We start from the raw sequence: 55,015 nt of genomic DNA, 5'->3' as shown, positions 1-55,015 counted from the left end.
GCCTGAAAACACCTATTTCCTGCGCGCAATGGAGGCGCTGGGCACCGAGCCAATCTCGGACCCCGCCCCGGCGACGAAGGCCTTTCAAGAGCTGATGGCCGAGGCCGCCGCTTCGGGCCGGTACGAGAACATGCTGGCCGTGCTGGTGGTGGCCGAATGGGTCTATCTGACATGGGCCACGCCGGAAAACCCGCCAAAGCAGGATTTGCCCTTCTGGTTTGCCGAATGGATCACGCTACATGCCGGCGAAGGGTTCGAAGGTGTCGTGGCTTACCTGCGCGGCCAGTTGGACAAGGTGTGGCCGACGCTGGACGCGCAGGCGCAGGCCGATGTGACACGCCTGTTCCACCGCGCCGTCGAGCTTGAGCTGGAGTTCTTTGACGCCGCCTATGCGGCCTGATGTAAGGAAAAATGATGGTCTCAGCCCTAAACATTCTTGCCGCCATTCTGACGATCGGTTTCGGTTCATTCGGATTTCTGGCCCCGGCGTACACCGCAAACGCACTGGATCTGGCCCCCACCAGCAGCACGATGGGCTATAGCGAGATGCGGGCCTCGGTCGGCGGGTTGTTTGTGGTCACGGGCCTCGCGGTTCTGTGGCTGAACAACCCGATGGCCTATGTGATGCTGGGCGTGATCTATGCCGGGGCGGCGCTGGGTCGTTTCGTTTCAGTCGCGCTGGATAACCCGCCGTTGGTCAAGGCGCTGACTTTCGGCGGAATCGAGCTGGTTCTGGCGTTGTGGCTGATTCTGGCTAACATGAACAAAGCGGCCTAACCCTTTGGTTTGACTTCGGACCCCGATCTGCAATCTGAGTTTGCATCGCACCGGAACCTCACCTATATAGGATATGTCCTTCGGGACTATGGACATAAACGCGCTCGTAATAAGCGGATCGGACCCGGGGGCGGTACCCGGCGGCTCCACCAACCATCCTTCGTTTGGGGATTTTGGGGCCGAAACAGGATCGACGAACGTCTAAAGGGGTTAGCTTTGTCTCGGCTGTCTGCCACCGTTATCGGCGAAACTAGTACAATTGCAAACGACAATCGTGCTCCGGTCGCAGTTGCTGCGTAAGCAGTAACAAGACCGAAATCTAAGTCCTTGCGCCTAGCCGCGTAAGGCGGGGTTCGCAGGTACCTGGCAACAGAAACCTGCATTCCCCCCTTATGTCTGCGTTTGTGCCGATAACTCATCCGGGATTCAGAGTTTATTCATTTCTCTGCGCCATCGTTTCCCCGAATGACAGGAGGCGAAGATGTCAAACTCGGACAGATTGAAAGCGTGGTATTCAGAGGTCTGGGAAAAGGGCAATACGGACGCAATTGATCAGTTCTTTGCCCCCGAAACATTGGCCGAAGGGCTGATCCCCGAGATGCAGGTAGGCGCGGACGATTTCCGCGACCTTGTGATGGCCTTCAGGCATGTGCTGGGCGAAATCTCGGTCGATTTGCCGAAGATCATCGAAAACGGCGACTGGGTGTCCGGCATTCTGCATGTCCGAACCTGCCGTGCTGACAACGGCGCTCCGCTGGAAGTCACCGGTCAGGTCATGGCGCGTTTCAAGGATGATAAGATGGTCGAGGCGTATAATCAGTTCGATTTCATCTCATTCTTTGAGCAACTGGGCCAGTTTCCGCAGGATACCTTGCCGGTTTGCATGACCGGGCAAAGGCTCGACTGGGTCTGACCACGCGCTTGACCCCCGCTGGTGATCTGAGCTAGCACAACCGCAAGGGGCTGGCTTGCGAACGCCCCGTGAGGCGGCAGCCCAAGTTCGCATGTATCCGAAGCAACAAGGAAACATGCTATGGCTGCCCCCAATGCAATCACACCAAAACAGCTTACCCGACTGATCGGAACCCCTCAGGCCCCGATTCTGATCGACGTACGAACCGATCCGGATTTCGACGAGGATCCATATCTGATCCCCGGCGCCATTCGGCACCCTTATGCAGATATCGACGGGATCGCCGCCCTGACCGGAGGCGCGCCTTGCGTTGTGATCTGCCAGAAAGGCCGGAAACTTAGCCAAGGGGTTGTGTCCTGGCTGCAGGCCGATGGGCATCGCGCCGAATATCTTGAGGGCGGGATGTTCGCGTGGCGCGACATGGCCGGGGCGCAGTACGTACCGGCCGCGGCCCTGCCCGCGCTGGTTGACGGTGGCACGCTCTGGGTGACGCGCCACCGGCCCAAGATCGACCGGATCGCCTGCCCCTGGCTGATCCGCAGGTTTGTCGACACCCACGCCCGGTTTCTGTTCGTAGCCCCGTCCGAGGTTCCACGCGTTGCCCAGCATTTCGGTGCCGTGGCCTTTGACACGGAAGGCGGCGACTGGGGCCATCGCGGTGACAACTGCAGCTTTGATACAATGCTTGGCGCGTTCAATCTGCACTCGCCCCCGCTGGACCGTATGGCGACGATCATCCGAGCCGCAGACACCAACCGGCATGACCTTGCGCCCGAAGCCGCTGGCCTGCTGGCGCTGTCCGTCGGCCTTTCGCGCCAGTATCGTGACGATCAGCAACAGCTAGAGGCTGGGCTGCATCTTTATGATGCGCTCTACCGCTGGGCGCGCGACGGGTTTGACGAAACCCATGACTGGCCTGCGGGTCACGGGCAATGACGCCTTCGCTCGGCGACCTTATCCGGGTGTTCGGACGGATCGGCCTGCTGTCCTTTGGCGGGCCTGCTGCACAAATCTCGCTGATGCATCGCGAACTGGTCGAGCGGCGTACCTGGCTGGACGAACAGGCCTATCTGCGCGCCCTGTCCTTGTGCATGTTGCTGCCGGGTCCCGAGGCGATGCAGCTTGCCACCTATGCCGGCTGGCGGCTGCGTGGCATGGCCGGAGGGTTGATCGCCGGGGCGCTGTTTGTCCTGCCCGGTGCGCTGGTGATCGGCGTCTTGGTCGCTCTTTATGCGGCCTACGGCACGCTGCCGCTGGTGCAGGCGGCGTTTCTGGGTATCAAGGCCACCGTGATCATCATCGTCCTGCAGGCCCTGCGGAACCTGTCGCGCAAGGCGCTGACGGATACCGAACACCGGGTCATCGCCGGGCTCGGCTTTCTGGGTATCTTCCTGTTCAACTTGCCTTTTCCGCTGATCATCCTCTGCGCCGCCCTGTGGGGCTACATCACCTCGAAAGACAGCGCACCGGCCATATCCAGCGTCGAACCGACGTTGGCGCGCCCACTACGGACCGCGCTGATCTGGCTGGCCTTGTGGCTGGGGCCGCTGGTCCTGCTGGACCTGAGCGGGCAGGACCTGCTCAGCGATCTGGGCTGGTTCTTTGCCCGCCTCGCGGTCGTGACCTTTGGCGGGGCCTACGCGGTGCTGGCCTATATGACGCAAACCGTGGTCGATACTTATGGCTGGATCAGCACCGATCAGATGATAGATGCGCTGGGGCTGGCAGAGACCACGCCCGGGCCGTTGATACTGGTGACCCAATTCGTCGCCATGCTCAGCGGCCAGATTGCAGGCGGCACCGCGCTTGCGCTGGCCGCCGGGGCCGTCGCGTTGTGGGCCACTTTCGTGCCCTGCTTCCTGTGGATATTCCTTGCCGCCCCGCATCTTGACCGGATCGCAGCACGCCCCCGGCTTGGCGCGGCCATGCACGGCATCACCGCCGCCGTCGTCGGAGTGATTCTCAACCTCTCCGTGTGGTTTGGCCTGAACGTTCTGTTCGGCAGCCTGCCGGGATGGGCCTGGGGTCCGGTCTCGGTGCCTCTGCCCGATCCGGCATCGCTCGACATCCGGGCGCTGGTCCTGACGCTGATCGCGGCCCTGTTGATTTTTCGACTGAAATCCGGTTTAGGGACCACATTGGCCATCATGGGGCTGACCGGAATGGCGCTGCAGGTTTTGTGATCAATGCCGCCCTGCACGGCCTTTCGTTTCCGTCCGAATCCCTTATGCTGAGATCAACCACTTTCGAGGATCAACCATGTCGCAAGACATCGACTACGGGAACCTGATGCACACGGCCATGCGTGGCCTGATCAAGACCGTCCTAACCGGCGTGTCCGAAACCGGTCTGCCCGGTGCGCATCATTTCTTTATTACATTCGATACCCGGTACGAGGGCGTCGAACTGGCCGACTGGCTGCGCCAGCGCTATCCCGACGAGATGACGATCGTCATGCAGCACTGGTTCGAAAACCTTGAGGTCGGCGATGACGGCTTCTCGATCACGCTGAATTTCGGCGATGCGCCCGAACCGCTCTATATCCCGTATCTGGCGATTAAGACCTTCGTGGATCCATCGGTCGAGTTCGGCCTGCGCTTTGAAAGCCCTGAGGATGACGAGGATGAAGATCAACTCGTGGCCGAGGCCCCGATCGAGACCGACGCCGAAGAAGAGGAGCCCCATCACGACGCTGATGTGGTCTCACTCGACAGCTTCCGCAAGTAGCGCGTGTCAGGCCCCGCCAGTTGCGGGGGCTATTCTTTTTTCAGGAATGTATCGACCGACCGGGATTTCTCGCCATTGCGAAAGCGCGAGAATGACAGGTTCAGGCCGCCATCGGCCAGCGTTCTGTCGAATTGCTGCAGCTCATAACCGCCGTTTTCATCGATAAACAACGAAAAGACGGTCAGCGTATCCCCGTCAATTCGGCCCCAGACAAAGGGTTCCCCCTTCATCGGGTCCAGCGGAACCTCGTGCCCGAAGACATTGCGCCGCATCGCCGCGGAGTATACATGCGGCCGGTCCGAGGTCTGGAAATCGACCGAGTATTTCTCGTCCTTGACCCGACCGTCGGATTTATAGGTCGTCGTGGTCCAGCTCACGTTGAACCCACCCCGGACTTCATGGATCGAAACGCTCATATCCCGCGGCGTTGCCGTGCCGTCGGCATCCACCACGTCAGCCGACCCCGTGTAGTCGCCAACAAAAGGTTCGATCCCTGAAGCCAGCGCCTGCTGCGCCAGCGCACCGGCCCAGAGACACGCGGCCAGCGCGACCATGTGAAGGGGATGCCGAAAGAAAGCTACGCGCATGACTGTCTCCGTCCTGATTGCCTGCCCATCTTAACTTTAGCCCGCCGCTGCACAATGGCACTGTTTTCGCTAACGTCGATTATTTGTGGCGGCCCCTTGTCTATACCTTTGAACCGGTGGGGTTTAAGGTGCGCGCAACTGGCCGATTGCGCCACAGCCTTGCTGCGGGTAAACGGCATACGACTGCATACCAGACGGAGTGACAGATGTCTCAGACCCGCACCGAATCCGACAGCTTTGGCCCGCTTGAGGTCCCCGCCGACAAGTATTGGGGCGCACAGACCCAGCGTTCGATCATGAATTTCCCCATCGGCTGGGAAAAGCAGCCCGTCGCCATCGTGCGCGCGCTGGGCGTGATCAAAAAGGCCTGCGCGATGGAGAACAAAGCCATTGGCAAGCTGGACGCCCGGATCGCCGACGCGATCATTCAGGCCGCAGGCGAAGTGATTGACGGCAAGTTTGACGACAACTTCCCGCTGGTTGTGTGGCAGACCGGGTCGGGCACCCAGTCGAACATGAACTCGAACGAGGTCATCGCGAACCGGGCGATCGAGATTCTGGGCGGCGAGATCGGCTCGAAAGACCCGGTTCACCCCAATGATCACTGCAATATGGGCCAGTCGTCGAACGACACCTTCCCCACCGCCATGCATATCGCCACCGCCATGAGCGTGCGCGACGTGCTGCTGCCGGGGCTCGAGAAATTCGCTGGGGCGCTTGAAGCCAAGGCCACCGAGTTCGCGGGCATCATCAAGATCGGCCGCACCCACACGCAGGACGCGACACCGCTGACGCTGGAACAGGAATTCGGCGGGTACGCGCACCAGATCCGTCAGGGCATCGCGCGGGTCAAAGCCTCGATGCCCGGCATTTACGAGCTGGCGCAAGGCGGGACAGCCGTGGGCACCGGCCTTAACACCCATAACGGCTGGGACGAAGCTGTTGCCAAGAACATGGCCGATATCACAGGCCTGCCTTTCATCACCGCTCCGAACAAGTTCGAGGCGCTGGCCGCCCATGACGCCATGGTCTTTCTGTCGGGGGCTTTGGCCACGGTTGCGGGCAGTTGCTATAAGATCGCCAATGACATCCGGTTCCTTGGCTCGGGCCCCCGCTCGGGTCTGGGTGAACTGATCCTGCCCGAAAATGAGCCCGGATCGTCGATCATGCCCGGCAAGGTCAATCCGACACAGGCCGAGGCGCTGACGCAGGTGGCGGCTCATGTGATGGGCAACGATGCGGCGATCAAGTTTGCCGGGTCGCAAGGGCATTTCCAGCTGAACGTCTACAACCCGATGATGTCCTACAACCTGCTGCAGTCGATCCAATTGCTGGGCGATGCCACCGACAGCTTTACCGAGCGGATGCTGCTGGGCATCAAAGCGAACGAGCCGCGCATCGACAAGCTGATGAAAGAATCGCTGATGCTGGTCACCGCGCTGGCGCCGACCATCGGCTATGACAACGCCACCACGGTCGCCAAGACCGCGCATAAGAACGGCACGACCCTCAAGGAAGAGGCTATCGCGCTGGGCTTTGTGGACGAAGATACCTTTGATGCGGTCGTGCGCCCCGAACAGATGATCGGTCCGAAAGACTGATGGGTAAGCCGGTCAATCTGAACCGGTACCGAAAGGAAAAGGCGCGGGCCGAAAAGAAGGCCCGCGCAGACCGGAACGCCGTGGCTTTCGGACGGACAAAGGCCGAAAAAGAGGTCGTCAAGCTGCAGCAAGACAAGCAGAAGCGCGATCTCGACGGTCATAAGGTCGACGAATGAGTGGTCGCCCGGTCAAACGCTCGCTGACACTCAAGGGGCACCGCACGTCAGTCTCGCTCGAGGATGAGTTCTGGCGCGCTTTTCGGAAAATAGCAGAAGATAAAGATATGCCAATCAACGCGTTGGCTTCTGAAATTGATGTCGAGCGTGATCCCGAAACCGGCCTTGCCTCGGCCATTCGGGTTTATGTTTTGAACTGGTATCGCAGCCGCGATTGACGCTTGTCACATATGTTTCGTTGTGTGTAGCCTGAATGAGAACAAAAAGGGCACACCGTCATGAGCAAGACCGTTACTGGACCCGATGGCCAACCGCGCTGCGCATGGTGTCAGGCCGTGCCTGAGTTCTTTGATTATCACGACCAGGAATGGGGCTATCCGGTTGCTGACGACCAGCGGTTGTTTGAAAAGCTATGCCTTGAGAGCTTTCAATCCGGGCTCAGTTGGCGGACGATTCTGAATAAGCGCGAGAATTTCCGCAAAGCCTTTTGTGGTTTTGATTTCAACAAGGTGGCTGCATTTTCTGATGCAGATGTTCAGCGACTGCTGGAAGATGCAGGCATTATCCGCCACCGCGGCAAGATCGAAGCGGTGATCAACAACACCCGCCGCGCGCAGGAGTTGATCGTGGCCGAGGGCTCTCTGGCCGCTTATGTCTGGCGCTACGAGGCTGAGGTGCCTCCGCCGCCGCAGACGGCGTCGACCTCACCGGAATCCATCGCCATGTCAAAGGACCTAAAGAAACGGGGATGGAAATTCGTCGGCCCCACCACGGTCTTTGCCTTCATGCAGGCCATGGGGCTGGTCAACGATCACGCCGAGGGTTGCATCGGACGTGAAAAAGCGGCGCAGCTGCGCCGCTCGTTCACCAAACCTGTCTGAGGGATCAGATCGAGGCGCGATAAATCTTGTCGATATTGCTGCCCAACGCGGCGTTGAACTCAGCATCCGATTGCTGCTTGGACAGCCCTTCGGTCAGCGCACGCGAGAATGAGGCGATCATCTTGCCGTTCTGGTTCAGCAGATCACAGGCTTGTTCAGTCGAGTAACCGCCCGATAAGGCAACAACGCGCAGAACGCACGGGTGGTCGGCCAGCTCGTCATAAAGGTTGGCCTGACTTGGGATGGTCAGCTTCAACATGACCTCCTGCCCCTCGGCCAATTGATCGAGGTTTTTTAGGATTTCAGCTTTCAGAATACCTTCGGCCTCGGCCTTGCTGTCCGAGTGAATGTTGACCTCGGGCTCGACGATCGGAACCATGCCCGCGTCAGTCACCACGCGCGCGACTTCGAATTGCTGCGCCACAACGGCGGCGATGCCTTCGGCGTTGGCTTCATGAATGACCGAGCGTTCCTTGGTGCCAAAGACGCCATCCGCCTTTGCCAGTGTCTCGGCCAGACCGGGGATCGGCTTCATCATCTGAACGCCATTGGCCTGATCCTCAAGACCCTTGTCGATCTTCAGGAACGGTACGATGCGCTTAGCCGACCAGAGATAGTCGGCGACCTTTTTGCCGTCGATTTCCTCGCCCAGCGTCCGTTCGAACAGGATCGCGCCGATCACTTTCTCGCTGGTGAAATCATCCGCCAGAATGATGCGCGCGCGCATTTTCTGGATCTCGCCAAACATCTCAGCGTCCGAGCCATAGTCCGATGCCTCAACACCGTAGAGCGCCAGCGCCTTCGGCGTCGACCCGCCGCTTTGGTCCAGTGCTGCGATAAATCCTGCGCCGTCGGACATCTGCGCGCGCTGTTCTGCCTTGGACATAACTCTTTCCCGTTCAATATGATTCCAGCTTTCTTCACCGCATACAGCAAGCCGCAGAACGATGGTAGTTTGTTAGCGCTCAACCAGCCGCAACCAGATGCCGTCCTTTGAACGGACGGTCAGATGGGCCACCGGTACGGGCGTTTTGCCTTCGATTGTTTCGAAACGATAGCGCCGCAGCAGCATCGACAGGATCAACGGCCCCTCGATCATGGCGAAGCCTGCGCCGGTGCAAACGCGCGGGCCTGCCGAGAAGGGAATATAGGCTTCGCGCTGGCAGGTCCGGCCGTTTTCCGTCGCCCAGCGGCTCGGGTCGAAATCATCCGGATCGTCCCACAGACGCTCTTGCCGATGCAGGTGCCATGGGCTGATGACGATCTGCGACCCTTTTGGAATATCGCGGTTGCGGAACTGTTCCGGGCAGGTCGTTTCCCGTACCATCATCGGCACCGGCGGATAGAGCCGCAGCGCCTCACGAAACACATCCCGGCTGATTTTAAGGCGTGACATCGCCGAGAACTCTACCTCGTCCAAAGCCCGCGCTTCCGCCGCGACCCTGTCCTGCCAGTCGGGATAAAGCGCCATCAGATACAGCGTCCACGCCAAGGCCGAGGCGCTGGTTTCGTGTCCAGCGAGAAAGAAGATGGCGACCTGATCGATCATCTCGTCGGCATCGAAACACGCGCCGGTCTGGGGATCACGCGTCGTCATGATCTTGGTCGCCAGATCGTTCGGAGCGGTCCCCGAGCTGATCGCCTGCGCCCGTTCTGCCGTCAGGCGACCGATCAGGTCGCGGATCTGCCGGGCAGTCTGGCGCGTCCGGCGGGCATGAACGCGCGGTATCCAGCGCGGCATGGGGATGAAGGCCGCAAGGTTCAGCAAGGGTTGCGCGCGTTGATAGGCGCGAAACTTGTCGAACACCTGCGCGGCGACCTCATGGCCTATTGGCACCGAGAACAGCGTGCGAAAGATCACATCAGCGGCCACGTGGCTTGTGATCTCTTCGCATTCCACTACCTGCCCGGACTGCGCGCGCAGTCGGTCGACGCAGGCCTGCGCCGCGTCGGCCATCGCAGGAAAGCTGTCTTTCAACCGCCCGCCTTCGAACGCAGGGTCAATGATGCGCCGCTGACGCTTCCATGTCTCACCATTGGACAGGAACACTGATTGCCCCAGCAAGGGGCGCAGGCCTTCGCTGATGCGGCCGGACTTTGGAAACGCCTCGGGCCGGTCCTTCAGCACCGTGCGGATCAGCTCGGGTTGGTTGATCATGTAGGACCGAAAGAACGGCGTTCGAAACTCGGCCATCCACGCGCGGTACAGTCGCTGGGGCTGCGCCGACAGCAGATCCTGCCGGAACAGGCGCAGGTATCGCCAAAGCGAAACCTTATCCGCACGCGCCTGTGGCTTTGGTGGTTTCATGCCCGCACCGACCGGTACTTCGAGACCGGCTGCTCGATCCGTGACCGCGACGGAGCACGGCCTTCAAAGCGCTGTGCCAAGGTTTGAGGGCCCGCAGTAATGCGGAAATAGTCATAATCCCGGACCTGATCGAAGGCGCAAAGATACTGAAAATGAAGACGGAAAAACCGCCAGCGTAGGTGCGCCCAGCGTTCGGCCGAGAGGGTTTGCGTGAAGGCGGCGGACAGCACCAGAGGGTTGCGTTTCTCGGCCGTGGCGACACCGCTGACGGCGACGGGATCACACAGCGCGAAGGCACAGCCATCGCCCGGGGCCGACACATCGACCCAGGTCAGATCGGGATGAACAGACAGGTATCTCAGATCAGCGCGCAAACCATCGGCGCGCGGCAGGAACGAGACCATGGGAACGACCTGCCCCAATGTCAGGAATGACAGGTCCGGGCCACCTTGCGGAGCCTCTCGCCGCCGCAACAGGTGCGCCAGAACCGACACCCCCAAATGCGCGCCCGAGCTGTGGCCGACCACCAGAACCTCATCCACATCGCTTTCAAGCGCCTCAGAAATCAGGTCGGAGAATTGGTGCAGACGCTCTGTCATCTCAGGTGCATAAGCCCCCGACAGGCGAGCGGAATGCGCATAATCGTGCATCAGATAATAGGCAAACAGCCGGTTATCGAGCTTTCGAAACCAATGAAGTAGCGCGCAGGCTACCCCAAGCGCGGGCAGCAGGCCCCACCCTCCGACAAGCGGAGACAGCAAGACGGATATCCCCCAGACCACACTCAGCGCCGCCAGCAGTTGCAGCAACAGCATCCCCACCGGGTAAAGTGCCGCGATGACCGGCCCCTTGCGCAGCCGCATCAGACGCCCCAGCGTCCCCGTTGCGATGTAGATCCACGCGGTCCGGGCCAGTTGCAGATAGGTCGCAGGGATCGAGCGCGCCATACTCTCACGCACGATATCGGACCAGACAAGCACAACAACCTCAGCCTCAACCAGCATGCCGTCCTGTCGAGACCGTACATTCCAGCCATACAGCGCCTGCCCGGCCCGGCCACTGATCGAGATTTCATAGCCGGATATCTCGGCCTGCGCGCGGCCCTCCGTGCGGTAAAGCTCACGATACCGGCGGGGGTGAATCGGGTCATAGCCGGGGATGTAGTACACCCGGCGCCTGCGCACCTGTGAATGGGGTTGTCGACTGCTCATGTACCCGGCCCTCTGCCCCGCAGATTAGCGCAGGGCGGCGACGAGCGTAAGACCCGCCGTCGCTACATCCACGTTTAGCGCCAGAGGGTTAACCGAACGTGGCCAGAACCGGGAAAGTTTCCAACAGCCACCAGCTGAATTCGGTGAACAGGCCGGTGATCAGCATGATGCCAACGAACAGCAGCAGCCCGCCCATCACCTTTTCGATCGTCGCCATATGCGGCTTGATCCGGTTCATCACCGCCATCGAGCGGTTCAGGAACATCGCCGCCAGCAGGAAGGGAATGCCCAGCCCCGCCGCGTAAACACCCAGCAACAAGGTGCCCCGCGCAACCGAAGCCTCGGACGCGGCCAGTGACAGGATCGCACCCAGTTGGGGGCCGATACACGGCGTCCAGCCGAAGGCAAAGGCGAGGCCCAGAATATAGGCCCCAAAGACCGAGCCCCCGGAATCGCCGGTTTCGACCCGCGCTTCGCGGTCCAGCAGCGGAATACGGAAGACATTCAGGAAATGCAGGCCGAAGACGATGACCACCGCACCCGAAAGCTTGGCGAAAAGCACCTGATTTTGCAGAACAAACGCCCCGAACGCCGATGCGGTAAAGCCTAGTAGCAGGAACACCGTCGAAAGCCCGAGCACAAAGAACAGTGCCGACAGGGTCGCCTTGCGCCGCGCCCGAGCCTCGTCCTTCATCTCGTTGATCGAAACACCGCTCATATAGGCCAGATAGGGCGGCACAATCGGCAGCACGCAGGGCGATAGAAAGCTGATCAGCCCGCCCAGCATGGCGATGAACATGGCGGGCAGAAGCCCCGCGTCGATGATGTCTATTCCGAACATACGTCAGCACATATGGTATCATATCGCCCGCGTCACGGGGCCATTCGGTCACATCCTCGTGGTTGAATGCTGGACAGTGTTACAAGTTGGAAATATCTCAACCCCATGACTGATGAGACCGAAACCCTCGACGCGCTGGGGCTGCTATGCCCGCTGCCCGTGCTGAAAGCCCGAAAGCGGCTGAAATCCCTGCCCGCCGGAGGGATGCTGCGTGTCCTCGCCGATGACCCGGCGGCCATCATCGACGTGCCCCATTTTTGTTCTGAGGCCGGGCACACTCTGATCTCGCAGGACATGGCGGACGGGTATCAGATCTATCTGATCCAGAAGGCGGGCTAACCCGAACGAAAAAGGCGGACCAGATGGCCCGCCCTTTTAATCACTGTCCCAGCGACCACCAACCCCGCCGTTTCGGTTTGGCCGGAGCAGCAGGCTCAGGCTCCTCCGCCACTGTCTCAAGCACCGGCTCTGGCGCTGCTTCTGCTTCCGGCTCGGCCTCAGGCGCTGCTTCGGTTTCAAGCTTGGCGTCGGGCGTCGCGTCCTCGGCAATTGATTCTTCTGCGGCCTCAGGTTCAGCTGCGTCTTCTGCACCCTCCGCGTCCGGTTCTGCCGCTTCGGGTTCTGGCGTTGCCTCTGCCTCAACCTCAGGCGCAGATTCGGCCTCGGCGACTTCGGCAACCGGCTCCTCGGCGCTCGTGTCAGCAGTCTCGGCAGAAGCCGGCTCAGCCTCAGCGTCTTCCGCAGCAGCCTCCGCCTCAACGTCCTTCTTGCGACGACGGGGCGCGCGACGTTTCTTGGGCTTCTCTGCCTTCTCAGCCTCTTCCGTGGCCTCAACAGGCTCTGCCTCTGCGGGCGCCTCATCGGCTTCGGCATTGGCGGCAGCCTCAGGCGCGTCCTCTGCTGCCGCTTCGGCCTCAGCACCGCCTGCGTTTTTCTTGCGCCGACGCCGACGCCGCTTGCGCTTGGGCTTCGCGTCCTCATCCGTTTGTACTGGGGCCTCTTCCGTGATCTCTTCCTCTTCCGAGGCGTCAACCAGATCCATCAGCGACGCATCGACCGAAACCACCGGCGCGGTTGCCTCGGGCACCACGCGGCTGGCGGTCTTGAACTTCTCCATCGAGAAATCAGGGCTGACCAGATGCACATCCCCTTCGATCCGCACCGACAGACCATAACGCGCTTCGATCTGCGCGATATGTTCCCGCTTTTGGTTCATCAGGAAGTTCGCAATGCTGACCGGGCAGCGCACCAAAACCTCGCGCGAGCGGCGGCGGGTGCCTTCCTCTTCGATCTGGCGCAGGATCGACAACGCCATGTTGTCGTCCGAGCGGATCAGACCGGTGCCGTGGCAGGCCGGGCATGGCTGCGTCGTCGCCTCAATCATACCGGGGCGCAGACGCTGGCGGCTCATCTCAAGCAGGCCAAAGCCCGAAATCCGACCGACCTGAATACGCGCACGATCTGTCTTCAGCTTGTCCTTCAGGCGCTTTTCGACCGCGGTGTTGTTCTTACGCTCATCCATGTCGATGAAGTCGATAACAATCAGACCCGCCAGATCGCGTAGACGCAACTGGCGCGCCACCTCTTCGGCAGCCTCCAGGTTGGTCTTCAGCGCGGTTTCCTCGATCGAGCCTTCCTTGGTCGCCCGGCCCGAGTTCACATCAATTGCCACCAGCGCTTCGGTCACACCGATCACGATGTAGCCGCCGGATTTCAACTGAACGGTCGGGTTGAACATCCCGCCCAAATAGCTTTCCACCTGATACCGCGCGAACAGAGGCAGCGCGTCCTCGTAGCGCTTCACGTTCTTGGCGTGGGACGGCATGATCATTTTCATGAAGTCCTTGGCGATGCGGTACCCGCCCTCACCTTCAACCAGAACCTCATCGATATCGCGATTATAGAGGTCTCGGATCGACCGTTTGATCAGGTCGCCTTCCTCATAGATCTTCGCAGGCGCGATAGATTGCAGCGTCAGTTCGCGAATCTGCTCCCACATGCGTTGCAGATATTCATAGTCGCGCTTGATCTCGGATTTCGTCCGCTTGGCTCCGGCGGTACGCACGATCAGGCCCGCACCCGTCGGCACATCAATCTCCGAGGCGATGTCCTTCAGCTTTTTCCGGTCGGCCGCATTGGTGATCTTGCGGCTTATACCACCACCCCGCGCAGTGTTCGGCATCAGTACACAGTACCGACCTGCCAGCGACAGATAGGTGGTCAGCGCCGCACCCTTGTTGCCGCGCTCCTCCTTGACGACCTGCACCAGCAGGACCTGGCGCACCTTGATGACTTCTTGAATCTTGTACCGACGCGGGCGCGGCTTGCGCGGAGGACGAATATCCTCGCTGTCATCCTCATCCGCCACGGATTCGATCGAGGCATCCTTTGCCGCCGCATCGGCCCCCTTGTCCTTGGCGTTGTCATCGTCGTCAGACTCTTGCGTATCGTCCGCCGCCTCGACGGCCACGTCATCCGACGCCTCTTCCGCCTCGGCGTCCGGCGTTTCATCCGATGCCTCTGCTTCCGGGGCCGCCTCTTCCGAACCGGCATCCTCAGCAGGCGCCTCTGCTACGGGCGCATCACCCTCTTCCGGCTCTTCCACCGGCGTCTCGGCAACGACTTCAATCGGAGAAGTCCCCTCGGGCACCTCCACATCCGCCTCATCGCTGTCATCCAGATCAATGGTCTCCATGCCGGTCGGCTCCGACGAGACCTCCAGCGTCTCAACCGGATCGTCCGATTTCACATCAGCAGCCTTCGACCGCGAGCGCGACCGGCGTTTCTTGGGCTTTGCTTCCTCAGCCTCATCCCGCGCTTTCATGGCCTCGGCATATGCGCGCTCCTCCTCCATCAGCGCCTCTCGGTCAGCGACGGGGATCTGGTAATAATCTGGATGAATCTCGGAAAACGCCAGAAACCCGTGCCGGTTCCCGCCATAATCCACAAAGGCCGCCTGCAGCGACGGCTCGACCCGGGTTACTTTTGCAAGATAGATGTTGCCAGCAAGCTGGCGTTTGTTTTCGGATTCAAAGTCAAATTCCTCAACCTTGTTTCCGTCGACCACCACGACGCGGGTTTCCTCCGCGTGGGTGGCATCGATAAGCATTTTCTTAGCCATGTGTCCTTGGTGCACCGCGCCAAACGCGTTGTCCTGACCCGTCCAGGCGGACAGGCGCTTTTGGGGAGGTGTCTTGTACGGGCGATATCAGACGGCGCGCGGCAGGGTCCGGCGCTGTGGCCCCCTGCCCGTATACTCAATCGTTGCGCGCGCGTCATCGCGGTTCTTCTCCGACAGGCGCGTTTGAACACAGCCTGCCCATTTATTCCTTTCGCCCTCGTAAAAGGACTCAGGCGTTCATCTGCCCCATGCGGAGCACAATCAGTCTGCCGCGCCACATGGGATCCATCCTCATCATCGGCTCAGCAGCGAAACTCAAAAAACGGCGCATTCAGGCACAAAACGCCCAGTCCGTCACGACACAATAAAAGCAGTCCTGTGGAAAAGACAATGGGCAAACTGCACCGGGCGGCTTTCAGACCCCGCAGGATCCCTTCATCTGGCCATAAATATCCCGGGGGAGTCGCCAAAGGCGACGGGGGCAGAGCCCCCAAATCAAAACGCCTAAAGGTAATCCGAACGCTGCAGCCCGTATTTGGCCATCTTCTCATTCAACGTCCGCCGCGGCAGGCATAGCTCATCCATCACCGACGCGATCGAGCCCTTGTGACGCCGCATCGTATTGTCAATCAGCATCCGTTCGAACGCCTCGACATATTCTTTCAACGGCTTGCCCTCGGTGGTCATCACCGGCTGCATTTCCTCGTGATCCGACATCAAGAGCGACGCAATCGTCCCCGACCCGCGCCGGGACTGCAGAACGGCACGTTCAGCGATGTTGATCAACTGCCGCACATTCCCCGGCCATGGGGCCTGCAACAGCTGCGCCGCCTCCTGCGCGCTGACCTGCGGCGCATCACAACCGTATTCCTCGGCAAACTGTTCGCTCAGACGGGTGAACAAGGTCAGGATATCCTCACCCCGCTGGCGCAGCGGAGGCATTGTGATCCGTAACGCCGCCAGCCGGTAGAACAGATCGGGGCGCAGTACGTCCTCGGACGTCTTGCCCGCCTCCTGCAGGTTCGAGATTGCAACGATCCGTGTCTCAGCCGGCGTCCCCTGTTCATTCATCACGCTCAGCAGACGGGCCTGCAACGTATCGCTCAGGGCTTCGACATCTTCCAGCACCAATGTACCGCCCCGGGCCTCTTCAATGGCGGGCAGTTGCGTGTCCTCGGGCAACATCGGGCCGAACAGGCGCTTCGACAGCGCATCCTCTTCCAGCGCCGCGCAAGAGACCAGAACAAACTTCTTCCCTGCCCGGCTGCCAACCGCGTGTAGGGCATGCGCCACCAGAGTCTTGCCTGTGCCTGTCTCACCATCGATCAGAACATGGCCATCCGCCTGTCCCAGATCCAGAATGTCCTCGCGCAGACGCTCCATGACCGGGCTTGCGCCGATCAGCTTGTTCATGATCTGGGTGCCGCCGGACAGTTCACGGCGCAAAGCGCGGTTATCCAGTGTCAAACGCCGTGCGTTGCTCGCCCGCTTGGCCAGTTCCGACATCCGGTCGGGATTGAAAGGCTTTTCAAGGAAATCAAACGCCCCGACCCGCATCGCCTCAACCGCCATCGGCACGTCGCCGTGGCCAGTGATCATGATGACGGGCAGCGTGCTGTCAGCCCCCATCAGCTTTTTCAGAAGCTGAATACCATCCATCCCGGGCATCTTGATGTCGGAAATCACAATCCCCGGATATTCCGGCCCAAGCACCTTCAGCGCATCCTCGGCGCTGGCGAAGGTCTCGGTATCATATCCCGACAGCGCCAACCATTGGCTGATCGACTGGCGCATGTCCTGTTCATCATCCACGATGGCGATTTTCATGGCCTGTGCCATAGTCATTCCCTTTATTCCGCGGCCTCAAGGCCGTCGCTGCCCAATATGGGCAATTGCATCTCAAACACCGCGCCGCCCTGTTGGCCGTTGCGCGCGGTCAGCCGTCCGCCATGGTCGTTCACGATCCCGGACGAGATGGCAAGCCCCAGACCGACCCCGTCTCCGGGACGCTTGGTCGTATAGAACGGCTCGAACAGGTTTTCGATATTCTCGATCCCGTGTCCGTTGTCGCGCACGGTCAGGATCGCGGTCTCACCCGCCGCCAGGATAATCTCTACATCCGGCTCATCGACAGATTTGGTGGCATCCAGTGCGTTGCGCAAGAGATTGACCATAACCTGTTCAATTCGCATCCGATCTCCCATCACTATAACAGGTTCTTCGGGCAAAATCTGAGTAATCTTCACATGACGTTGCCGCAACTGCGGCTCCATCATCGACAGGCTCGACGCCAGCGCTTCGCCAAGATTTACAGGCGAAAACGCATCCGCTCCCTTGCGGGCATAGGATTTCAACTGGCGGGTTATCGCACCCATACGCTCGATCAGCCCGTCGATGCGGCCGAAGCTGGCCAGCGCTTCTTCGGGCCGGTTGCGACGCAGCAGCAGACGCGCGCCCGCCAGATAGGTTTTCATCGCGGCCAGCGGCTGGTTCAGTTCGTGACTGACCGCTGCAGACATCTCACCCAGCGCTGCCAGCTTCGAGCTTTGGGCAAGAGTTTGCTCAGCAACTTCCAGCGTCTTTTCGACCCGTTCCCGCTCAGCAATTTCCCGCTGTAGCCTTGAGTTCAATGCGCGGAGCTCTGCCGACTCGCGCTGGAACAGGGTCATGCGCGACGTGGCCCGGCGGCTGAGTGCATAGAAGGCCAGCGCCAGAAGAATCGCGAATCCCATGATTTCCAGCGCCAAAACCCCGTTCACCCGTTCGCGGATCGACGAATAGGTCGTGAACGACGTCATCTGCCAGCCGCGGAATGGAATGCGCGTTTCCATCCGCATCACCGCCTCGCCCTGCAGATAGGCGTCGGGCGGCAGCGCGTTCCAGTCGGTGGTCGCCCGGATCGCGCGCTGGATCGCACCCTGCGGCGGCTGGCGCAGAACCGCGCCGCCCTCGTCCAGCCCGCGCCAGCGCGGCTCGGTCGACAGGATGATTGTGCCGGTGCTGTCCGTCACCATCACCGCGTCGGATATTCCCGCCCAGGCGCGTTCGAATTTCTGCAGATCGACCTCAACCACGATCACGCCGAGGATTTCGGAATTGGCCTCGATCCGCCGCGAATAGGCAAAGCTGTATCCGCCTGCCTCGCGGGGAATAACCGAGAATATCGTGGCGTTGGACCGCATCGCGTCGATAAAGTACGGAGAGCTGCGATGCCCCTCGCCCAGCCGGTTGCGGTCCGTCGCGGCGACCGTAAGCCCGTCACCGTCCAGCAGCACAAGCGAGGCGGCGCCGATCTCTTCGACAAAGGAAATCAGACGTTGGGTCGACAGCGTATAATCGCTGGATTGCAGCGCCGAAATCAGCGTGGGATCGCGGGCCAGCAATTGCGGCACGATCGAATTTCGGCGCAGCTCGCTCAGCAAGTTGCCCGAATACAGCGCCAGACGCAGTTCAGCCCGGTTGCGGGTGGATTCGGTGAACCGGCTGGTCAGCAGGCTGTTGGTGATCCAGACCGTCGCAACCGCGGCCAGCAGCAGCGCAAACACAGCCAGCCGCAAACGCCAGTCCATGGGTGCGCCACGAAACCGGCTGAGGAACCCGCCGCTGTGTGTCTGATTTTCGGAACTCATGCGCAGACGCTACGCGTCCCGCCCGATGACCTCAAGTCACGCTGGCGCCAGCACCCCGGCCAATGCGCGGAAGAGCGCCGTCCCATCGGTGCCCCCATGGCCTGAATCCGCCGCCCGTTCGGGATGCGGCATCATACCTAACACGCGACGGTTGTGTGATAAAATGCCTGCAACATCATCGCGCGAACCGTTGGGATTGTCGGCATAGGTGAACGCGATCCGGTCCTGATCCTTGAGCGCGGCGAGCGTCTCGTCATCGGCAAAGTAATTGCCGTCGTGATGCGCGATCGGGATGTCGATCACATCGCCGGCATTGTAGCCCTCGGTAAAGGCACTGTCGCTGGTTTCCACCTTCAGGCCCACGGTGCGGCAGATGTATTTCAGCCCCGCATTACGCAACAGCGCGCCCGGCAGGATGCCCGTCTCGGTCAGAACTTGAAAACCGTTGCAGATCCCGACGGCATAGCCGCCGCGCTCGGTATGGGCGGACAGCGCCTTGCAGATCGGCGATTGCGCGGCAATCGCCCCGCAGCGCAGGTAATCGCCATAAGAAAACCCGCCCGGCACGCCGACGATGTCGACACCATCCGGCAACGCGGCATCCTTGTGCCAGACCATATCGACCGAGAACCCGGCCTGTTCAAACGCCACGGCAAGATCACGGTCACAGTTGGACCCGGGGAATACGATGACGGCTGCGCGCATGGCGGACCCTCCTACGAGCTAAAGTCGGTGATAACAGCAACACCCGGAGGCGTTGGATTGTCAAAGGCGGCAAGCTCGGCGCTTGCCTGGTTCAGTGTGATTTTTCGCGTCACAAGCGGGCTCAGATCGACGCCACCGCCCGCAATCAGCGACAGCAGCGACGGATAGCGCCAGCTTGGCATCCCGCGCGTGCCGAATACGGAAAGCTGCCCGGAGTACAGCGCATCCATCGGCAGCGACATGGTGGTGTGATCGCCCGCAGGCATCCCGATCTGGACCATACGGCCCAGCTTGCGCAGCGATTTCATGGCCGAAACCGTCGTGACCTCGATCCCCAGCGCCTCGATCGCCACATGCGCACCGCCGCCGGTCAGGTCGCGGACAGCCCGCGGCGCATCACAGGTGGCCGCGTTGACCACCGCGTCTGCCCCAAGGTTTTTGGCATAGGCCAACTTGTCATCGGCGATATCCACGACAACAACCCGCGCACCAAGCGCCTTGCCCAGCAGCAAGGTCGAGATCCCTACCCCACCGCCACCGAACACCGCCAGCCATTCACCGCCCTGCACCTGCGCCCGCCCGACCAGAGCCTGCCACGCCGTGGTCACACGGCATCCCAAGGCCGCGGCAATTTCCGGGGCCAGAGTATCGGGCAGAGCGGTCAGGTTCGCATCCGCATGGGCAACCGCGATGAATTCGGCAAAGGCGCCGTCGCAGGTAAAGCCCGGCACCACCTGATCGCCGCAGATGGTCTGATGCCCTTGCGCACAATCCGGGCAATGGCCGCAGGCCAGAATAAACGGAGCAATCACCCGGTCGCCGATACGCCAGCGTCTGACGCGGCTGCCAACTGCAACCACTTCGCCGCAATATTCATGGCCGGGTGTCATGGGCAGAACCACGTCGGGGTCCGAACCGGACCATGCATGCCAGTCTGATCGACATACTCCGCAAGCCAGAACCCGGACGACGACGCCGTCCTCGGCCGGTTCCGGATCGGGAATGGTCGCCACTTCAAGCGGCTGACGATAGGTGATCAGACGTGCAGCCCGCATCAAACTCAGACCAGTTCGATCTCGTAGCGTTCGATGACAGTGTTTGCCAGCAGCTTTTCACACATCGCGGTGACGTCGGCCTCGGTCGCGCCGTCGGCCAGTTCCAGATCGATCACCTTGCCCTGGCGCACGCCTTCAACCTGATCGAATCCCATCGCACCCAACGCGTGACGCACCGCCTCGCCCTGCGGATCCAGAACCCCGTTCTTGAGCATCACATGCACACGTGCCTTCATGGTCGAAAACTCCAGTCATGGACCGCCTGCGGCCCGTTTCGTTGCGCGCGGGATACCCCGCTTGCGCGTGTCGGACAACCCTGCCGGTCAGCGGCAGGGTCAGTTGATCAGCGTCGGCTTGGTGACGTTGCTTTTGGGCAGAACGCCAAGCCGGCGGGCGACCTCGGAATAGGCGTCGGTCAGGCTGCCCAGATCGCGGCGGAACACGTCCTTGTCCAGCTTCTGACCGGTCTCGATATCCCACAGGCGGCAGCTGTCGGGGCTGATTTCATCGGCCACGATCAGGCGCTGATAGTCACCGTCGAAAATCCGCCCGATCTCGATCTTGAAATCGACCAGACGGATGCCGACGGCCAGCATCACACCGCTCATGAAATCATTGACGCGCAGCGCGAGGCTCAGGATGTCGTCCATGTCCTGCTGGCTGGCCCAGCCAAAGGCCGCGATGTGTTCCTCGGTCACCAGCGGGTCACCAAGCGCGTCGTCCTTATAGCAGTATTCGACGATCGGGCGCGGCAGTTGTGTGCCCTCGGCAATGCCCAGACGTTTCGACATCGACCCGGCGGCATAGTTGCGCACGATCACTTCCAGCGGCACGATCTCGCAGTTACGGACCAGTTGCTCGCGCATATTCAGGCGGCGGATAAAGTGGTTCGGGATGCCGATCTGAGTCAGGCCGTTCATGAAGAACTCGCTCAGGCGGTTGTTCAGCACGCCCTTGCCGTCGATCACGTCTTTCTTTTCGGCGTTGAACGCGGTGGCGTCATCCTTGAAATACTGCACGATGGTGCCCGGTTCGGGGCCTTCATACAGAATCTTGGCCTTACCTTCGTAAATCTTCTTGCGACGCGCCATGAGCGACCTTTCCAGACTGGCGAAAGGGAATGAGTCCCTTCACGTTGGCGCCCTCATAGTGCAAGCCCCGCCTTCCCGCAAGTTCAGCGACCCCAAGCCGCAGGCGCAACGCAAATACCTTGCACCCGGGGCGTGCTATGGTCATACCATCAGGAAAAGAATGACTATCCAAGGGGCCTGTGACCGATGACCACATTTGACGAACGTGAAGCGGCGTTTGAAAACAAATTTGCCCATGACGAAAAGATGCAGTTCATCGCACGTATGCGGCGCAACCGTTTTATGGCCGTCTGGGCGTCGGCGCTGAAAGGCGAAACCGTGGAACAGGCGCGGCGATACGGCAAGCAACTGATCCATACCGATCTGCAGAATGTCAGCGAGGACGATGTGGTCGAGGCGGTCAAAAGCTATCTTGGCGACCTGGCCGACGAGGCCAAGATCCGGGAAAAAATGACAGAATTGCTGACCGAAGCCAAAGAACAGGTCATGGCAGAGGCCGAAGAATAACGGCCAAACGGTAAGACTCATGATCTTCATGAGTTTTATGAGTTTGATTTGACGTCCCGGTCATGAGACACGGGGCGTCTCATTTTTGATAGGTTTCGGCCTCATATTTTGGAATACCCCAATGACAAATGCGCTCAGCAAGCTTCTGGAAACCGTCGATGTCATCCTTGCGGATGGCGCGACCGGGACCAACCTGTTCAACATGGGCCTGCAATCCGGGGATGCGCCCGAATTGTGGAATGTCGATGCCCCGGACAAGATCCGCGCGCTGTATCAGGGCTCTGTCGAGGCCGGCAGCGATCTGTTTCTGACCAACACATTCGGCGGCACCGCAGCGCGGCTGAAACTGCATGACGCGCAGAACCGCGTGGCCGAGTTGAACCGTATCGGGGCCGAACTGGGTCGTGAGGTCGCAGACAAGGCAGGCCGCCCAGTCGTCGTGGCCGGCTCGGTTGGCCCCACCGGTGAGATCATGGAACCAGTCGGCAGCCTGTCGCATTCCGAAGCCGTCGAGATGTTCCACGAACAGGCCGACGCCTTGAAAGCGGGCGGTGCTGATGTGCTGTGGCTTGAAACCATCAGCGCACCCGAGGAATTCCGCGCCGCTGCCGAAGCCTTTGCGTTGGCCGATATGCCTTGGTGTGGCACCATGAGCTTTGACACCGCGGGCCGCACCATGATGGGCGTGACCTCAGCCGATCTGGCGATGATCGTGGAAACCCTGCCGAACCCGCCCGTTGCCTTCGGGGCCAATTGCGGAACCGGAGCCTCGGATATCCTGCGCACGGTTCTGGGGTTCGCTGCGCAAGGCACCGAACGCCCGCTGATTTCCAAGGGCAACGCCGGTATCCCGAAATATGTCGATGGCCACATCCATTATGACGGCACACCCGAACTGATGGGCCAGTACGCCGCCATGGCCCGCGATGCGGGTGCGACCATCATCGGCGGCTGCTGCGGCACGATGCCAGCGCATCTGCGCGAGATGCGCAAGGCGCTGGACACGCGAGCCCGGGGCAACCGTCCGACACTGGATGAGATCACGCTGGCGCTTGGCCCCTTCTCTTCGGCCTCGGACGGCACCGGAGACGACGCCGTGCCCGAACGGCGCACGCGCCGCCGTCGCCGGGCCTGAGGTGACGGTCAGCGCCCCTCGAACTTTGCGGGGCGCTTTTCCAGAAAGGCCACGACGCCTTCGGCAAAATCATGTGTGCGCCCGCATTCGCCCTGCAAGTGCGCTTCAGCCACCAGTTGTTGCGGCAAAGTCCGATCATACGTCCCCCGGATGGCCTGCTTGATGGCGCGAAACCCGGCTGTCGGGCCATTGGCCAGATAAGCCGCGCGTTTGCGCCAATGCGCGTCGAACTGATCATCTGCAACCGCTTCCCAGATCAGACCCCATTCGTCCGCCTGCCGCGCACTGATCTTGTCGGCAAACAGCGCCGCGCCCATCGCCTTGGCAAATCCCATCTGGCGCGGCATGAACCATGTCCCCCCGGCGTCGGGCAAAAGGCCGATCCGCGCGAAGGCCTGCAGGAAATAGGCGCTTTCGGTTGCGATCACCACATCCGCACAAAGCGCCAGATTTGCCCCCGCCCCGGCCGCCGGTCCGTTGACCGCCGCGATGGTCGGAACCGGGCAGTCATACACCGCCTCGAGCATCGGTTCATATTCGTCCCGCAGCGCACGTTCCAGATCGATGGAGCCCGTGCTCGACGCGTCCCCAAGATCCTGACCCGAGCAGAACGCAGGCCCCGCACCGGTCAGCACAATCGCCCGTGCCTGCCGGGCGGCGTCTTTCATGGCATAGGTAACCTCGGCCCGCATCTGCGTGGTCAACGCGTTCATCTTGTCGGGCCGGTTCAAAGTCAGAACCGCCAGACCATCCGCAATCTCAAGTTGGACCGCTTCGTATTCCATAAAAAACCTCACCAGTGCCGCGTTTCGCAGAACCCTGACGCAAATGTGAGGTAAGGAAAAGCAGAACCGCGCGTCAGTCTTCCAGAATTCGGCGCAGGCGTTCCCGTTCTTCATCGCTGAGCGTGTCGGTATGCCCCGCCGCGTGCGGCCGCGACCGTTTGCGCAGGAAGCTCCAGCCCATCGCCGCCGCTATCAGCAGCATGATCGGGCCCGCCAGCCACAGCATCAGGTTCGCTCCGGTCGTGGTGGGTTTCAGCAGGACGTATTCGCCATAGCGGTCAACAATGAACTCGACCGCTTCCCTGTCGGAATCCCCGGCCACCAGCCGTTCGCGCAGCAATATCCGCAGATCGCGCGCAAGTTCAGCGTTGCTTTCATCAATGCTCTCGTTGCGGCAGACCAGACAGCGCAGGCCGGTGCTGATCTCGCGCGCGCGCGCTTCCAGCGCCGGGTCGTCCAGCACTTCGTCCGGTTGCACCGCCATCAGCGGGCTTGCCAGCAACATCAGGATCAGAACAAGACGTTTCATTCCGCAGGCACCCCACCAGCCGGCGTCTTACGTGCGCCCGCAGCCACCCGGAACCGGCGATCCGACAGGCTGAGCAATCCGCCCAGCGACATCAGGATACAGCCGCCCCAGATCCAGTTGGCCAGAGGTTTGATATAGGTGCGCATCACCCAACCACCGTCAGCCTGCTGATCTCCGATCACCACGTAAAGATCCCGCAGCAAGCGGTAGTCAATCGCCGCCTCGGTCGTGGGCATCCGCGCCACCGGGTAATCGCGTTTCTCGGGGTGCAGCGTGGTGATCTGTCGCCCGTTCTTTTCAACCGCGACATCTGCGGTCGTCGAGAAATAGTTCGGCCCCTGAACACGCCTCACATCCTGCAGGGTCAGCGTGAACTGCCCCACTTCAAACGGCTGGCCCGGCTGTGCCACGCGGATATCCTCAACCTCCCACGCGGTTAGGCCAGCGATGGCGAACATCGTGACGCCCAACCCGGTATGAGCCACAGCCTTACCCCAATCGGCACCCGGCAACCGGAACAACCGCGACAGATTTCCCTTTCGGCCCGTACGACTCCAAAGGTCGATAACTGCACCAAAGGTGATCCATGCCCCCAGGAACAGACCAATCGGCCCCAGCGCGCTGCGCCCCGTCTGCAAAACCCAGACCAGTATCGCCAGCGCCACAGCCAGAACAAAGGCATAACGCAGCGACCATGCGACCTTGCCCAGTCTGCCTCGTTTCCATGGCAACATTGATCCCAGCGGCAGCACAATCCCCAACACCACCATGAAGGGCGTAAAGGCAGCGTTAAAGAACGGCGCCCCGACCGAGAGCTTTCGATCAAAGGCCATCTCGGCCACCATCGGCCAGAGCGTACCGAAGAACACCACAAAGCAACTGACCGCCAGCAGAATATTGTTCAGAACCAGCGCACTTTCACGGCTGACCATGCCAAAGACACCCTTTGCCTCCATCGCCTGCGCGCGCGCGGCAAACAGGGTCAAAGCACCCCCGATGAAGATCACCAGAATGAACAGGATAAAGACCCCGCGTTCAGGATCATTGGCAAAGGCATGGACCGAGGTGAGCAGGCCCGAGCGCACAATGAAGGTCCCGATCAGCGAGAACCCGAAGGCGATGATGGCCAACAGGATGGTCCAGCTTTTCAGGGCTTCCCGCTTTTCAACCACAATGGCCGAATGCAATAGCGCAGCGGCCAGCAGCCATGGCATGAAGCTGGCGTTCTCAACCGGGTCCCAGAACCAGAACCCGCCCCAGCCCAGCTCGTAATAGGCCCACCAGGAACCCAGGGCTATGCCGATGGTCAGGAATATCCACGCCGCCAGCGTCCAGGGCCGGACCCAGCGCCCCCACGCGGCATCCACACGGCCCTCGATCAGGGCCGCAACGGCAAAGCTGAACGCCATGCTCAGGCCCACATAGCCCAGATACAGGAACGGCGGATGGAAAGCCAAACCGGGGTCCTGCAGCAGCGGGTTGAGATCGCGCCCGTCGAACGGAGGCACCGGCAACCGGTCAAACGGGTTGGACGTGAACAGGATAAAGGCGAAAAACGCGACCGCGATGGCGGCCTGCACCGAGAGCACGCGGGCTTTCAGCGTGGGCGGAAGACCGGCCCCGAACATCGCCGCCATCGCACCAAAAATGGTCACGATCAAGACCCACAGCAGCATCGAGCCTTCGTGGTTCCCCCACGTCCCGCTGATCTTATACAACATCGGCTTGGCCGAATGGCTGTTCTCGACCACGATCCGCAACGAGAAGTCGGACGCCATGAACGCCCAGACCAGCGCGCCGAATGAAAACGCCGTCAGCAGAAACTGCGTGATGGCGGCGGGTTCGGCAAAACCCATCCACCCGGTCCATCGTTTTGCAGCCCCCACAAGCGGCACCACCGTCTGAACGATGGCAACCAGAAAGGCTAGGATCAGTGCGAAATGGCCAAGCTCTGTAATCATGGGCCGCTTATACTGCGGCAGCCGGGCATGTGCCATTAACATTCGTCAAGGATCTTCGCACATAGTGTCGCGCCTCAACCGGCGCGCAGCTGTCTCCACCGATCTAGTGCCGGGTTTTGATCGGCCTCCGCCATATCCGGGCTTTTACGGTCCATCACCTCCAGCGTTTCGAGATTGGCCAGAACGTCAGGCACATGCCGCAGCGTTCCTCTGATTTCCCGCTGAAAATCCTGTGCCTTGGCCTGATGGCGCGCGCCAAAATAGAATGAGACAATAACGCCCAGAAGCCACCACAGCGGCTCGGGCACAAGCGCCACACCCTGCATCCGTTCTGCAAACCAGAACGGATCGACCATGGCCGCAACAAACAACCCAAGCGTACCCAACGCCAAAGCCGGGCGTGGCAATCGGTTCAACCCGTCCATAAAGCGGTCAAAGCCACCTTGCTCCGGACCCTGAAACTCAGCCCCGAACTGGGCCATTGCAGCAGCACGCAGGGTCAGCGCCCGCTCTGCCCCGCTCTCGGCATTTTCGCGAAATACTTCGGTGGTCTCGCGCACCACATTTCGACCACCCCCAAACAACAGACCAAGAATCCCCGAAATCAATCCCATTGCGAAATCCTCTGCTGAAACTCTGGATCATCAAGGTGATAGACGGGTGACAAGAACTCCTCGGCGCGCCGGATCCAGCCGCCTTTGCCACCGGCTCTAGTACGGGCGTATTTCCGTAAGCCCGGTCTGCGATCTGCCAATCGAAAGTAATAGTTCCGCCGCGCGACGCCATATGCGTCCCGCAAGGCCCCCGGCTCCGGCTCGGCTGCATCCCGACTTGACCGGGCGGTCTGCGGGCCAATCGCGCCATCAACGACCAAATCATATCCCATCTGACGCAGCAGGGCCTGCAGAATGCACACAGCCTGCGCACCCGCATTCACATACATATCGAAAACCGAGGCCTGCAGCGCTTCGGGCAAAAGCGCGATGCGCGGCTTCTCAAAATAATGCTCCAAAAATATCTCGATCGCCTGCGCCCGGCTCAGTGCCTGCACGTCCTTGCGCGTCACCTTGCCGTCGCGGTCCAGATCCAGCCCCAACCGCCGCATGGTGTGGATCGTCACCCCATATTTCGTCGTCCCGCCGGGATCGTCCGGGTCGTCTACAAACCCACCTTCCCGCGCTACGATCCCTTCCGCAATCTGCCGAACCGTCTGCATCACACCATCCTTTGCTCAGATGACACAAACGGTCAGACAAAGACCTTAACACCCCGCCAAAGCAAAGGGCGCTGCCCGCCTTCCACGCGCAACGCCCCGCTTCTTCTGTTCAAAAATACTTCCGCCGGAGGCATGCAGCAAAGCTGCATTCAGCTATCGCCAGCCTCCTGGTAAACACCCTGCTCCTTCAACGCGTCCACCACCTCTTTCGGCATGTAAGTTTCGTCGTGCTTCGCAAGAATTTCAGTGGCTTCAAAGACGCCGTCTACATAGCTTCCGGTCCCGACCATACCCTGATTTTCCGAGAACAGATCAGGCAGCACACCGGTAAACGCCACCGGCACACTCTCGCCCCCGTCGGTCACGACGAAATGCACCGTCTCACCCTGCCCCCGGATGATCGAGCCCTCTTCGACCAGCCCGCCGATCCGGAACACCTCGGTCGGCTTTGGCGGCTCGGCGATCACCTGACTGGGCGAGCGGAAAAAGTTGATACCGTCGCGCATCGCATAACCGATCAGCCCGGTGGCCAGAATCAAAGCCACGGCAGCCAACAGAATGACCTGAACGCGACGACGTTTCTTGAGCGTTTTCATAGCGTCCTCATGGGAACAGAGGGGCCATCATCAGCCCCGTGGTTTCATCTTCACCTAGCATCAGGTTGGCGTTCTGCAAGGCCTGCCCGCTGCTGCCCTTCGTCAGATTATCCAGCGCCGCCACCACGATGGCCCGACGTTCGATCCGATCACCAGTCACGCCGATATGGCAAAAGTTCGAGCCGCGCACATGATGGGTCGAGGGGGTCTCGCCAAACGGCAGCATCTCGATGAAAGGCTCGGCCTCATAGGCGCTGCAAAGCGTTTCATAGACGCTCTGCGGGTCGCCTTTGACATAGGACGTCGCCAGAATCCCCCGGTTGGCCGGGATCAGATGCGGCGTGAACTGAACATGCACGGTGCGGCCTGCAAGCTCCGAGAACTCCTGATCGAACTCGCCCAGATGCCGGTGCGTACCGCCAACGGCATAGGCGTTGGTCCCCTCGCTCAGTTCGGCGTGCAGCAGATTTTCCTTCAAAGCCCGCCCCGCGCCCGAGACTGCGCATTTCAGGTCCAGAATGATATCATCCAGATCAATCGCCCCCGCGGCGATCAGCGGCCGCAGCACATATTGCCCGGTCGCAGCATTGCACCCGGTCCCCGCAACCAGCCGCGCGGCACGGATGTCGTCGCGGTAGAATTCGGTCAGGCCGTACACGGCCTCTTGCTGATGGGTCAGTGCGGCGTGGGGGTTGCCGTACCACTTCTCATACTCGGCACCGTCGCGCAGCCGGAAATCTGCCGACAGATCCACGATCTTCAGGGATTTCGGCAACTCCCGAATAACCTCCTGACTCGTCTTATGCGGCAGCGCACAAAAACACAGGTCGATCTGAGAAAAGTCGATCTCGGAAATTTTACACAGAACGGGCAGCTTCATGTGACGCAGATGCGGGAACACCTGCGCCATGGTTTGCCCGGCCTTCCGCTCGGCGGCCAGAGCGGTAATTTCCATATTCGGATGCCCGGCGATCAACCGCACCAGTTCAGCGCCGGTATAACCAGAAGCACCCAGAATTGCGATCTTATGGGTCATGTCAGACCTCTTTCGTTCGTATGTCACATGGGTCAACCGCCGATGCGACGGTCAACGAAGTAAGGAATCGGAAAGGTGCCGTCCTTGACCTAGGTCAGGCGGCCTCAAAGGCGATTTTTCGTCGCAAGAACTGGGTCGCGCGATCGCTGACAACGCCGGGCTTGCCAGTGGTCAAGAACCCGCCCTCGCCTTCGCCCAACATATTCGGGTGACGATCCAGATAATCCGCAAGGCTGGAGGCGACCAAATCGCCCTGGCTGTAAACCTTTACATCCGGGCCCAGAGCCGCCTGGAAGGTCTCGGCCATCAAGGGGTAATGGGTGCAGCCCAGAATCGCGGCCTGAGGCTCTGGCATTTTGCGCCGCAGCGCGTCGACATGGCTGCGTACCAGCGCCTCGGCCAAGATCATGTCGCCGTCCTCGATAGCATCGACCACGCCGCCACAGGCCTGCGCCTCGACATCGACACCGATGGCGCGAAAGGCCAGTTCCCTCTGGAACGCACGGCTTGAGACGGTAGCGGGCGTAGCGAACAGCGCCACATGCTGTACTTCGACCTCACGGGGGGGAGAATTGTCACCCCATTGCCGTTCAGTCAGCGCTTCGATCAGAGGTACGAAAACGCCCAGCACACGCTTGCCGCTGGGCACGCCCGCCTCCTGCATCCGACGCAGGGCGGCGGCGCTGGCGGTGTTGCAGGCCAGAATCACCAGATTGCAGCCCCGCGACCACAGATCGCCGACGGCCTGACAGGTCAAATCATAGATATCGTCCGGGTCACGCACCCCATAAGGCGCGTGTGCATTATCCGCGTAATACAGAAAATCCACGTCCGGCAGACGTTTCTGCGCGGCGTTCAGGACGGTCAGGCCGCCCAATCCCGAATCAAAGATACCTACTGCCATTTGACCCTTCAGGCGCGATGCCGTTCCTCAAATTCATAGCCATAGTCATAGGACTTCAATGGCTTCGGAGACAGCTCATACGTCGCTTTGCGCAGGAAATCCATCATCTTGCGCGTATCCTTGCCCAACGGGTCCAGAATGTCGCGCCCGATGGGATCGCCAATGACCACTTTTACCGGCGTGTCGACGCGCTTTTTGAACTCTTTGATCAGCAAGCCCATCCGCAAGGTGTTGTGCAAATGGCTGGCGATCTGAAACAGGCGCGAGGTATGCCCGTCAAAGAAAACCGGCACCACGGTCGCGTTGGATTTTGCCACCATCCGCGCGGTAAACCCGCGCCAGCCGGGGTCCATGGGATGTGCAAAAGGTTTGACTGCGGTACTGACCGTCCCTCCTGGGAAAATCCCGATCGCGCCACCGTCGCCAAGATAGTTTAGCGCTGCCTTACGGGTTTCGAGGTTCAGCCGCATGGCCTCTTTCGTGCCATCGAACGAGATCGGCAGGACGATCCGGTTCAGGTCTTCGGCCTTGCGAAACACATGATTTGCCAAAATGCGAAAATCGCCGCGCGTCTGTGACAGGATATGCCCCATCATCAGCCCGTCCAGAATACCATACGGGTGGTTCGCAATCAGGATCAGTGGCCCATTAGCGGGGATGTTCGACAACGCGCCACCCACGACATCCAGCGACAGCCCATAGCGTTCCACCATGACGGACCAGAAATCGCGCCCCTGCGCCACCTCTTGCTCATACCCGTCCGCGCGACGGATCAGGCGCAGGCGACCCGTTGTGTTCTCCATCAGCTTGATCACCATCCGCCCGCCCCGCGTCTCCGCGGAATGGGCGTACGAGATGTCACGGGCGACATGATGGCGCGAGGGCATCGGTTCCTCCGGTTGGCTGCCGTCTAAATAAGGCCGGGGACCCATTTTGCAAAGTTTGCGTGACAGGCTTGTGAAGCTTCACTCTGCCGCAGCGCGCAACTCCGGTCCGCCGTCGCGGATGACGGCCAGCAGTTCCTCGCGCCGTTTCGCAGCCTTGGCCTCGTTGGCGACCAGAACCGGACCAAAGCCCCGAATGTCCAGTGGCAACGCCGCAAGCGCCGCAATCGCGTCGCGGGTTTCCGCGGTCAGCTTTGGCAGAACCTCTTTCATGTCCTTCTCATACTGACGGATCAGTCCCCGCTCCATCTTGCGCTCTGCCGTATAACCGAACACATCCAAGGGGGTGCCCCGCAAGACCTTCAGCTTTGCCATCAGCTTCAACGGACCCAGAAACCACTCACCAAAGGCCTTCTTGGTCGGACGGCCATTCGCGCCCTTCGTACCCAGAACCGGTGGCGCAAGGTAGAAGGTCATCTTGAAATCGCCATCAAACTCAGCCGAGGCCTTGTCGCGGCTGTCCAGCAACAGCCGTGCAACCTCGTATTCATCCTTGTAAGACAACAACTTATGATACCCTTTTGCCACCGCTTCTTTGACTGCCGGGTCCTCGATAGGCTCGACCAGTTTCAGATAACGCTTGGCCAGCCGCTTGCTTTGATAGGCGGTCAGGTGATTGGCGCGGAAGTCGATGGTCTGCTCCGGCGTCCGGGGCATCTCGGTGACGCCGGGGCCAAGGATCTTGTCGACCTCCTGCGGATGCAGCACCGCCCATCGACCGACGGCAAAGGCGCGCTTGTTGCGCTCAATCGCGGTGCCGTTCAGTTCGATGGCCTGCATCAGAGCTTCATGGCTGACCGGCACCAGCCCGCGCTGCCACGCCGCCCCAAAGACCATCATGTTGGAATAGATCGAATCTCCCATCACCGCGCGGGCCAGATCAGAGGCGTCGAACAGATCGACCCCATCCTTCAGCCGCGCCCGCAACGCCAGTTCAAGCTGATCGCTGGGGATCTGGAAATCGGTGTCCCGCGTGAAATCGCCGGTGATGATCTCGTGGCTGTTGACCACCGCACCGGTCTGACCGCCCTGCGTCAGGCCCAGAGTCTTGGCCCCCGCCGACACCACCAGATCGCCGCCGATCAGCGCATGAGCCTCGCCCGTGGCGACCCGGATTGCGCTGATGTCCTCGGGCCGGTTGGCTAGACGGCAATGGATGTGGACCGCGCCGCCCTTCTGGGCCAGCCCTGCCATCTCCATCATGCCTGCGCCCTTGCCGTCGATCTGCGCCGCCTGCGCCAGGATCGCACCGATGGTGACAACGCCAGTGCCGCCAACGCCGGTGATGACCACGTTGTGTGTGCCGTTGATCGACGGCAGGTCCGGGTCCGGCAGGTCGGGCAGTTCGATATCGGTGGTGGCCTCTTTGCGCAGCTTCGCGCCCTCAAGTGTGATGAAGGACGGGCAGAACCCGTTCACACAGGAATAATCCTTGTTGCAGCTTGACTGGTCGATGGCGCGCTTACGGCCCAGTTCGGTCTCTTTCGGCACGATCGAGACGCAGTTCGACTGCACCCCGCAATCGCCGCAGCCCTCGCAGACATCAGTGTTGATGAACACCCGCTTGTCCGGGTCCGGGAACAGCCCCCGCTTGCGCCGCCGACGCTTTTCCGCAGCACAAGTCTGGACGTAAACAATGACCGATACACCCTTGATCTCGCGAAACTTCTCTTGAACGCGCATCAGCTCGGCGCGTTCGTGCGTTTCAACGCCCGATGGCAGAGCTTTGAAGTTCACATCTTCCTTTTCGTCGTAGACAACGGCCACGTCTTTGACGCCCATCGCCTTGACCTCGTCCACAATGCGTTCCGCCGTCAGGCCGCCTTCGTTGTCCTGCCCCCCGGTCATGGCAACGGCATCGTTGAACAGGATCTTGAAGGTGATATTCGTTCCGGCCGCCAGTGCCGCACGGATCGCCTGCGCGCCCGAGTGGTTATACGTCCCGTCGCCGAGGTTCTGGAACACATGCTCGGTGGTCGAAAACGGTGCCTCGCCGACCCAGTTCACGCCCTCGCCGCCCATCTGGGTGAAGCCTGTGGTCTCGCGGTCCATCCACTGGACCATGTAGTGGCAGCCGATCCCGGCATAAGCCCGGCTGCCATCGGGCAAACGGGTCGAGCTGTTATGCGGGCAGCCCGAGCAGAAATACGGCAACCGCGCCGCGATTTCCTGAGCATTGTCGGCCCGGCGCGCATCGGACAGCTTGGTCAGACCGGCGCGGATGCCGTCGGTATCGCGGCCCTCTTCGATCATGATCTCGCCCAGCTTTTCGGCAATCATGATCGGGTCCAGCGCACCCCGGGTCGGGAACAATTCCTCACGGTGCAGCGTGCCCGCGCCGCCTTTGTACCAGCCATAGACGCGACGGCCCCGGCGGTCGTCAAAGATCGCCTCTTTGACCTGCACCTCGATCAGCTTGCGCTTTTCCTCGACGATGATGATCAGGTCCAGCCCTTCAGCCCAGTCGTGGAAGCCTTTCATATCCAAAGGAAATGTCTGGCCAATCTTGTAGGTGGTAATGCCCAGCCGCTCGGCCTCGTCCGCGTCGATGTTCAGCAGCGACATCGCATGCGTCAGGTCCAGCCAGTTCTTACCTGCCGCCGCGATTCCGATCTTGGCGCCAGGCTTGCCCCAGACGCGCTTATCCAGCTTGTTGGCGTGCGAGAACACCTCGGCTGCAAAGCGTTTATGGTCAATGATCCGCGTTTCCTGCAGGTGCGGGGTGTCCCCCAGACGAATGTTCAGCCCACCCTCGGGCATGTCGAACTGAGGCATCACTAACTGCATCCGGTCGGGGCGACCATCCACGACGGATGTGACCTCGATCGTGTCCTTCATCGTCTTCAACCCGACCCAGACACCCGCAAAGCGGCTCAGCGCGAAGCCGTAAATGCCGTAATCGAGAATTTCTTGCACACCCGCCGGGCTGACCACCGGCATATACATATCGACCAGAGACCACTCGGACTGGTGCAACACGGTCGAGCTTTCGCCAGTGTGATCATCGCCTAAAGCCATCAGCACACCGCCATGCTGCCCCGTGCCCGCCATGTTGGCGTGGCGCATCACGTCGCCCGAGCGATCCACGCCCGGGCCCTTACCGTACCACAGGCCAAACACGCCATCGAACTTGCCGTCTCCGCGCAGCCCGGCCTGCTGGCTGCCCCACAACGCGGTGGCGGCCAGATCTTCGTTAAGACCGTACTGAAAGGTCACATCGCTCTCGGTCAGTTGCTTCTCGGCCCGCGACATCTGCAGATCGACCGCCCCCAGCGGCGAACCGCGATATCCCGTCACCAGACCCGCCGTATTCAGACCCGCTGCGGTATCGCGCGCCTTCTGCATCATCATCAGGCGCACCAGAGCCTGCGTGCCGTTCAGCAGAACGGGGCTTTTGGACAGATCGAACCGGTCATTCAGTGATATTTTTGGCTGACTCATCGGACGTCTCCCATCGTCGGATTAGTGTGCTGTATCGAGGCGCATTTTAGGTCACAACTGCTGACCTGTATAGCAGTTTTCTTATTCTCCCGTAACGATTTCCTTGTTTGAATGTGGAATTTGTTACGTGTTTCATATAGGTCAGCCGAAGGATAACGAAAGTTGCGACGATGGATTGGGACAAGCTCAGAATATTTCACGCGGTCGCGGATGCGGGCAGCCTCACACATGCTGGGGATAAGCTGAACCTGTCTCAATCTGCCGTGAGCCGACAGATACGCGCACTCGAAGAATCACTGGATGCGACGCTGTTTCACCGCCACGCACGGGGGCTGATTCTCACCGAACAGGGAGAGTTGCTGTTCGATGCCACCTCGGCCATGTCCAAACGTCTGGACGCCGCCGCCGCCCGCATCCGCGACAGCGAGGATGAGGTCTTCGGCGTCCTTCGGGTGACCACAACCTTTGGCTTCGGCACGCTCTGGCTGGCCCCGCGTCTGCCCAAGCTCTATGAACAATATCCCGATCTCAACATCGACCTGATGCTGGAAGAACGGGTTCTGGACCTGCCTATGCGCGAAGCCGACGTCGCCATCCGCATGAAAGAACCCAGCCAGGCCGATCTGGTGCGCAAGCGGCTGATGACCGTCCAGATGCTGCTGTATGCCACCCGGAGCTATCTCGATAGCCATGGCGGCGCGCCGTCGAAACTGGAAGACATCTCAAAACACAGGTTGATCTGCCAGACGCCCTCGGCCCCGCAGGTCGGCGCAAGCGCATCGATGGTGCGTCACCTGATGACGTACAACCCCAGTTCGCTGATGACGGTGAACAATTATTTCGGCGTTCTGCAGGGCGTGCTTCACGATCTCGGCATCGGCGTTCTGCCCGATTACGTGACCGAGGATTTTCCCGATCTGGTGCCTGTTCTGTCAGATATCGAAAGCGCGGATGTCCCGGTTTACCTCGCCTATCCGGAAGAATTGCGTCATTCCAAACGGATAGCGGCCTTCCGTGACTTTGTTCAGGACGAGATCATCGCCCATCGCAAGCAGTTGCGGCAGCTGGGCAAGCTCTAGCTATGCGCGGGCAGCATAGCGGGCATGACGCCAACGCCCCCTAATAAACCTTGATCGTTCATAAACCGATCCCTAAATGAGCACTCGAAGGCGGTGATGCTGAAACGCTCATCATCTTCATACCTCCCTGTTGGACTACGGCCGAGCTTAGTGCTCGGCCTTTTTTTTGGCCTTGCGGTTGCGTTAACCCGTCGAAAGCTCTGGGAAAAATGCACGCACCGGCATATGATCCCGAAAAAATGATATAAACTTCGTTTCCGAGGGCAAATCCATGTTCCAACCACTCCGCCTTTTGCTGGCGCTGGTCACCGCTTTTATTCTGGCGGCCCCACTTCATGCACAAGATACAGGCACTGCAGCCGTCAGCATCCCCGAGGACCTGACGCCCGAACAGGTCGATGACCTTGTCGCCCGCATGTCCGACGATCAGGTCCGCGCGATCCTGCTGGAACGCCTTGACGCCGTGGCCGAGGAACAGGCCGCAGCCAAGGAAGGGGTCGAAGACCCGCTGACCGAAATCAGCGAAATCTGGGCCGAGATGGTATCGTCCTGGACCCATGTTCTGACGACGCTTCCCAATATCGTCACCGCGCAGATCACCGCATTCAGCAATTTCTCAGACAAACTGGGCACGACAGGTGTCTACACGTTGATCGGCTTGGTCCTGTCGGTGCTGATCGTTGGTTTCATTGCCGAGAAACTGTTCATCTTCCTGACCCGGCGCTGGCACGAGGCGACCGAGGTCTCGGATGACGCCGATCTTTGGGGGGCTGTCAGTTACCTGTTCCGCCGCTTTTGCCGCGAAATCGCGGGGCTCATCGTGTTCTACGTGGTCATTCGTGCCATCGGGCGCGGCCTGCTGACCCCCGAACAGATCACGTATGCGGCACCATTTGTGTTCTACCTGATCTGGGTGCCCCGCCTGGGAGCCGCAGCCTCGCGCTTTGTTCTCGCCCCGCAGAAGCCCCAGTTCCGACTTGTAAACATCGACGATCACTGGGCGAAGTACCTGCACCGCAACCTGATCGGCCTGCTGATTCTGATCGGCTTTACACTGTTTGTGTTGCGGTTCAACGGCCTCAATGGCGTGACCGGAGACGACACCCGCATCGGGTTCTGGCTGAACGCGGCGATCCATGTCTATATCGGCATCATCGCCTGGACCGCGCGCGAAGGCCTGTCTCAGATGATGTTGGGCACGGACCCGGACCACACCAAATTCGACGAAGAGGTGGCGCATTACTATCCCTACTTCGCCATTGGCGTGTCGGTCGTGATCTGGCTGCTGGTCGAGTTTCTGGTGGCGCAGCGTGACCCAGCCGTCATGCGCGTTCTGGTCAACGGGGCGCATTTCACCACCATGTTCTGGCTGTTGATCGCCCCGGCGCTGGATACCCTCATCCGTGGGCTGGTGCGTCATCTGCAACCGCCGATGTCGGGCGAAGGGCCGCTGGCCGAACGCGCCTATCGCTCGGCCAAGCGCAGCTATATCCGCATCGGTCGCGTCATCGCGGGCCTGTTTGTGGTCTTCATGATCGCAAATGCGTGGCAGCTTGACCTGCGCAACATCGCCTCAGCCGGTGTCAGCGCCGAGGTCGGCGGCGCGGTGATCGAATTCCTGCTGATCATCGCCATCGGTTACATCATGAACGAAGTCGTCTCGCTGTGGATCAACCGCCGTCTGGCCCGCGAACAGACCGCAGCCGAGGCGCTGGACGAAGAGGCCGGTGGCGAAGGCGGCGGTGCGGGCGGTTCGCGTCTGGCGACGGTTCTGCCGCTGCTGCGGATCACCGCTCAGATCACCATCGCGGTCATTTTCGGCCTGCTGGCGCTGGGCGCGCTGGGCATCAACATCACGCCCCTGCTGGCCGGTGCCGGTGTGCTGGGGCTGGCCATCGGCTTTGGGGCACAGAAACTGGTGGCGGATATCGTTGGCGGCGTCTTCTTCCTGATCGACGACGCCTTCCGTGTGGGTGAATATGTCGATGTCGGCGGCACCATGGGCACGGTCGAGAAAATCTCGATCCGCTCCATGCAACTGCGCCACCATCGCGGCCCGGTGCACACGATCCCTTATGGTGAAATCCAGAAGCTGACCAATTTTAGCCGCGACTGGGTGATCATGAAGCTCAAATTCACCGTGCCCTTCGACACCGACCCCAACAAGGTCAAGAAGATCTTCAAAAAGATCGGTGCCGAGATGATGGCGGACGAAGTGCACAAAGATGGCTTCCTGCAGCCCTTCAAGTCGCAAGGTGTGTTCGACTTTGACGATGTCGGCATGATCATCCGCGGCAAGTTCATGGCCAAACCGGGCAAGCAGTTCACCTTGCGTAAGGAAATCTTCAACCGCGTCAAGGCCGAGTTCAACGCCAACGGCATCGACTTTGCCCGCCGCGAGGTGCGCGTCGCCATCCCCGGACTGGAAGAGGCCGAGAATCTGACAGAAGAACAAAAAGCAGCTGTCGGAGCGGCCGCGGCAGACTCAATCAACAAAGGGGAAGCCCCGGCCTGACCATTTCGTCAGCAACATGATTGACGGGCTCGGCATTCGTGCCGGGCCCGTTTTTTCTTTGACAGTTTAAGCCTGCGCTGACTTGACCCTTCCCACGGGCGCGCCCTTGCCCTAAAAGGCGCGCAATCTCGGCCACCCTTGGACAAGGACAGACGATGCAAGAGCCCGCCATCACACCCGATCTGATCGCCGCACATGGGCTCAAGCCCGATGAATACGACATGATCCTCGAAATCATCGGGCGCGAGCCGAGCTTTACCGAGTTGGGCATCTTTTCAGCCATGTGGAACGAGCATTGTTCCTATAAATCGTCGAAGAAATGGCTGCGCACCCTGCCCACCTCTGGCCCTCAGGTCATCTGCGGACCGGGCGAGAATGCGGGTGTGGTCGATATCGGTGACGGTCAGGCGGTCGTCTTCAAGATGGAAAGCCACAACCACCCGTCCTACATCGAACCCTATCAGGGCGCGGCGACCGGTGTGGGCGGTATCCTGCGTGACGTCTTCACCATGGGCGCACGCCCCATCGCGTCGATGAACGCACTGTCTTTTGGCGAACCCGATCACCACAAGACCCGCCAACTGGTCAACGGCGTGGTCGAAGGCATCGGCGGTTACGGCAACTGCTTCGGCGTGCCATGCGTGGGCGGCGAAGTGCGCTTTCACCCCGCATATAACGGCAACTGCCTGGTGAATGCGTTCGCTGCTGGTCTGGCCGACAGCGACAAGATTTTCTACTCCGCCGCCTCGGGCGTCGGTATGCCTGTTGTCTATCTGGGTGCCAAGACGGGCCGTGACGGTGTCGGCGGCGCAACCATGGCATCCGCCGAATTCGACGACACCATCGAAGAAAAGCGCCCCACCGTTCAGGTCGGCGACCCCTTCACCGAAAAGCGCCTGATGGAGGCGACGCTGGAGCTGATGCAGACCGGGGCCGTGATCTCGATTCAGGACATGGGTGCGGCAGGTTTGACCTGCTCCGCTGTTGAAATGGGCGACAAGGGTGGTCTGGGTGTTCGTCTGGACCTCGAAAACGTCCCTCAGCGCGAAGAAAACATGACAGCCTATGAAATGATGCTGTCTGAATCTCAGGAGCGCATGCTGATGGTCCTCAAGCCCGAGCTTGAAGCCGAAGCCCGCGCCGTGTTCGAGAAATGGGACCTCGATTTCGCCATCGTCGGAGAGACAATCGCCGAAGACCGCTTCCTGATCATGCACAATGGTGAGGTCAAAGCCGATCTGGTCCTGTCCAAGCTCTCCTCGACCGCGCCGGAATATGACCGCCCATGGGTGGCGACGCCCGAGGCCGAGGACCTGTCCGACGTTCCCCAGATCGATCCAATTGACGGCCTGCGCGCCCTGCTCGCCTCGCCCAACTATGCGGGCAAACAGTGGGTGTATGAGCAATACGACACCATGGTGATGGCCGATAGTGCCCGCACGCCGGGTTTGGGCGCAGGCATGGTCCGCGTCCACGGGACTGACAAGGTGCTGGCCTTCACCAGCGATGTGACCCCGCGCTATGTCCGCGCCAACCCGGTCGAGGGTGGCAAGCAGGCGGTGGCCGAGGCCTATCGCAACCTGACTGCCGTTGGGGCCAAACCGCTGGCCACCACCGACAACCTGAATTTCGGCAACCCCGAAAAGCCCGAGATCATGGGCCAGTTTGTCGGTGCCATCCAAGGCATCGGGGCCGCCGTCGGTGCGCTGGACATGCCCATCGTGTCGGGCAACGTCTCGCTTTACAACGAAACCGACGGCCAGGCGATCCTGCCAACGCCGACCATTGGCGCGGTTGGCTTGTTGTCGCACGCGGATGAGATCATCGGCAACGAAGTGCGCGAAGGCCATGTTGCGCTGGTCATCGGTGAAACCAAAGGGCATCTGGGCCAATCCGCCCTTCTGGCCGAGGTGTTCAACCGCGAAGATGGCGACGCGCCCCATGTCGATCTGGACGCAGAACAGCGCAACGGAGAATTCATCCGCGCCAACCGCCAGATGATCAAGGCCTGCACCGATCTGGGCGATGGTGGCCTTGCTCTGGCCGCGTTCGAACTGGCCGAGGCTGCAGGCGTTGGCGTTTGCCTTGACGATGCCTCGACCGAATTCCTGTTTGGTGAAGATCAGGCCCGCTATCTGGTCGCCTGCAACTTCGATCAGGCCGAGGCGCTGATGATTGCTGCGGGCCAGGCCGGTGTCCCGCTGGTCTCGGTCGGCCGCTTCACGGGCGACAGCGTGAAAATCGGCACCTCCGAAGCGCCACTGGCTGAACTGACGGATACGTTCCGCAGCAGCTTCGCCGCGGCCGTCGCCTAAGACCGCCCTATTGTCTTTCAACACCGGAAAACCCTGCGCCCCCTCTGGGGCGCAGGGTTTCGGGCCTTTGCCCGACCAGCACATCTTGCACGCCCTTGCGCATCGCTCTAAATCTTTCTCAAAGATCTTCAGGAGAACCCCACATGCCGATGAGCGCCCACGAAATCGAACACCTGCTGCGCGAAGCCTTTCCCGATGCGGAAATTCAGGTCGGCGGCAGCGACGGCGTGCATATGTCCGCCATGGTCGTGGATGAAAGCTTTCGCGGTAAAAACCGGGTGCAGCAGCAGCGCGCGGTTTACGCAGCGCTCAAGGGTAAGATGGATGGCCCGGATGGCGAGTTGCACGCGCTGGCGCTGACGACGAAGGTTCCTGAATGATCCCGAAAACATGACTGGCTGGCCTCTCTGGATCTCGCTGATCGCGGCATTGATAGTTGCCGCCGCGCTGATCGAGGCCTATGTCAAACGCAACCGAAAACGAAAACTGTCGGATATGCGCCCTGACCCGGACAAAATCAGCAAGGTTGGCGGCATCGAAAGATACGGGCTTGATCCGGTGACACTGGCCCAGGCCGAGCATCGACGACTGCAGGAAGAAGGATGGGCTCCCAGCCCGTCACAGGATGAAACAACGGCCCCGGACGCGGGTGAAAAGGAAACGCAAGATGAGCGACGTTAAGACCCAGATCGACGAAACCGTCAAAGCCAATGATGTTGTGCTGTATATGAAAGGCACCAAAGAAATGCCTCAGTGCGGGTTTTCCTCGCGCGTGGCCGGTGTGCTGAATTATATGGGCGTCGACTATGCCGACGTGAATGTTCTGGCCGACGAAGAGGTCCGTCAGGGTATCAAGGATTATTCCGACTGGCCGACCGTGCCGCAGCTGTATGTCAAAGGCGAATTTGTCGGTGGCTGCGACATCATCACCGAAATGACCCTGTCTGGCGAGCTGGACACGCTGTTTGACGAAAACGGCGTCGGCTACAACAAGGACGCCGCTGACAAGATCCGCGAAGCGAACGCCTGATCTATCGACTTACACAGTCCCTGAACAACACGCGCTCGGGGGCTGTGTCACCGCTGGCCTGATGGCTGATCGTGGCCTCCCAGCCCTTTGAGCGCAGCGTGTAGGTGCCGGTCGTCCCGACGGATTCATAACGGATCCCAGACCCGCTCTGAACTTGCTGCATCGCGATCAGCTGGCCGTCGACCAGCATCGCGGCTGCACCCGTCCCATCGGTTGCGTTGAAATACGACACCGGTATCTGCGTCGCATTCTCGCAGTTGAAGGTCACCGACAATATGTCGATCTGCGCCATGGCCGCCGGAGCCCCCAGCGACAGGACAGCGGCGCAGAGGGATGTATAAGCCCCCCGCATCAGGCCGACTTTTCTTCGATGGCTGCGGCCAGCGCTTCGGCCCGCGCAGCCATTTCCGCTAACGTATCTGTCACCGATGGCGGCACGACGGCAACCTCGATCCGTTCGGGCTCGGGCCGGGGCGCGTTGCGCAGGCGTTTGAGTTCGGTCTCAGCTTCGGCCAGGCGGGCCTCGGCCATTTTCACGCGGTCTTCCTGCGCAGCGGCCTTGTCGGCCAGCATCAGCCCGGCCATTAGCAGCATCCGCGATTCCGGCATCCGTCCGATCTGATCAGACAGAACCTGGGCTTCGTCATCCAGCAGCCGCGCGGCCGCCTGCAAAAACCCCTCTTCGCCGTCCTGACACGAGACTTCAAAGCCCCGTCCGCCGATATGAATGGTCACTTCGGGCATTATTCCACCTCTCCTTCGGCCAGATTGGCATGGGTCAGCAAGGGTTCAAGACGGGCCAGCACCGCATGGGCCTCGGCCGCGTCCGAGGCGCGCGCGGCGCGGGTAGCCTCCAATTCGGCGGCGGTGGCGCGGTTGAGCATATCCGCATCAGCAACGCCCTTTTCGGCGGCGGCGCGCAGTTCGTCCACCGTGCTGCGCAGCTGTTCGTTGGCGTTGCGCAGACGCTGCAGATCATCGTCCAGCCGTGACATCGCGGCTCCGTGGCTGGCCCGTTCTGCGCGCAGCATTTCAAGCTCGGCACTCAGCTCCGAGACGCGCTCGCTATCGGCCAGTTCCGCCCGCAGACGCGCCAGTTCGGCTTCGGTTTCCTCGACCCGATCAGCGATTGGCGTAAGCTGTTCGACCTCGGTCCGCAGCGATTCCGCTTCTTCCGCTGCCCCTTGATAGGATCGCAGCGTTTCGATTTCGGCTTTCAGCGCAGCAATCTCGTCATTGTTCTCAAGCGCCGCCTTGGCATCTGCCAGTTCGGCCCGCGCCGCCTCGACCGCCGCAAGCTGCGATGCTGCCTCGGCCAACTGCTCGCGCAGCGCGTCTGCTTCTGCGCTCGGGGCGGGCTGTGCGCGAAGCCCGTCAACCTCCTGTGCATGGCGTTCGACCAGCGCCTTCAGTCGTTCTTCCAGCTGTGCGTTGGCGACACGCTCATCCTCAAGCGCGGCACGCAGGGCTGCATCGCCTTCGCCTGCGGGTGCCGCATCCTGCAATGCCTCGACACCGCTGCCGATCCGCTCCATCGCGGCAATGATACGGCGTTGTAATTCTTCAATCTGGCTCATGCCCCTGTCACCTCTTTACCAAGGTTCGTTCTGTCGCGCGCCGGCCCGAATCAAGGATGGCCGCTCTGACCCACAGTTTAACGGAATGTGACAGAAAATACCCACTGTTTGGTTTCAATCACTTGTGGAACACAGTTCATCCGCCAGACCAGCGCTATGCCCGGTTCTGCTTGCACTTTGACAAGCGGATGGTATTCAGCGCCCCATCTGCCCGTAACCCAAAGGAATAACGCCCGTGGACCTGACTGCGCTGCGCACCGCCAACCCTGAACACTGGGACAAGGCTGCGGCCATCCGCACCCTGACCCTCGACGCTGTCGCCGCCGCTAATTCCGGCCATTCCGGTATGCCAATGGGCATGGCCGATGTTGCGACCGTCCTGTTCGAAAAGCACCTGAAGTTCGACGCCTCCGCCCCCAACTGGCCCGACCGTGACCGGTTCATCCTGTCGGCTGGCCACGGTTCGATGCTGATCTATTCGCTGCTGTATCTCACTGGCCACGCGGACGTGACGCTGGACGAGATCAAGAACTTCCGTCAGTTGGGCGCAAAAACCGCAGGCCACCCCGAGAACTTCCTCGTCGACGGGATCGAAACCACCACCGGTCCGCTTGGTCAGGGCATCTCGAACGCTGTGGGCTTTGCCATGGCCGAGGAGATCCAGCGCGCGCACTATGGCAAGAAGGTCGTGGATCACTACACCTATGTCATCGCAGGCGACGGCTGCCTGATGGAAGGCGTCAGCCAAGAAGCGATCACACTGGCAGGCCGTCACGAGCTGAGCAAACTGATCGTCTTCTGGGATGACAACAACATCACCATCGACGGCACGGTCGATATTGCTGACCGCACCGATCAGGTGCGTCGCTTCGCGGCTTCGGGCTGGCATGTGATCGAGATCGACGGTCATGATCCAAAAGCCATCGACGCGGCCATCGTTCAGGCGAAGAAATCGAACAAACCCTCGATGATTGCTTGCAAAAGCCACATCGCTCTGGGCCACGCCGCGCAGGACACTTCGAAAGGCCACGGTGCGCTGACCGACCAAGATCAGTTGAAAGCCGCCAAGGAAGGCTATGGCTGGCCGCATGATGCGTTCGAAATCCCGGCAGATGTGAAATCCGCGTGGGAGGCCATTGGCGCCCGTGGCGCAGCCGAGCGTGCTGCATGGGAGGAGCGTTTCTCGCAGATATCTGAACGCAAGCAGGCCGAGTTCAACCGCGCCTATGCGTTTGAAGCGCCCAAGAAACTGGCCGGTGCCATCCGTGCGTTCAAGAAACAGATGTCCGAGGATCAGCCCAAGCTGGCCACCCGCGCCTCGTCCGAGAAAGTTCTGAACGTTGTGAACCCGATCATGACCGAGACCGTTGGCGGCTCGGCCGACCTGACCGGCTCGAACAACACCAAATCGGCTGATATGGGTGTGTTCCTGCCGGAGAACCGCAAGGGTCGCTATATCCACTACGGCATCCGTGAGCACGGCATGGCGGCAGCGATGAACGGTATGGCGCTGCATGGCGGCATCCGCCCCTATGGCGGGACGTTCATGGCCTTCACCGACTATGCGCGCCCGTCGATGCGTCTGGCCGCACTGATGAAAATCCCGTCGGTTTTCGTGATGACCCACGACTCGATCGGTCTGGGTGAAGACGGCCCGACCCACCAGCCGGTCGAACACCTGGCAATCAGTCGAGCGACGCCCAACACCTATGTGTTCCGCCCCGCCGATTCCATCGAGACCGCCGAAGCCTGGGAACTGGCGCTGACTTTCAAGGACAGCCCCTCGGTCCTGTCGCTGACTCGTCAGGGCGTGCCAACCGTGCGCAAGGACCACAAGACCAAGAACCTGTCCGTGCAGGGCGCTTACGTTCTGGCCGAGGCCGAGGGCAAGCGTCAGGCCATCCTGATCGCCACCGGCTCTGAGGTGTCGCTGGCGATGGAGGCCAGGGCGATGCTTGAGGCTGACGGCATCGGCACCCGCGTTGTGTCCATGCCCTGCATGGAACTCTTCGCGCAGCAGGACGAAGCCTATCGCAAGCGTGTCCTGCCGGGCGGCCCCGTCCGCGTCGGCATTGAGGCTGCCGTCCGCGCCGGAGGCTGGGATCGCTGGCTATTGGGCGAACGTGGCCGCGAATCCAAAGCCGCTTTCATCGGCATGTCGAGCTTTGGCGCGTCCGCCCCTGCGGGCGAACTCTACAAGCATTTCGGTATCACCGCCGAGGCCACCGTTGCGAAGGTTAAAGAACTGCTGGGCTGATACCCCACTCAAATCACACAGAAAGGCGGCCCCGCGGGTCGCCTTTTTTTATTTGCCTGGCTGCTATGTCACCGACAGGTGAGCAGCCGTGAGGCCGCCGCCTCTGTGCCCAAACCCAAATCGTCATATCTGCGCCCAAGTCCATCAGATACAGGAAACACAGACATGATTACTCGGGCCGCTCTTACCATCACAGCACTTAGCCTTGCGTCGACCGCCTATGCGGGTGGTTTTGCCAGCAAAGAAGAAATTACCCAAACCATGAGCAACCATACCTATCAGGGTGGTATGCTTTCTGGGGCCTTCACCGAGTATTACGCCGCCGACGGCACGATCAAAGGCGACGGGTATAGCGGAAACTGGACGGCAACCGATGACGGCATGTGCTTCCAATATGGCACCGATCCCGAAACCTGTTGGCAACTGAAGATCGAAGAGGCTGCCGTCACACTGTTCAAAGACGGCAAGGTGGACGGGTCCGGCGTCGTCGTCAAAGGCAACCCCAACGGCTTTTGAAAGACCGCCCTCACGCTGCGCGGCTAGGCAGCGTGAGGGCGCCGTATCTCAGTGCGACTTGAGAAACCGGCTCGCGACCGGGATCAGAACCATCCCCCAGGCCAAGCCAAAGACACCATCCATGGTTGCCTTGGACACCCATTCGACGACGCCCGCCCAGGACGCAGAAACCGAATGCCCAAGGGCGTAAGCCCAATCATGGATGTGGTGGCCCAGCCAACCGAAACCAAGCACTTCCATCCCGTGGATCATGATTGATCCGCCGACCCACAGCATCGCGGCGGTGCCCACGATCGACAGCACCTTCATCACCACGGGCATCGCCTTGACCAGCCCCCTGCCCGTTCCGCGACCAATCGGCGTCGGTGCATTCCGGGCCAGAAACAATCCGACATCATCCATTTTAACGATCAGCGCGACCGAGCCATAGACAGCCACCGTCACGCCGATACCGACCACTGCCAGTGTCGCAGCTTGCATCCAGACATTCGGTGCTTCAATCGCCGCCAACGCAATCGTCATGATCTCAGCCGAAAGGATGAAATCGGTCTTGATCGCCCCCTTGACCTTCTGTTCTTCCAGATGGCCCGGATCGCGGTTTTTCATATCCGCATCAATCACCTTGCTTCCGTGCGGGAAAAGGACGTGAAAGATCTTCTCGGCCCCCTCAAAACACAAATAAGACCCGCCCAGCATCAGCAGCGGCGTGATCAGCCAGGGGGCAAAATTGGCCAGCAGCAAGGCAACGGGCAGCAACAGAATGATCTTGTTGAAAATCGAACCGCGTGCGATGCGCCAGATGATCGGTAACTCCCGCGCGGGCGCAAAGCCCTGCACGTATTTCGGCGTCACCGCCGCATCATCAATGATCACGCCTGCCGTCTTGGCTCCGGCCTTGCCTGCCGCTGCCATCACATCATCGACCGAGGCCGCCGCGACCTTCGCTATGCCTGCCACATCGTCCAACAGGGCCAACAGACCACTCATTGCGCATCCTCTTGTTTCACTGCTGCTGCCGACACTACCTGATCCAACCCTTAGCGCAAGCGTTAGCGCAATCGGCTCAGGTTTGCGCTAACACCTTAAAAATATGCTATTTTTGCCCTTTTGAGATTCCGTTTTCGCGGCTATATGGCCTGCAACGCAAGCGGATTTGGAGACGTCATATGACCATCAAGGTCGGTATCAATGGTTTTGGCCGCATTGGCCGCTGTACCCTGTCGCACATCGCCGCATCGGCGCGCAACGACATCGAAGTGATCAAAGTCAACGCGACCGGCCCGCTGGAAACCTCGGCGCATCTGCTGAAATATGACAGCATTCACGGGCGGTTCCCCCGCGATATCTCGATCGAAGGCAAGACCATGGATCTGGGCCGCGGCCCGATGGAGATGTTCTCGACCTACGACATGAACGAGCTTGACTGGGAAGGCTGCGACGTCGTTCTGGAATGCACCGGCAAATTCAATGACGGGCTGAAGGCCAAGACTCACCTGGATCGCGGCGCGCAGAAGGTTTTGCTATCGGCCCCCGGCAAGAACGTCGACAAGACCATCGTGTTCGGCGTGAACCACAACAGCCTGACCACCGAAGACAAGATGGTTTCGAACGGGTCCTGCACCACCAACTGCCTTGCTCCGCTTGCCAAGGTTCTGGACGAAGGTGTCGGCATTGAGCATGGCATCATGACCACGATCCACGCCTATACCGGTGACCAGCCGACACTGGACCGCCGCCACTCCGACCTCTACCGCGCGCGCGCAGCCGCCATGTCGATGATCCCAACCTCGACCGGTGCCGCAGCAGCTCTGGGTGAGGTTCTGCCCAATCTCAAAGGCCGTCTGGACGGCTCCGCCATCCGCGTGCCGACCCCGAATGTCTCGGCCGTAGACCTGTCGTTCCGCGCCTCGCGCAATGTGACCGTCGAAGAGGTCAACGCCATCGTTGAAGAAGCCGCCAAAGGCCCGATGCAGCGCGTTCTGGGCTTTGAGCCCGCGCCGCTGGTCTCGACCGATTTCAACCACACCGAGGAAAGCTCGATCTTCGCGCCGGATCAGACCCGTGTGGTCGACAACCGCATGGTGCGCGTGCTGGCGTGGTATGACAATGAATGGGGCTTCTCGGTGCGTATGGCCGATGTGGCCGTTGCGATGGGCCGTCTTAACTGACCCTTCGCACATCGCTTGTGCCCTAATGCCCGCTCAGGTTATCTGGGCGGGCATTTTTGTTTAGGGCGCACCCCATGACCAATCAAATCGCCATCTGGCTTGGTGTTCTCATACTTGGTGCGCTGATGCTGGATGTTGCGCTGGTTGGTACAGAACACCTGCTGTTCCTCGGTAAGAAGCTGTACGATTTTCTCGACTGGCTCGCCTTCTGGCGCTGACAGAGGTTTTGCTTGACTTTCTGCGCGATCTGGCTTTGTTAGCGCTAACCATATACAGGCGATATTCGGACGGAGCGTATCATGACACTCAAGCTGGCAATCAATGGATTTGGACGGATCGGGCGCGGTGTTCTGCGCGCCGTCATGGAATCGGGTCGCACCGATGTTGAAATCGTCGCGATCAACGATCTGGCCAAGCCCGAGATGAACGCGCATCTGTTCGAGTTTGACAGCGTTCATGGTCGTTATCCCAACCCCGTAACACTCAGCAACGCAGGTCTGGACGTAGGCGCCGGGCCCATCCGGTTAACCAGCGAGCGAGACCCCGAGGCACTGGATTGGGCCGATGTGGACGTCGTTCTGGAATGTACCGGCGTGTTCCGTACTCGCGAAGCGGCTGAGCGGCATCTGAAAAACGGATCGAAGAAGGTTTTGATCTCGGCCCCCGCCCGTGGTGATGGCGGCGTGAAAACTGTGGTCTTTGGCGTGAACGATCAGGAACTGACTGCCGATGACATCGTTGTCTCGAACGCATCATGCACCACCAACTGCCTGTCCCCGGTCGCGGCGGCGCTGGACGCCGGTCTGGGCATCAAGCACGGCAACATGACCACAGTTCACGCCTATACGGCCAGCCAACCGGTGCATGATACTGCAGGCAAAGACCCCTATTTGTCGCGCGCGGCAGCACTGTCGATGATTCCGACCACAACCGGAGCCGCCTCGGCAGTAGGCCTCGTCCTGCCGCAACTGGCCGGGAAACTGACCGGACAAGCGATCCGGGTACCGACGCCCAACGTCTCGGTCGTCGATCTGGTGGCCGAGGTCTCGCGCCCGACCACCGAAGAAGAGGTCAACGCCCTGTTCGTCGAAGCCGCTGCCAAAACGCCCACGGTTCTGGCCGCCGAGACGCGTCCGCTGATCTCAATCGACTTCAATCACGATCCGCACAGCTCGACTGTTTCGCTTGCCGAAACAAAGGTGACCGACGGCACCTTGGTGCGCGTCCTGGCATGGTATGACAACGAGTGGGGCTTCTCGAACCGGATGCTGGATACGGCCGCCGCGATGGGCGCTCTATCCTAAGCGGTCCTGCAGGGCCTGTTCGACGCGGGGGGTGACGAATTTGGTCACGTCCCCGTCCAGCCGGGCGATTTCCTTTACCAGTTTAGAAGCGATCGCCTGATGCCGCGCTTCCGCCATCAGAAAAACGGTCTCGATCGAGTCGTCCAGCGCGCGGTTCATCCCGACCATCTGGAATTCATATTCGAAATCCGCAACCGCCCGCAGGCCCCGCACAATGATCTGCGCGCCGACATCGCGGGCGCAATCGATCAGCAGGTTCTCGAACGGATGCGCCACGATCTCGGTGCCGGTCTGCTCGGTCAGATGGGCGCATTCCGCCTCGATCATCGCAACACGTTCTTCGAGAGAGAATAGCGGCCCCTTGTCCCGATTGATCGCGACCCCGATCACCAGCTTATCCACAAGGGCCGAGGCCCGACGAATGATGTCGATATGACCCAAGGTGATAGGATCGAAGGTTCCCGGATATAATCCAACCCGCATCAGGCCCTCCTGCGCAACAATATTTCTGCGCTAGCAAACACATCTTTGCCGCAGGTGCAAGGGTCAGGCATCTGCCCTGCCCTCAATGCCCCATTATCATGCCTTCCAGCGCGTCTTTTTCCATCGCCAGTTCCGCAAGCTGCGCCTTGACCGCATCACCCAGCGTCACAATCCCGATCAGCTTGCCCTCTTCCACGACCGGCATGTGGCGGAAGCGGCCTTCGGTCATGCGGGACAGGATCGCCTCGACCGTGTCCTGCTGGGTGGCGGTCACAAGGTCCTTGGTCATATAGGCACTCACGGGCTTTTCCAGACAACCGCTGCCGCTTGAGGCAAGCTCGCGCACGATATCGCGCTCGGACAAAATCCCGGCCGCCGTCTGGCCGCCATCTTCCGAGATGATCACAGTACCGATCCGTTTACTGGCCAGAATCTCGGCCGCCTGAGAGACGGTTGCCGATGGTTCCACCGTCACCACCCCGTCATTGGCCTTGGATTTAAGAATGGCCTGAACAAGCATAAGCAAAAACCTCCGGAATATAGTACTGTTTTCCAAAGCGTTGCCGGAATGTCCGAATGTGTCAAGGTGAAGCTTCGCGCTCAAGCCGCGCCACTTCGTCTCGCATACCGCGCGTCAGGGCCTCGGCAAAGCGGTTCAACCGTTCGTTGCGCTGATCCCCCTGATGCCGCACCAGATAGAACCCCCGCGTCAGACTGACCTGATCCGTCACGATTTTCCGCAGGCCGGGGTGAAACGGCAGCGTAAAATCATGCGCCACGCAAACGCCCGATCCCAGCGAGACCTGACGCAACTGCACCGACACCGAGTTTGATGCAAGCGCGACACGGTCAACCCCGATATCGTTGAGGTAATCCAGTTCCCGGTCAAAGATCATGTCGGGGATATAGCCGATCATGCGATGAGCGTTCAGATCACCGATGGTCCGGATCGGGTCGTGATCGTTCAGGTATTTCTGACTGGCCACAAGATGCAGGCGATAATCGGTGATTTTCTGAACCAGCAACTGCCCCGCTGTCGGCGCGCTGACGGTGATAGCCATATCCGCCTCGCGCCGAGACAGGTTGATGATGCGCGGCAAGGCCAGAATCTGGATATCGAGATCCGGGTTGGCATCGCTGATCTGCGCGCAAACCTGCGGCAGCAGATAATTGGCACAGCCATCCGGTGCACCAATCCTGATCTGACCACTCAGCGATTTGGCCGAGCCCGACATGACCCCAGCCGCCGCGCGCATGGCCTCTTCGGCCTGCAGCCCGTGCTCCATCAAACGTTGGCCTGCTGTGGTCAGCACATATCCCTGCTGCGATTTCGTGAACAGAACAGCATCCAGCGCAGCCTCAAGCCGCGCGATCCGACGCCCGACCGTGGCCGGGTCAATCATCAACACCCGACCCGCCGCCGACAGGCTTTCCTCGCGCGCGACAGCAAGGAAGACGCGCAGATCATCCCAGTTTGGTGTCATCCCTCAACCTTTGCATTTTTGCAGAACTGATTTGAAATATTGCCTCTGTTCAGGGGATTTTCGCAAGCCTATTCTGCGCGCAACGCAATTCGGAGGAGTTTGCCATGAACGACCTGACCCATTTCATCAACGGTGAGAACGTCGCCGGCACATCGGGCCGTTTCGACGATGTGTTCAACCCCGCCACCGGCGAGGCACAGTATAAATGCCCGATGGCCAGCGCCGCCGAGACAACCGCCGCCATCGAAGACGCCGCTGCGGCTCAGGTCGCGTGGGGTGCCACCAACCCGCAGAAGCGCGCGCGAGTTATGATGGCGATGGTCGGCCTGATGAACCGCGACATGGATAAGCTGGCCGAAGCGCTCAGCCGCGAACACGGCAAGACCCTGCCGGACGCCAAGGGTGATCTGCAGCGCGGTCTGGAAGTGATCGAATACTGCATCGGCGCGCCCCAGATGCTGAAAGGTGAGTTTACCGACAGCGCGGGTCCGGGCATCGATATGTATTCGATGCGTCAGCCGCTGGGCGTGGTCGCTTCGATCATGCCGTTCAACTTCCCTGCCATGATGCCGCTGTGGCATGTCGGCCCTGCTCTGGCCTGCGGCAACGCAGTTGTTCTGAAACCGTCCGAGCGTGACCCCTCGGTTCCGCTGATGCTGGCAGAACTGTTTGTCGAAGCCGGTCTGCCCAAAGGCGTGTTCCAAGTCGTAAACGGTGACAAAGAGGCCGTGGACACCCTGCTCGACAGTGAGATCATTCAGGGCGTCAGCTTTGTCGGCTCGACCCCGATTGCGCAGTATATTTACGCCCGTGCAACCGCGAACGGCAAACGCGCCCAGTGCTTTGGCGGTGCCAAGAACCACATGATCGTGATGCCCGACGCCGATATGGATCAAGCGGCGGACGCGCTGGTCGGCGCTGGTTTCGGTGCGGCGGGCGAACGCTGCATGGCGATCTCGGTCGCTGTACCGGTGGGTGAGGAAACCGCAGATGCTCTGATCGAAAAGTTGATCCCGCGCGTCGAAAAGCTGAAAGTTGGCCCCTATACCGCTGGCGATGATGTGGACATGGGCCCGGTCGTGACCGGAGCTGCCAAGGAACGCATTCTGGGCCTGATCAACTCGGGCGTGGAACAGGGCGCGAAGCTGGTTGTCGACAACCGCGATTTCAGCCTGCAGGGCTATGAAGATGGCTTTTTCGTCGGCCCGCATCTGTTCGACCACGTCACCCCGGATATGGATATCTACAAGCAGGAAATCTTTGGCCCGGTTCTGTCCACCGTTCGTGCCGGATCGTATGAAGAGGCGCTGAAGCTGGCGATGGACCATGAGTACGGCAACGGCACCGCGATTTTCACTCGTGACGGCGACACCGCGCGTGACTTTGCCAGCCGGGTGAATATCGGCATGGTCGGCATCAACGTGCCGATCCCGGTGCCGCTGGCCTATCACACCTTCGGCGGCTGGAAGAAATCCATGTTCGGTGACCTGAACCAACACGGCCCGGACAGCTTCAAGTTCTATACGCGGACCAAAACCGTGACGTCGCGTTGGCCTTCGGGCATCAAGGAAGGTGGCGAGTTCAACTTCAAAGCGATGGACTGACCGGCGTTCTCCGACCGACCAGAAACCCGGCCCCGCGCGGCCGGGTTTTTACTGTCTGGGGTAGAATGACCGCCAAGGCGCACCTCACAAGAAATTCAGCACCGCCCCTCTGGAAAAATCGGACAATCACCAATATTTTACCGGCAATTCGAACGATTGAGCAGTTGATAGTCCCGGAGGCAGACTTGTCCCAGAACCGTATGACCCGCCGCCATGCCCTGATCGGGGCGGCATCCTTGATTGCTGCGCCCGCCTTGGTGCGCGCGCAAAGCATCGATGCTTTCCCTCAGGATGAAGAGGCGATCAGCACACAGTTGCCAGTGCGCCGCAATGTGTCCTCGTTCTCGCAGCAGAACTGGCAGGATCACTTTGATGAGCTGGGTGTGGGTGCCCTGCTGGCCGATATCACCAGCCGCGCGGTGCATTATTGGGGGCCGGACGGCACCTATAAGCTGTTCCCCAGTTCCGTGCCAATGAGCGAGGAACTGACCAAGCGCGGCTATACCAAAGTCGTCCGCAAGGCCGAAAACCCCAGTTGGACGCCAACCGCGTCGATGCGTGAACGTGACCCCACGCTCCCGGTGCGGATGGAGGGCGGAGACCCGGGCAACCCGCTGGGCACCCGCGCAATGTATCTGGGCTGGCCTGCCTATCTGGTGCACGGCACCCACGACACCCGCAAAATCGGGCGGCAGAGCTCGTCAGGTTGTATCGGTCTGTATAACCAGCATGTCGAAGAACTCTATCCGCTGGTTCAGGTCGGAACGCAGGTGCGTCTGCTTTGATCCGCCAATCCTTGGGAAAACAGAAGCCCCGGCCAGTTGCCGGGGCTTTGCATTTCTGAGGGGGTACTTGGAATTATTCAGGAAGAATGACGGTATCGACCACGTGGATCACACCGTTGCTGGCCTCGATATCAGCCTGCACAACCTTGGCATCATTGACCTTTACGCCGTTCTTGGCATTCACACTCAGGCGATCGCCCTGCACGGTCAGAACCTTCGCGCGCTTGCCCGCGATGTCACCCGACATCACCTTGGCGGGAACCACGTGGTAGGTCAGGATCGAGACCAATTGATCCTTATTCTCGGGCAGCAGCAGCGTTTCCACCGTGCCCTCGGGCAGAGCGGCGAAGGCCTCATCCGTGGGGGCAAATACTGTGAACGGGCCGTCACCCTTCAGCGTATCGACCAGCCCTGCGGCCTGCACAGCGGCGACCAGAGTGTTGAACGACCCGGCAGAGACGGCGGTATCGACAATATCGGCGGCCTGCGCTTTGACGGGAAGTGCAAGGGCAAGTGCGGCGGCTGCGCCCATGAATGTGCGGCGGAACATGGCTGTTAACTCCTCTCCAGCTTGTTATGGAAAGGGGTACGGGGCCATCCGCAAACCGGATCACATCGGGATCAATATTCTTTGAGCTGCACCCAGATGCTCTGCGCCCGTCCGTCTTGCAGAAACGGCAAGGCAGCGACCGCATCCGGGCGGTCTTGCTGCAGATAATATCCCGGCCAAAGCATTGAATATAAAGCAGACTGCAGCAACGCGTGCAGCATGTACTGCTCACCCCAGCCCGGGCAGTCATAGAAGAACCGCTTGGGGTATTCATAGGGCAGAAAAACATCGTGGACATGGATCACCACGCCCGGTTTCAGCGCCGGAATGATCCGGCAAAACAGGTGTGCCACGTCATTGCTCATGCGCACGACGTGGCTGGAATCGATGAACAGGATATCGCCCGCCTCAAGCTGTTCGAAGACGGCGGGATCGACCTCTTCCAGCCGTTTCTGTTCGAAGTGATCGACCACATGAGCGATATCGGCGCGGGGATACGGATCAATCGCGGTGATCTGGGTCTGCAGCCCGCCATCAATGATCGCCTGCCGTGTGACACGGGTGGAGTTACCGCAGCCGACCTCGATCACGCGTTTGGGCTGGAACCTGCGGATCATCAGATACAGCGCATCCGCATCCGGGCTGTCATAGTACCCGTTGCCCGCGCGATA

The 55,015-nt window shown here is 60.4% G+C and carries 57 protein-coding genes and 1 other RNA gene (2 of these 58 running past the window's edge); 27 read left to right on the top strand and 31 right to left on the bottom strand.

Translation table 11 applies throughout. From position 1 onward, the window contains the following. The 7 genes from ACR1XV_RS04140 to ACR1XV_RS04110 all read left to right on the top strand — a co-directional run. Window positions 1-400, top strand: the 3' portion of a protein-coding gene (locus ACR1XV_RS04140; protein WP_480529040.1) for a TenA family protein. The gene continues 251 nt to the left of window position 1, outside the view; 400 of the gene's 651 nt are visible here — the last part of the coding sequence; the start codon falls outside the window, past its left edge; its stop codon occupies window positions 398-400. A 14-nt stretch (window positions 401-414) separates the two neighbouring features. Further along, window positions 415-777 (top strand): DUF4345 family protein, encoded by a 363-nt coding sequence (locus ACR1XV_RS04135; protein WP_480529039.1) that lies wholly within the window; start codon window positions 415-417, stop codon window positions 775-777. A 36-nt stretch (window positions 778-813) separates the two neighbouring features. Beyond that, window positions 814-1,161: a transfer-messenger RNA gene (gene ssrA, locus ACR1XV_RS04130) on the top strand. A gap of 97 nt (window positions 1,162-1,258) precedes the next feature. Beyond that, window positions 1,259-1,690: an ester cyclase gene (locus tag ACR1XV_RS04125; protein WP_480529037.1), complete on the top strand. Its 432-nt coding sequence runs from the start codon at window positions 1,259-1,261 to the stop codon at window positions 1,688-1,690. Window positions 1,691-1,810: 120 nt separating this feature from the next. After that, the gene (locus tag ACR1XV_RS04120; protein WP_480529036.1) at window positions 1,811-2,626 is read left to right on the top strand and encodes a chromate resistance protein ChrB domain-containing protein; all 816 of its coding nucleotides are present in this window, start codon (window positions 1,811-1,813) and stop codon (window positions 2,624-2,626) included. Beyond that, window positions 2,623-3,873: a chromate efflux transporter gene (chrA, locus tag ACR1XV_RS04115; protein WP_480529035.1), complete on the top strand. Its 1,251-nt coding sequence runs from the start codon at window positions 2,623-2,625 to the stop codon at window positions 3,871-3,873. Before ACR1XV_RS04120 ends, chrA begins: the two co-directional genes overlap by 4 nt. A 76-nt stretch (window positions 3,874-3,949) precedes the next feature. Then, window positions 3,950-4,417 (top strand): SspB family protein, encoded by a 468-nt coding sequence (locus ACR1XV_RS04110; RefSeq protein ID WP_480529034.1) that lies wholly within the window; start codon window positions 3,950-3,952, stop codon window positions 4,415-4,417. Window positions 4,418-4,446: 29 nt separating this feature from the next. On the opposite strand, the gene ACR1XV_RS04105 is transcribed toward ACR1XV_RS04110, so the two are convergent. Next, the gene (locus ACR1XV_RS04105) at window positions 4,447-5,004 is read right to left on the bottom strand and encodes a hypothetical protein (protein WP_480529033.1); all 558 of its coding nucleotides are present in this window, start codon (window positions 5,002-5,004) and stop codon (window positions 4,447-4,449) included. 206 nt (window positions 5,005-5,210) lie between these two features. On the opposite strand from ACR1XV_RS04105, the gene fumC reads away from it, so the two are divergent. From fumC to ACR1XV_RS04085, 4 genes are read left to right on the top strand one after another with little or no spacing between them, the layout of a single operon-like run. Then, on the top strand, window positions 5,211-6,605 hold the full coding sequence (gene fumC, locus ACR1XV_RS04100) for a class II fumarate hydratase (protein ID WP_480529032.1): 1,395 nt from the start codon (window positions 5,211-5,213) through the stop codon (window positions 6,603-6,605). Continuing rightward, window positions 6,605-6,781 (top strand): DUF4169 family protein, encoded by a 177-nt coding sequence (locus ACR1XV_RS04095; protein ID WP_480529031.1) that lies wholly within the window; start codon window positions 6,605-6,607, stop codon window positions 6,779-6,781. The genes fumC and ACR1XV_RS04095 overlap by 1 nt, the downstream gene beginning before the upstream one ends. Beyond that, window positions 6,778-6,999 carry a ribbon-helix-helix domain-containing protein gene (locus tag ACR1XV_RS04090; RefSeq protein ID WP_480529030.1) on the top strand — a complete coding sequence of 74 codons (222 nt, stop codon included), beginning with the start codon at window positions 6,778-6,780 and terminating at the stop codon, window positions 6,997-6,999. Before ACR1XV_RS04095 ends, ACR1XV_RS04090 begins: the two co-directional genes overlap by 4 nt. Window positions 7,000-7,059: 60 nt before the next feature. Next, window positions 7,060-7,662, top strand: coding sequence for a DNA-3-methyladenine glycosylase I (locus ACR1XV_RS04085; RefSeq protein ID WP_480529029.1), 603 nt, complete (start codon window positions 7,060-7,062; stop codon window positions 7,660-7,662). A gap of 4 nt (window positions 7,663-7,666) precedes the next feature. Here ACR1XV_RS04085 and ACR1XV_RS04080 read toward each other — a convergent pair whose 3' ends face one another. From ACR1XV_RS04080 to ACR1XV_RS04065, 4 genes are all read right to left on the bottom strand, one after another. Further along, window positions 7,667-8,548, bottom strand: a complete 882-nt coding sequence (locus ACR1XV_RS04080) for a fructose bisphosphate aldolase (protein ID WP_480529028.1) — start codon at window positions 8,546-8,548, stop codon at window positions 7,667-7,669. A 72-nt stretch (window positions 8,549-8,620) separates the two neighbouring features. Beyond that, window positions 8,621-9,970 (bottom strand): cytochrome P450, encoded by a 1,350-nt coding sequence (locus ACR1XV_RS04075; RefSeq protein WP_480529027.1) that lies wholly within the window; start codon window positions 9,968-9,970, stop codon window positions 8,621-8,623. After that, window positions 9,967-11,181, bottom strand: a complete 1,215-nt coding sequence (locus ACR1XV_RS04070; protein WP_480529026.1) for a hypothetical protein — start codon at window positions 11,179-11,181, stop codon at window positions 9,967-9,969. The genes ACR1XV_RS04075 and ACR1XV_RS04070 overlap by 4 nt, the downstream gene beginning before the upstream one ends. 88 nt (window positions 11,182-11,269) lie before the next feature. After that, a complete protein-coding gene (locus ACR1XV_RS04065; RefSeq protein ID WP_480469888.1) occupies window positions 11,270-12,022 on the bottom strand; it encodes a cytochrome c biogenesis CcdA family protein in 753 nt (250 codons plus the stop codon). A gap of 105 nt (window positions 12,023-12,127) precedes the next feature. On the opposite strand from ACR1XV_RS04065, the gene ACR1XV_RS04060 reads away from it, so the two are divergent. Continuing rightward, window positions 12,128-12,361, top strand: coding sequence for a sulfurtransferase TusA family protein (locus ACR1XV_RS04060; protein WP_480529025.1), 234 nt, complete (start codon window positions 12,128-12,130; stop codon window positions 12,359-12,361). Window positions 12,362-12,401: 40 nt separating this feature from the next. Here the strand turns inward: ACR1XV_RS04060 and ACR1XV_RS04055 are convergent, their stop codons facing one another. The 7 genes from ACR1XV_RS04055 to purC form a co-directional block, all read right to left on the bottom strand. Then, window positions 12,402-15,143: an Rne/Rng family ribonuclease gene (locus tag ACR1XV_RS04055; protein ID WP_480529024.1), complete on the bottom strand. Its 2,742-nt coding sequence runs from the start codon at window positions 15,141-15,143 to the stop codon at window positions 12,402-12,404. A gap of 504 nt (window positions 15,144-15,647) precedes the next feature. Beyond that, window positions 15,648-16,982, bottom strand: coding sequence for a sigma-54-dependent transcriptional regulator (locus tag ACR1XV_RS04050; RefSeq protein ID WP_480529295.1), 1,335 nt, complete (start codon window positions 16,980-16,982; stop codon window positions 15,648-15,650). 11 nt (window positions 16,983-16,993) lie between these two features. Continuing rightward, window positions 16,994-18,772 (bottom strand): sensor histidine kinase, encoded by a 1,779-nt coding sequence (locus ACR1XV_RS04045; protein ID WP_480529023.1) that lies wholly within the window; start codon window positions 18,770-18,772, stop codon window positions 16,994-16,996. 36 nt (window positions 18,773-18,808) lie between these two features. Next, complete coding sequence (purQ, locus tag ACR1XV_RS04040) at window positions 18,809-19,477, bottom strand: phosphoribosylformylglycinamidine synthase subunit PurQ (protein WP_480529022.1); 669 nt, start codon at window positions 19,475-19,477, stop codon at window positions 18,809-18,811. An 11-nt stretch (window positions 19,478-19,488) separates the two neighbouring features. Further along, entirely contained in the window at window positions 19,489-20,532 is a 1,044-nt protein-coding gene (locus ACR1XV_RS04035) for a zinc-dependent alcohol dehydrogenase family protein (RefSeq protein ID WP_480529021.1), read from the bottom strand. A gap of 5 nt (window positions 20,533-20,537) precedes the next feature. After that, window positions 20,538-20,768, bottom strand: a complete 231-nt coding sequence (gene purS, locus ACR1XV_RS04030) for a phosphoribosylformylglycinamidine synthase subunit PurS (protein ID WP_480529020.1) — start codon at window positions 20,766-20,768, stop codon at window positions 20,538-20,540. Between the two features lie 99 nt (window positions 20,769-20,867). Next, window positions 20,868-21,623 (bottom strand): phosphoribosylaminoimidazolesuccinocarboxamide synthase, encoded by a 756-nt coding sequence (purC, locus tag ACR1XV_RS04025; protein ID WP_480529019.1) that lies wholly within the window; start codon window positions 21,621-21,623, stop codon window positions 20,868-20,870. Window positions 21,624-21,809: 186 nt separating this feature from the next. On the opposite strand from purC, the gene ACR1XV_RS04020 reads away from it, so the two are divergent. Both ACR1XV_RS04020 and bmt read left to right on the top strand, forming a co-directional pair. Then, window positions 21,810-22,130, top strand: coding sequence for a DUF1476 domain-containing protein (locus tag ACR1XV_RS04020; protein ID WP_480529018.1), 321 nt, complete (start codon window positions 21,810-21,812; stop codon window positions 22,128-22,130). Between the two features lie 121 nt (window positions 22,131-22,251). Next, window positions 22,252-23,265: a betaine--homocysteine S-methyltransferase gene (gene bmt / locus ACR1XV_RS04015; protein WP_480529016.1), complete on the top strand. Its 1,014-nt coding sequence runs from the start codon at window positions 22,252-22,254 to the stop codon at window positions 23,263-23,265. Between the two features lie 8 nt (window positions 23,266-23,273). Here bmt and ACR1XV_RS04010 read toward each other — a convergent pair whose 3' ends face one another. The 10 genes from ACR1XV_RS04010 to ACR1XV_RS03965 form a co-directional block, all read right to left on the bottom strand. Next, a complete protein-coding gene (locus tag ACR1XV_RS04010; RefSeq protein ID WP_480529015.1) occupies window positions 23,274-24,050 on the bottom strand; it encodes an enoyl-CoA hydratase-related protein in 777 nt (258 codons plus the stop codon). Window positions 24,051-24,123: 73 nt separating this feature from the next. Further along, window positions 24,124-24,579, bottom strand: a complete 456-nt coding sequence (locus tag ACR1XV_RS04005) for a cytochrome c-type biogenesis protein (protein ID WP_480529014.1) — start codon at window positions 24,577-24,579, stop codon at window positions 24,124-24,126. Further along, a complete protein-coding gene (locus ACR1XV_RS04000; RefSeq protein WP_480529294.1) occupies window positions 24,576-26,540 on the bottom strand; it encodes a heme lyase CcmF/NrfE family subunit in 1,965 nt (654 codons plus the stop codon). The genes ACR1XV_RS04005 and ACR1XV_RS04000 overlap by 4 nt, the downstream gene beginning before the upstream one ends. A 74-nt stretch (window positions 26,541-26,614) precedes the next feature. Then, window positions 26,615-27,154: a holin family protein gene (locus ACR1XV_RS03995; RefSeq protein ID WP_480529013.1), complete on the bottom strand. Its 540-nt coding sequence runs from the start codon at window positions 27,152-27,154 to the stop codon at window positions 26,615-26,617. Next, on the bottom strand, window positions 27,145-27,756 hold the full coding sequence (locus ACR1XV_RS03990; RefSeq protein ID WP_480529012.1) for a holin-associated N-acetylmuramidase: 612 nt from the start codon (window positions 27,754-27,756) through the stop codon (window positions 27,145-27,147). Before ACR1XV_RS03990 ends, ACR1XV_RS03995 begins: the two co-directional genes overlap by 10 nt. A 149-nt stretch (window positions 27,757-27,905) precedes the next feature. After that, the gene (ccmE, locus tag ACR1XV_RS03985) at window positions 27,906-28,352 is read right to left on the bottom strand and encodes a cytochrome c maturation protein CcmE (RefSeq protein ID WP_480529011.1); all 447 of its coding nucleotides are present in this window, start codon (window positions 28,350-28,352) and stop codon (window positions 27,906-27,908) included. A 7-nt stretch (window positions 28,353-28,359) separates the two neighbouring features. Beyond that, entirely contained in the window at window positions 28,360-29,388 is a 1,029-nt protein-coding gene (gene argC / locus ACR1XV_RS03980; protein ID WP_480529010.1) for an N-acetyl-gamma-glutamyl-phosphate reductase, read from the bottom strand. A gap of 94 nt (window positions 29,389-29,482) precedes the next feature. Beyond that, the gene (locus tag ACR1XV_RS03975) at window positions 29,483-30,292 is read right to left on the bottom strand and encodes a glutamate racemase (RefSeq protein ID WP_480529009.1); all 810 of its coding nucleotides are present in this window, start codon (window positions 30,290-30,292) and stop codon (window positions 29,483-29,485) included. Window positions 30,293-30,300: 8 nt separating this feature from the next. After that, window positions 30,301-31,179 (bottom strand): lysophospholipid acyltransferase family protein, encoded by an 879-nt coding sequence (locus ACR1XV_RS03970; RefSeq protein ID WP_480529008.1) that lies wholly within the window; start codon window positions 31,177-31,179, stop codon window positions 30,301-30,303. A gap of 78 nt (window positions 31,180-31,257) precedes the next feature. Continuing rightward, window positions 31,258-34,677, bottom strand: a complete 3,420-nt coding sequence (locus ACR1XV_RS03965) for an indolepyruvate ferredoxin oxidoreductase family protein (protein ID WP_480529007.1) — start codon at window positions 34,675-34,677, stop codon at window positions 31,258-31,260. Window positions 34,678-34,847: 170 nt separating this feature from the next. Here ACR1XV_RS03965 and ACR1XV_RS03960 point away from each other — a divergent pair, with 170 nt between their 5' ends. From ACR1XV_RS03960 to grxD, 6 genes are all read left to right on the top strand, one after another. Continuing rightward, the gene (locus tag ACR1XV_RS03960) at window positions 34,848-35,756 is read left to right on the top strand and encodes a LysR family transcriptional regulator (RefSeq protein ID WP_480529006.1); all 909 of its coding nucleotides are present in this window, start codon (window positions 34,848-34,850) and stop codon (window positions 35,754-35,756) included. 271 nt (window positions 35,757-36,027) lie between these two features. Beyond that, the gene (locus tag ACR1XV_RS03955; RefSeq protein ID WP_480529005.1) at window positions 36,028-38,271 is read left to right on the top strand and encodes a mechanosensitive ion channel family protein; all 2,244 of its coding nucleotides are present in this window, start codon (window positions 36,028-36,030) and stop codon (window positions 38,269-38,271) included. A gap of 155 nt (window positions 38,272-38,426) precedes the next feature. Further along, window positions 38,427-40,586 carry a phosphoribosylformylglycinamidine synthase subunit PurL gene (gene purL / locus ACR1XV_RS03950; protein ID WP_480529004.1) on the top strand — a complete coding sequence of 720 codons (2,160 nt, stop codon included), beginning with the start codon at window positions 38,427-38,429 and terminating at the stop codon, window positions 40,584-40,586. A gap of 143 nt (window positions 40,587-40,729) precedes the next feature. Further along, a complete protein-coding gene (locus ACR1XV_RS03945) occupies window positions 40,730-40,966 on the top strand; it encodes a BolA/IbaG family iron-sulfur metabolism protein (RefSeq protein ID WP_170354080.1) in 237 nt (78 codons plus the stop codon). 10 nt (window positions 40,967-40,976) lie between these two features. After that, window positions 40,977-41,267: a hypothetical protein gene (locus ACR1XV_RS03940; RefSeq protein ID WP_480529002.1), complete on the top strand. Its 291-nt coding sequence runs from the start codon at window positions 40,977-40,979 to the stop codon at window positions 41,265-41,267. Then, a complete protein-coding gene (gene grxD, locus ACR1XV_RS03935) occupies window positions 41,254-41,616 on the top strand; it encodes a Grx4 family monothiol glutaredoxin (RefSeq protein ID WP_480529001.1) in 363 nt (120 codons plus the stop codon). The genes ACR1XV_RS03940 and grxD overlap by 14 nt, the downstream gene beginning before the upstream one ends. A gap of 1 nt (window position 41,617) precedes the next feature. On the opposite strand, the gene ACR1XV_RS03930 is transcribed toward grxD, so the two are convergent. From ACR1XV_RS03930 to ACR1XV_RS03920, 3 genes are read right to left on the bottom strand one after another with little or no spacing between them, the layout of a single operon-like run. Next, on the bottom strand, window positions 41,618-41,968 hold the full coding sequence (locus ACR1XV_RS03930) for an MliC family protein (protein WP_480529000.1): 351 nt from the start codon (window positions 41,966-41,968) through the stop codon (window positions 41,618-41,620). Further along, window positions 41,968-42,360, bottom strand: a complete 393-nt coding sequence (locus ACR1XV_RS03925; protein WP_480528999.1) for a cell division protein ZapA — start codon at window positions 42,358-42,360, stop codon at window positions 41,968-41,970. Before ACR1XV_RS03925 ends, ACR1XV_RS03930 begins: the two co-directional genes overlap by 1 nt. After that, window positions 42,360-43,193 carry a hypothetical protein gene (locus ACR1XV_RS03920; RefSeq protein WP_480528998.1) on the bottom strand — a complete coding sequence of 278 codons (834 nt, stop codon included), beginning with the start codon at window positions 43,191-43,193 and terminating at the stop codon, window positions 42,360-42,362. The genes ACR1XV_RS03925 and ACR1XV_RS03920 overlap by 1 nt, the downstream gene beginning before the upstream one ends. A 235-nt stretch (window positions 43,194-43,428) precedes the next feature. Between ACR1XV_RS03920 and tkt the strand changes: the two genes are divergently transcribed. Continuing rightward, window positions 43,429-45,450 (top strand): transketolase, encoded by a 2,022-nt coding sequence (gene tkt / locus ACR1XV_RS03915; RefSeq protein ID WP_480528997.1) that lies wholly within the window; start codon window positions 43,429-43,431, stop codon window positions 45,448-45,450. A gap of 165 nt (window positions 45,451-45,615) precedes the next feature. Continuing rightward, a complete protein-coding gene (locus ACR1XV_RS03910; protein WP_480528996.1) occupies window positions 45,616-45,966 on the top strand; it encodes a hypothetical protein in 351 nt (116 codons plus the stop codon). Between the two features lie 48 nt (window positions 45,967-46,014). Here ACR1XV_RS03910 and ACR1XV_RS03905 read toward each other — a convergent pair whose 3' ends face one another. Beyond that, window positions 46,015-46,953, bottom strand: a complete 939-nt coding sequence (locus tag ACR1XV_RS03905) for a DUF808 domain-containing protein (protein ID WP_480528995.1) — start codon at window positions 46,951-46,953, stop codon at window positions 46,015-46,017. A 179-nt stretch (window positions 46,954-47,132) separates the two neighbouring features. On the opposite strand from ACR1XV_RS03905, the gene gap (ACR1XV_RS03900) reads away from it, so the two are divergent. The 3 genes from gap (ACR1XV_RS03900) (at window position 47,133) to gap (ACR1XV_RS03890) (ending at window position 49,438) form a co-directional block, all read left to right on the top strand. Continuing rightward, the gene (gap, locus tag ACR1XV_RS03900) at window positions 47,133-48,134 is read left to right on the top strand and encodes a type I glyceraldehyde-3-phosphate dehydrogenase (RefSeq protein WP_480528994.1); all 1,002 of its coding nucleotides are present in this window, start codon (window positions 47,133-47,135) and stop codon (window positions 48,132-48,134) included. A gap of 74 nt (window positions 48,135-48,208) precedes the next feature. Continuing rightward, window positions 48,209-48,352, top strand: coding sequence for a hypothetical protein (locus ACR1XV_RS03895; protein ID WP_480528993.1), 144 nt, complete (start codon window positions 48,209-48,211; stop codon window positions 48,350-48,352). 81 nt (window positions 48,353-48,433) lie between these two features. Beyond that, window positions 48,434-49,438, top strand: coding sequence for a type I glyceraldehyde-3-phosphate dehydrogenase (gene gap, locus ACR1XV_RS03890; RefSeq protein WP_480528992.1), 1,005 nt, complete (start codon window positions 48,434-48,436; stop codon window positions 49,436-49,438). On the opposite strand, the gene coaD is transcribed toward gap (ACR1XV_RS03890), so the two are convergent. The 3 genes from coaD to ACR1XV_RS03875 form a co-directional block, all read right to left on the bottom strand. After that, a complete protein-coding gene (gene coaD / locus ACR1XV_RS03885; protein ID WP_480528991.1) occupies window positions 49,430-49,921 on the bottom strand; it encodes a pantetheine-phosphate adenylyltransferase in 492 nt (163 codons plus the stop codon). The genes gap (ACR1XV_RS03890) and coaD overlap by 9 nt on opposite strands. A gap of 82 nt (window positions 49,922-50,003) precedes the next feature. Further along, a complete protein-coding gene (locus ACR1XV_RS03880) occupies window positions 50,004-50,441 on the bottom strand; it encodes a CBS domain-containing protein (RefSeq protein WP_480528990.1) in 438 nt (145 codons plus the stop codon). Between the two features lie 61 nt (window positions 50,442-50,502). Beyond that, complete coding sequence (locus tag ACR1XV_RS03875; RefSeq protein WP_480528989.1) at window positions 50,503-51,405, bottom strand: LysR family transcriptional regulator; 903 nt, start codon at window positions 51,403-51,405, stop codon at window positions 50,503-50,505. Window positions 51,406-51,509: 104 nt separating this feature from the next. Here ACR1XV_RS03875 and ACR1XV_RS03870 point away from each other — a divergent pair, with 104 nt between their 5' ends. Then, window positions 51,510-53,009 (top strand): CoA-acylating methylmalonate-semialdehyde dehydrogenase, encoded by a 1,500-nt coding sequence (locus ACR1XV_RS03870; RefSeq protein WP_480528988.1) that lies wholly within the window; start codon window positions 51,510-51,512, stop codon window positions 53,007-53,009. A 200-nt stretch (window positions 53,010-53,209) separates the two neighbouring features. Continuing rightward, a complete protein-coding gene (locus ACR1XV_RS03865) occupies window positions 53,210-53,794 on the top strand; it encodes a L,D-transpeptidase (protein WP_480529292.1) in 585 nt (194 codons plus the stop codon). Between the two features lie 73 nt (window positions 53,795-53,867). On the opposite strand, the gene ACR1XV_RS03860 is transcribed toward ACR1XV_RS03865, so the two are convergent. Continuing rightward, a complete protein-coding gene (locus tag ACR1XV_RS03860) occupies window positions 53,868-54,344 on the bottom strand; it encodes a fasciclin domain-containing protein (RefSeq protein ID WP_008757666.1) in 477 nt (158 codons plus the stop codon). A 71-nt stretch (window positions 54,345-54,415) separates the two neighbouring features. Continuing rightward, window positions 54,416-55,015: the 3' portion of a class I SAM-dependent methyltransferase gene (locus tag ACR1XV_RS03855; RefSeq protein ID WP_480528987.1), read on the bottom strand. Its footprint extends 252 nt past the window's final position; 600 of the gene's 852 nt are visible here — the last part of the coding sequence; the start codon falls outside the window, past its right edge — the gene reads right to left on this strand; the stop codon is at window positions 54,416-54,418.

Source organism: Ruegeria sp. AD2(2025), from assembly GCF_056542385.1.
Note: the sequence above shows the minus strand (reverse complement) of the source record. Positions and strands in the feature narration are given on the sequence as shown.

What these genes read in the sequence shown, in the direction of transcription:
- gap (WP_480528992.1), top strand. Translation starts at nt 48,434, where the DNA reads ATGACACTCAAGCTGGCAATCAATGGATTTGGACGGATCGGGCGCGGT.
- ACR1XV_RS04010 (WP_480529015.1), bottom strand. Translation starts at nt 24,050, where the DNA reads ATGGAATACGAAGCGGTCCAACTTGAGATTGCGGATGGTCTGGCGGTT.
- ACR1XV_RS04135 (WP_480529039.1), top strand. Translation starts at nt 415, where the DNA reads ATGGTCTCAGCCCTAAACATTCTTGCCGCCATTCTGACGATCGGTTTC.
- ACR1XV_RS03970 (WP_480529008.1), bottom strand. Translation starts at nt 31,179, where the DNA reads ATGCCCTCGCGCCATCATGTCGCCCGTGACATCTCGTACGCCCATTCC.
- ACR1XV_RS03870 (WP_480528988.1), top strand. Translation starts at nt 51,510, where the DNA reads ATGAACGACCTGACCCATTTCATCAACGGTGAGAACGTCGCCGGCACA.
- ACR1XV_RS03965 (WP_480529007.1), bottom strand. Translation starts at nt 34,677, where the DNA reads ATGAGTCAGCCAAAAATATCACTGAATGACCGGTTCGATCTGTCCAAA.
- grxD (WP_480529001.1), top strand. Translation starts at nt 41,254, where the DNA reads ATGAGCGACGTTAAGACCCAGATCGACGAAACCGTCAAAGCCAATGAT.
- ACR1XV_RS03920 (WP_480528998.1), bottom strand. Translation starts at nt 43,193, where the DNA reads ATGAGCCAGATTGAAGAATTACAACGCCGTATCATTGCCGCGATGGAG.
- gap (WP_480528994.1), top strand. Translation starts at nt 47,133, where the DNA reads ATGACCATCAAGGTCGGTATCAATGGTTTTGGCCGCATTGGCCGCTGT.
- argC (WP_480529010.1), bottom strand. Translation starts at nt 29,388, where the DNA reads ATGACCCATAAGATCGCAATTCTGGGTGCTTCTGGTTATACCGGCGCT.
- ACR1XV_RS03905 (WP_480528995.1), bottom strand. Translation starts at nt 46,953, where the DNA reads ATGAGTGGTCTGTTGGCCCTGTTGGACGATGTGGCAGGCATAGCGAAG.
- ACR1XV_RS03860 (WP_008757666.1), bottom strand. Translation starts at nt 54,344, where the DNA reads ATGTTCCGCCGCACATTCATGGGCGCAGCCGCCGCACTTGCCCTTGCA.
- coaD (WP_480528991.1), bottom strand. Translation starts at nt 49,921, where the DNA reads ATGCGGGTTGGATTATATCCGGGAACCTTCGATCCTATCACCTTGGGT.
- ACR1XV_RS04080 (WP_480529028.1), bottom strand. Translation starts at nt 8,548, where the DNA reads ATGTCCAAGGCAGAACAGCGCGCGCAGATGTCCGACGGCGCAGGATTT.
- ACR1XV_RS04095 (WP_480529031.1), top strand. Translation starts at nt 6,605, where the DNA reads ATGGGTAAGCCGGTCAATCTGAACCGGTACCGAAAGGAAAAGGCGCGG.
- ACR1XV_RS04085 (WP_480529029.1), top strand. Translation starts at nt 7,060, where the DNA reads ATGAGCAAGACCGTTACTGGACCCGATGGCCAACCGCGCTGCGCATGG.
- ACR1XV_RS03975 (WP_480529009.1), bottom strand. Translation starts at nt 30,292, where the DNA reads ATGGCAGTAGGTATCTTTGATTCGGGATTGGGCGGCCTGACCGTCCTG.
- bmt (WP_480529016.1), top strand. Translation starts at nt 22,252, where the DNA reads ATGACAAATGCGCTCAGCAAGCTTCTGGAAACCGTCGATGTCATCCTT.
- ACR1XV_RS03875 (WP_480528989.1), bottom strand. Translation starts at nt 51,405, where the DNA reads ATGACACCAAACTGGGATGATCTGCGCGTCTTCCTTGCTGTCGCGCGC.
- ACR1XV_RS03945 (WP_170354080.1), top strand. Translation starts at nt 40,730, where the DNA reads ATGCCGATGAGCGCCCACGAAATCGAACACCTGCTGCGCGAAGCCTTT.
- ACR1XV_RS03930 (WP_480529000.1), bottom strand. Translation starts at nt 41,968, where the DNA reads ATGCGGGGGGCTTATACATCCCTCTGCGCCGCTGTCCTGTCGCTGGGG.
- ACR1XV_RS04060 (WP_480529025.1), top strand. Translation starts at nt 12,128, where the DNA reads ATGACTGATGAGACCGAAACCCTCGACGCGCTGGGGCTGCTATGCCCG.
- ACR1XV_RS04070 (WP_480529026.1), bottom strand. Translation starts at nt 11,181, where the DNA reads ATGAGCAGTCGACAACCCCATTCACAGGTGCGCAGGCGCCGGGTGTAC.
- ACR1XV_RS03995 (WP_480529013.1), bottom strand. Translation starts at nt 27,154, where the DNA reads ATGGGATTGATTTCGGGGATTCTTGGTCTGTTGTTTGGGGGTGGTCGA.
- ACR1XV_RS03960 (WP_480529006.1), top strand. Translation starts at nt 34,848, where the DNA reads ATGGATTGGGACAAGCTCAGAATATTTCACGCGGTCGCGGATGCGGGC.
- ACR1XV_RS03895 (WP_480528993.1), top strand. Translation starts at nt 48,209, where the DNA reads ATGACCAATCAAATCGCCATCTGGCTTGGTGTTCTCATACTTGGTGCG.
- ACR1XV_RS03925 (WP_480528999.1), bottom strand. Translation starts at nt 42,360, where the DNA reads ATGCCCGAAGTGACCATTCATATCGGCGGACGGGGCTTTGAAGTCTCG.
- ACR1XV_RS04120 (WP_480529036.1), top strand. Translation starts at nt 1,811, where the DNA reads ATGGCTGCCCCCAATGCAATCACACCAAAACAGCTTACCCGACTGATC.
- ACR1XV_RS04045 (WP_480529023.1), bottom strand. Translation starts at nt 18,772, where the DNA reads ATGAGTTCCGAAAATCAGACACACAGCGGCGGGTTCCTCAGCCGGTTT.
- purS (WP_480529020.1), bottom strand. Translation starts at nt 20,768, where the DNA reads ATGAAGGCACGTGTGCATGTGATGCTCAAGAACGGGGTTCTGGATCCG.
- ACR1XV_RS03940 (WP_480529002.1), top strand. Translation starts at nt 40,977, where the DNA reads ATGACTGGCTGGCCTCTCTGGATCTCGCTGATCGCGGCATTGATAGTT.
- ACR1XV_RS03880 (WP_480528990.1), bottom strand. Translation starts at nt 50,441, where the DNA reads ATGCTTGTTCAGGCCATTCTTAAATCCAAGGCCAATGACGGGGTGGTG.
- ACR1XV_RS04055 (WP_480529024.1), bottom strand. Translation starts at nt 15,143, where the DNA reads ATGGCTAAGAAAATGCTTATCGATGCCACCCACGCGGAGGAAACCCGC.
- fumC (WP_480529032.1), top strand. Translation starts at nt 5,211, where the DNA reads ATGTCTCAGACCCGCACCGAATCCGACAGCTTTGGCCCGCTTGAGGTC.
- ACR1XV_RS04005 (WP_480529014.1), bottom strand. Translation starts at nt 24,579, where the DNA reads ATGAAACGTCTTGTTCTGATCCTGATGTTGCTGGCAAGCCCGCTGATG.
- chrA (WP_480529035.1), top strand. Translation starts at nt 2,623, where the DNA reads ATGACGCCTTCGCTCGGCGACCTTATCCGGGTGTTCGGACGGATCGGC.
- ACR1XV_RS04105 (WP_480529033.1), bottom strand. Translation starts at nt 5,004, where the DNA reads ATGCGCGTAGCTTTCTTTCGGCATCCCCTTCACATGGTCGCGCTGGCC.
- purL (WP_480529004.1), top strand. Translation starts at nt 38,427, where the DNA reads ATGCAAGAGCCCGCCATCACACCCGATCTGATCGCCGCACATGGGCTC.
- ACR1XV_RS03910 (WP_480528996.1), top strand. Translation starts at nt 45,616, where the DNA reads ATGATTACTCGGGCCGCTCTTACCATCACAGCACTTAGCCTTGCGTCG.
- ACR1XV_RS03990 (WP_480529012.1), bottom strand. Translation starts at nt 27,756, where the DNA reads ATGCAGACGGTTCGGCAGATTGCGGAAGGGATCGTAGCGCGGGAAGGT.
- ACR1XV_RS04090 (WP_480529030.1), top strand. Translation starts at nt 6,778, where the DNA reads ATGAGTGGTCGCCCGGTCAAACGCTCGCTGACACTCAAGGGGCACCGC.
- ACR1XV_RS04020 (WP_480529018.1), top strand. Translation starts at nt 21,810, where the DNA reads ATGACCACATTTGACGAACGTGAAGCGGCGTTTGAAAACAAATTTGCC.
- ACR1XV_RS03865 (WP_480529292.1), top strand. Translation starts at nt 53,210, where the DNA reads ATGACCCGCCGCCATGCCCTGATCGGGGCGGCATCCTTGATTGCTGCG.
- ACR1XV_RS04075 (WP_480529027.1), bottom strand. Translation starts at nt 9,970, where the DNA reads ATGAAACCACCAAAGCCACAGGCGCGTGCGGATAAGGTTTCGCTTTGG.
- purQ (WP_480529022.1), bottom strand. Translation starts at nt 19,477, where the DNA reads ATGCGCGCAGCCGTCATCGTATTCCCCGGGTCCAACTGTGACCGTGAT.
- ACR1XV_RS03955 (WP_480529005.1), top strand. Translation starts at nt 36,028, where the DNA reads ATGTTCCAACCACTCCGCCTTTTGCTGGCGCTGGTCACCGCTTTTATT.
- ACR1XV_RS04110 (WP_480529034.1), top strand. Translation starts at nt 3,950, where the DNA reads ATGTCGCAAGACATCGACTACGGGAACCTGATGCACACGGCCATGCGT.
- ACR1XV_RS04000 (WP_480529294.1), bottom strand. Translation starts at nt 26,540, where the DNA reads ATGATTACAGAGCTTGGCCATTTCGCACTGATCCTAGCCTTTCTGGTT.
- ACR1XV_RS04125 (WP_480529037.1), top strand. Translation starts at nt 1,259, where the DNA reads ATGTCAAACTCGGACAGATTGAAAGCGTGGTATTCAGAGGTCTGGGAA.
- purC (WP_480529019.1), bottom strand. Translation starts at nt 21,623, where the DNA reads ATGGCGCGTCGCAAGAAGATTTACGAAGGTAAGGCCAAGATTCTGTAT.
- ACR1XV_RS04035 (WP_480529021.1), bottom strand. Translation starts at nt 20,532, where the DNA reads ATGCGGGCTGCACGTCTGATCACCTATCGTCAGCCGCTTGAAGTGGCG.
- ccmE (WP_480529011.1), bottom strand. Translation starts at nt 28,352, where the DNA reads ATGAAAACGCTCAAGAAACGTCGTCGCGTTCAGGTCATTCTGTTGGCT.
- ACR1XV_RS04050 (WP_480529295.1), bottom strand. Translation starts at nt 16,982, where the DNA reads ATGGCACAGGCCATGAAAATCGCCATCGTGGATGATGAACAGGACATG.
- ACR1XV_RS04065 (WP_480469888.1), bottom strand. Translation starts at nt 12,022, where the DNA reads ATGTTCGGAATAGACATCATCGACGCGGGGCTTCTGCCCGCCATGTTC.